Below are 57,671 nucleotides of genomic sequence, written 5' to 3' on the forward strand. Positions count from 1 at the left end.
CTCGGGGTCTACCGCAAGACGCTGCTGTTCCCGCTGACGGAGTGGGTGCCCGAGTTCATGGACACGCCCACGGTGCGTGGCCTGCTGCCGTGGATGGGGACGTGGAAGCGGGGGCCGGGGCCGCGCTTGGTGGACTTTCCCCTGCGAGGCGGGCGAGTGCTGAAGGTGGCGCCGCTCATCTGCTACGAGGCCATCTTCCCCGGCTATGTGGCCCAGGCAGTGAGTCAGGGTGCGGAGCTCATCGTGACGCTGTCGAACGACTCGTGGTTCGGGACGTCGGCGGGGCCCAGGCTGCACCTGACGCTGGTGGCGTTCCGGAGCATCGAGACGCGACTGCCGCAGGTGCGGGCGACGAACTCCGGCATCTCGGCCTACATCAGCCCGACGGGAGAGATCGTCCAGGAGGTGCAGACCGGCCAGCGCGCGGGAGTGCGGATGACGATCCCTCCCACCGAGCACTTCCGCACGCTGATGCTGATGTGGGGCGACTGGTTCGGCCCCACGGCGCTGGTCGCGGGCATGGTGCTGCTGCTGGTTCAGGCACTGCTGTCGAGGGCACGGCGGCCCCGCGAAGCACGTTAGGTCCCGGACTCCGCCCACCGCTGGGGCGGGACCGGCACCGTCAGACGTGAGCAGGCTCGAAGCCGCTGGGCCTCGGGGTGTAGGGCTCGTTCAGGAGGTACGCCTGGATGAGCTTCAGGTCGCCGGTATCGAAGCCCGGCTTGTATTGCTGCACGGCCTCGGGCTTCTCGTCGGGCGAGTCCCTCAAGGCCGGGACCCAGTCAGGCCTCACGGGGGCCTTGGCCTTCTTCTTGTCCCGGTAGAGCTCCACCACGTACTGGCCTGTCCGCGTGGGCACCCTCTTCACCTGGATCCGCTCGTAGCCGAGGCCCGTCTTGTGCCAGCGCTCCATGCGATCGCCGCCCCAGCTCTTCACCTCTTCCAGGTAGCGGACCGTGTAGCCCAGCAGCGCCAGGGCCTCCATGTTGCCGCTGCGGAAGCCCAGGTGCTTCGTCTGGGACCAGCGGTGGAGCAGCTCGTAGAGCTTGAACTGCTCCATTCGAGTGCTGCACCACTTCGCATCGTCGTCTCGCCAGAACTCGGTGAAGTCGAAGATCCGGCCCGGGCTGAGCTTCTCCATCTCCTTGAACCGCAGCTTCTTCTTCTGCTCCTCCTCGGCGGAGGCCTTCTCGCTCACGACCGGCTTGTCGCCGACGATGAAGACGTAGTCGATCTTGCTCTCGTTGAGGGCGAGCTGGATGAGCTGCTTCATGCCCTCGAAGCTGGTGTCGTGCTCGACGTGGATCTCTCCCTTCTTGCCCGTGAACCGGCTCCAGAGCAGCAGCACCCGCGCCTCCTTGAGCTTCTCGAAGGGCACCTTCCGGCCGTTGAGCCACTGGACGATGGCGGGGACCTTGGGCACAAACTGCTCATCCGTCACCTGCCACGTGTCCCGGATGATCTGGCGCGCATCGCTCTCGGACCAGTTGATGACGCTCAGGTAGCGAGTGCCGAAGTCGACATCCACCACCCAGAAGATCGGACCCGGGGCGGAGGACTTCCCGACGAGGGTCCGCGCCAGCTCCTTGCGCTTCTCATCCCGGCCCGTGGAGGTATAGGCGAACGGCTCGGCGCGCTTCTCCAGGCCGCTCTGCTTGTAGAAGTCGAGGATCGACCTGGCGTGCTTGCTGGTGGAGGGATCTTCCGGCTGGAGCACGATGACCCGGCTCAGGGGCGAGAGCAGCAGCGACGCCGCGATGCCGAACATGTCTCCCGAGGCGTCTCCGGATTGGAGCGTGATGACGGGGACGGTGATCAGCATGGAGTTCTTGACGTAATTGACGACCTGCCAGAAGCCGCTCTCGGGGGTGCGGCCCTGCGGGCCCTTGGCCTTCAGATCCTGGACGATGCGGGGCAGCGAGTCCCTGAACTCCTGGAGCCCGGAGATCAGGACACTGGTCAGCGTCTGGAGGAAGCCGCTGAGCTCCTCCGGGTTCAGCTCCTTCCGCCCAGCCTTCTCCTCGAGCGCCTGCCACCAGACGTCGGCGTCCATCTGGTGAGACATGGCACTCCAGAGGAGCTGTTCCACCGTGAAGACCTTGTCCGGATCGGTGGCGATGGAAGGCCACAGACTCTTGTCCAGCGTGTCGATGACTGCTTTGACGACGTCGTTTCGTAGAGGCATGAGCACACCCGTCCTTTCCCTCGAAGGGATCAACGAATGGGTGGGGCGCCAACGCTTCGTGGCAGGCCGAGCGGTACGCCATTGCGTAGAGCCCACGGACACTCCGTAAGAGAGCCCATGAAGCCCTCATCCGTCCGCCAGCCTTGAGGATCCAGGGCGAGGAATGTGCTCCCATGCGCCTGCTGGGGAGCATGGTCACGAGAGCCTGGAACCAGCGCGGAGGGATGCCATGAAGGTGAGCCTGCAGGATGCGCTCGCACGATGGCGGCGGGGCAGGGGACCTCGTGTGCGGCGAACGGAGCGACCGGTTCGGCCCCGGAGACTTCCTGTTCGTGCCCGCCGGAGTGGTGCACCGCTTCGTGGACTTCACGGACGACATGGTCGTCGTCTTCCATGGACCGGAGGGAGGTGAGCACCCGGAGGCGGGAGGCTAGCGTCAGGTACCATCACACGACAGGCCGCCGATTGACGCGACAGAGGTGCTCTTCGCCACTCTGTATGAAGCGCTTCGCCAACTCGGCTTTGCCTGACCGCCCGTGCTCGAGGAGGTACGTCAGCTCCGCAGGCAACAGCGCTTTCACCGTGATGAGGCGCACTTCGCCAGCGGGCGTAATGAAGCCTCTGGGCAGGTCCTTCGACTCCACTCCCAGCAACACCGCGACGCGACCCTCAGGGGTGACAAACTCCCTGGGCATTCTCTCGCCGGAAACCTCCATAGAGACGTACCCCTTGAGCAGCCACTCACGCAGGTGCTCGTGCTCAGCCACTTCATCACCCACGGACTGAAGGAGCTGTAAGAGCCAACTCCTTGCTGCGGACTCCACCGGCTCATCCGTTTCGATGACCAGCTCCAACCCGAAGCCTGCTGATGGCTCCTCGCGATCGATGAACGGATCCGCCAGTCCTTCTGTGGCCAGCAGCGTGCGCCCCTTCGGACGGTGGATGACGCGCCAAGCCTGAGTCTGTCCGGGCCACAGTGGACCGCCCATGACGATAGGGATGAGGGATTCCTTCTCCAGTTCTCCCAACGAGCGGTAAGCGGCCTCTCGAGCAGCATTTATCTGTCGCAGCAACTCGTTGTGCTTCTGCGCTGAGTGAACTCTGTCCTGTTCGGCAGTCCTTGGGCCCGTCACATCCACGAACTTCGATCCTGTGGCGCCTATGTCCTCAAGGGCGGCCTTGATGTCCTCGGAGACGATGAGGACCACCGGCCATCCCCATGGACGGAATACCCTGGCATCGCCCACCTTCGTTGGATCAATGCGCAGGCCAGCGACGACCCGGTATTCACCCACGAGATCGGGCTGACCGTCCTCGGCAGTCCAATACTGCACCTCCTCGCAGGCCGCATCGTCGATGCATCTCGGCATGCGCAGAGCGTTGAGCGCAAAGTACCTGTCTGTCTGCGATTCGACCTTTACCGGGATGAGCTGCACATCATTCGGGGCCAATTGACGGAAGACGGTAGCCACCGTCTCATGAATGATAGGCACTGCTGCCCCTGCCACCGAAAAGTCCAGCGGCCTTCCTGGGAGAGACAAGGGAATCCGGATCACTCCCTCCACAGAGACAGGCTCGCCTCGCCTGAACAACCAGATCCCGATCTTCTTTCCTTGTTCATCGATGGGCGCCCCGAGTTCCCAGCGTCCGGGGACATGAACATCATCAGACAGCTTGAAGTATCGCATGGACAAGGTGAGTCCCCACTTCATTCGGTTCGGGTCACCAACTTGTTGAGCCGAGACCCTGGCGTGGAGATCTCCCGGGCCAACCTCCGGAGTTCCGCAGTAAGGGCCTGCTGGCACTGTTGGAGAGTCCGGCATGTGGATGTTGCCCGGTCCAATCGTTCGTAGACTTCCTCGTGATACGCCTGCGGATGTGGCCCCCTGTGTCCGTTGATGCGAACCCTGTTGGCTGGGTCATTCAGTGACATCTCCGCCCGGTCGAAGATCTGCTGGAACTTGGGTGTCCAGGGGCCTCCGCCGCGGGTGGCATCGGGCCACTTGTCCGTGGCTATGTGGTGCTCGGGACCCTCCGCATCCACCGGACTGGAAGCCGCCCCGCTCAGGCCCTCGGCCACTGAGGCGACCGCGTTGGGCGCAAGGGCAATGGTGACTGCTTCGGTGGATACGGTCACTTCCTCCACCTGAGCCACCTGTGTCAGGCGGATTCCGGCCTGCACCGCACCCAGTTCCGAAGCTTGCACGGAGCCTGGCAGCGTGGGCACCTTGGCTGCGAAACTGGATGCCGTCTGGCCGATGGCTGCCGATAGCAGCAGCGCGAACGCCCGCGCGGCGTTCTTCCCCATCACCTTGCCGTAGGTCCTCCCGGCCTCTCGGAGTTCCGAGAACGAGGTGGCACGGTCCGCTAGCTCGACCAGCCGCCGCCAGCCTGTGATGAGCGTCCAGAACGTGTCTACGCCGACGTAGCAAATGAAACTGGCTGTCAGGACCGCCGCGAGGCCTTTGGAGAACGGTTCGGGCAATGTCCACATCACGGCGTAGAGAGTCATCGTCCAGATGATGGTGGCTTTGATGGTCTCTGGGTCGGCCATTCCCTTGAAAGACTCCATCATCTCAGGCAGCACCTCTTCCATGGCGAAGGACATGGCGAGGGTGTAGCGGCTATCACCTGTCAGGACGGGGTTGCTCTCCAGGACTCTGCGGCAATCCCGAGGTTGCCCTGAGGACTCACAGAACCGCAGGTATTCCTGGGTTACTCGCACATCGATGGGGGCCCACTGCGAAGCGGGGAGTTGTTCATCCAGGGGAGCGATCCCCTGGTGCTGATTGTATTTGTACCAGCCACTCCGAGGTGTGACACCGAGTAGTGCCCGGGCAGCTTTCTCGGGGTTGGCCGAGGACCTCATCTCCCGGGCTTGCTTGGCGATGGCCTGCGTGAACTCCTCGTCCTCCAATTCCGCTGGTTTGACTTGTCCAGTACGAGGGATGTGGATGATAGGGGGACCCTCATTTGTATCGAGACGTACCACGCGCGTGGTGCTGCATGCGGTGGATAGGGTCAGGAGCAAGACAAGGACGTTCAGACGAGAGCCCATGAGAAGTCCTTCTGGTCAGAAGGAAGCCAACCTATGAGAATACTGCTCTGGAGACGATGCCCTCTTTCTTCAGAGATCTTGGACTTCCTGCCGATTGGGCACAGTGAGCCATCCTCACCATGGCAGGCGAAGTAGACAACAGAGTGGGCGCCTTTGTTGATTTTGGATATCCAGAAGCCAATGTCGTCAGCTTTTGGTCGAGTGATCCTCATTCCATGCGCTTGACTGGGATTGATGGGGCCAGAGATTTTAACCTATGCCAGTAGCCGTGAGTCATCCAGATCCATGTCTGTGATCAAATCCACGCCGTGACGCGCGAAGCGCCGGGCCGCGGCCATCACCTTCGGTCCGTGGCCGTGATCCAGGCACCACTGCGCGTGCTCCACCAGCATCGCCAGCTCCAGCGTCCGGCCCAGCGTCAGTGAGAAGCGCCGCGCTCCCGCCTCCAGCCCCACCGGGTTCGCCAGCGCTCCCGTCACCCAGCCCCTCGCGTGCTCCAGCGCGTCCTCCGCCGCCTTCACGCACGGCTTCAGCCCCGAGTCCTTCGCCGTCGCCAGCCGCCGCTCCACGTTCGCGTGGAACACGTCCAGCGTGCCTTCCTTCGCCAGCGCTCGCAGCGCGTCCAGCGAGAGCACGTTCGTCGTGCCCTCCCAGATGCTCATCACCTGCGCGTCCGCCAGAATTCGCGGCAGGCCCGTGTCCTCCACGTAGCCCGCTCCTCCGAAGCCCTCCACTGCCTCCGAGGTCAGCGCCACCGCCTGCTTCCCCGTCGTCAGCTTCGCCAGCGGCGTCACCAGGCGCTGCAGCAGCAACTCCTCCTCCGTTGCCACCTTCGCCTCCATCTTCCCCAGCAGCTCCGCCGCCTGGAACGCCATCAGGAACGCGCCCTCGAACTCCGCCTCCATCCCCGCCAGCGTGTCCACGTGCAGCGGCTTCTCCCCCAGCTTCGCCCCGAACTGCACCCGCTTCGCGGCGTAGTCCTTCGACAGCGCCAGCGCCCGCCGCATCGCCCACGCGCAGCCCATCGCGTTCCACGTCCGCGTCACGTTCAGCATCGACGACATGTTCCGGATGCCGTCCGTCAGCCCCGCGATCGGCACCGCCAGCGTCCCGTCCAGCGTCAACTCCGCCGTCGGCACCTTCCGCGTCCCCAGCTTGTCCTTCAGCCGGTTGATCAAAATCCCATTCAAGAGGCCGTCCGGCTTGCGCGTCTCCACGAAGAAGATCGCCAGCCCCTTGCCGCCCGGCCCGTTGCCCTCCGGCCGGGCCAGCGTCAGCGCCATCTGCGACGTCGTCGCCGACGTGAACCACTTCGTCCCGTACAGCCGCCAGCCCTCCGGAGACTGCCTCGCCACCGTCTGCGTCAGCCCCACGTCCGAGCCGCCCGTCCGCTCGGTCATCCACTGGCCCGACGTCCAGAACGTCGCCGGATCCCTCGACGTCAGGTGGGGCAGGGCGCGGGCGATCAGCTCCTGGTTCCCCAACGACAGCAGCGTCCGCGCCGCCCCGTCCGTCATCGCCAGCGGGCACGAGTACACGTCCAGCGACGGCTGGATCACGTAGTTCAGCGCGAACTGGTGCACCCGGCTCAGCTCGGCGCTCTTCTGCTCGTACGCCACCGCCACCAGGCCCCGCTTCGCCGACAGCGCCTCCGCCTCCCGCCACAGCGGCGATACCTCGATCTGATCCACCCGCCGGCCCCACGCGTCCCACTGCGTCAACTCCGGCTCGTTCAGCCGATCCCGAAGCTGGAACTCGTAGAAGTACTTCCCACTCAGCTCGCCCAGCTCGCGGAGCTCGTTCGTGACGGAGCGGCGCAGCTCCTCGGGGAGCCGGCGGGCGAGGTAGGACTGCAGCAGGGCGTCGTCGTCGTACTGGTTGCCGAGGCGGGGCGGTTCCTGGAAGAAGCTCATGCCTTCGAAATTAGCACCCCCCACGGGAGAATTCCGGGAGTTGGGGTAGGCTAGGCCCATGCCTGAGTTCAAGAGGCCTGGGGTTCCCTCCGAGTTCGAGTCGCCTGACTTCAGCACCGACCCCAACCGCCGTGTCACCCCGGTCGAGACCCCCAAGGCTCCCTCCTCGACGCTGGCTCCGCCACCGCGTCCCAAGGGTGTCACCGGCGCTGTGAACGCCCTCCCACCTCCACCTCCTCCCCAAGGGGAGGTGACCCGCGCCGCCACGCAGGCTGGCTATGCCGGCCCTGATCGCCGCACCGCCGCCGCTCCGCCTCCCGGCCCCGATCGCCGCACCGCCGCCGCTCCGCCGCCCAGCCCCGAACGCCGCTCCGCTGCCGCTCCGCCGCCCAGCCCCGAGCGCCGCCCCGCGGGCACCCAGCAGCGCCGCGCCGTCGAGTCCTCCGCGCCGCCCCAGAGGGCGTTCTTTCCCCAGCAGCCTCGCAACATCGAGGAGGCGGGGCTCAACGTCGCCATGGTGGAGGAGCTCATCCTCAAGGCCGTCTTCTTCGCCGGCGAGATGCGGGGCATGGACATCTCCAACCGCCTCAAGCTGCCCTCCGCCATCATCGATGAAGTGATTGAGGGCCTGCGCCGCCAGAAGTACCTGGACATCCGCGGCGGCGGCGCCTCGGGCGTGGGCAAGTCCACGATGATCTACCAGCTCACCTCCTTCGCCACGGAGCTGATGCGGCAGATCCTCGATCGCAACCGCTACAACGGCCCGGCCCCCGTCCCCATCCAGGACTGGGTCTACGCCGTGAAGAAGCAGACCGTGCGCGGCAACCGCATCACCCGCGCCCGGATGGAGGACAAGTTCGGCGACCTCAGCATCCGCGACTACATCTTCGACGGCATCGGCCCCGCGATGAACTCCGGGCGCGCCATCTTCTTCTACGGTCCGCCCGGCAACGGCAAGACGGCCATCTGCCAGTGCATGGTCAACTGCTTCGAGGGGGACATCTTCATCCCCTACGCCATCATGATCGACGACTTCATCGTCCGTCTCTACGATGGCATCCTCCACACCGCCGTCGAGGATGAGCCCGGCGCTCCGTCGTACGATCGGCGCTGGGTCCGCATCAAACGCCCCCTGGTGGTGGTGGGCGGCGAGCTGACGATGGAGATGCTCGATCTCGTCTACTCGCCCGAGGTGAAGTACTACGAGGCCCCCTTCCAGCTGAAGGCGATGAACGGGATGCTGCTCATCGACGACTTCGGCCGGCAGAAGGTGTCCCCGGTGGATCTGCTCAACCGGTGGATCGTCCCGCTCGAGAGCGACGTGGACAACATCACCCTGCACACCGGCAAGAAGGTGCAGGTGCCCTTCGACGTGTTCACCGCCTTCTCCACCAACCTGGATCCCTCGGCGCTGGTGGACGACGCCTTCCTGCGCCGCGTGCGCTACAAGCTCGAGGTGCAGCGCCCGGATGAGAATCAGTTCTTCGAGATCTTCGAGGCCATCTGCCGCAAGCGCGGCGTGCCGTACGATCCGGAGATGGTGGAGTACCTGATCGAGAAGCACTACCGTGCCGTGGGCCGCCCCTTCGCCGCCTGCCAGCCCCGGGATCTGCTCGATCAGGTGATCGACATGGCCAACTACCTGGGCATCGTGCCGCAGCTCAACCCGGTGCTCCTGGACCGGGCCGTGCGCAGCTACTTCGTCCGCTTCGACAAGAGCACGCCTCCGGCGCGCGGGGCGCCTCCGGCCTTGGGAGATGAAACGCCGTAGCCGCTCGAGGGCTCAGCCGGCGGGCGGGGCGAAGGGCCCCCAGGGCGAGGGCTTGAGCCACTCGCGCACCTCGTCCACCGGCACGTTGGAGAGCACGTCCACGATCGACAGGCCGTACACGAAGCGGCCCTCGCGCCCCTGCGGATAGGCGGGGTAGCGGAAGCGCTGCCACAGCAGCCGCACGCCCACGTCCCGGAAGGCCGCTGGTTGCAGGTACAGCGTCGAGCCCGTGCCCGAGTAGTAGGTGTCCGCGCCCAGCTGCACGCAGTACGAGGCCAGCCGCCCCGTCTTGTCCGGGTGCGAGCGATCCAGCGATGAGGCCAGTTGCACGCGCGGAGCCAGCCCCAGCGGCTCGTAGAACAGCGCCATGCTGGAGAGCAGCGTGCGCAGCAGCGAGCCCGGCCCCTGGGCCTGAGCCGCCTCCGCGTAGAAGGGCTCCAGCCGGGGCAGCACCTGGCCGCGGAAGTAGGGCCGCCGGCCGTACAGCGTGGTGATCGCCTGCAGGTGCTTGCGCGCCCACGGCTGGCTGACGTCCACCGAGAGCTCCGAGAGCAGGCTCTCCCGGTGCGCCCCCTCCAGGGGAATGGAGAGCCACTGAAAGCCCGGCTCGCTGGGTGGCGGGGTGGGCACGTGGTGCGGCAGCGCTACCCGCGTCCGCCGCTGCCACCCCCGCCTCAGCCACTGCACGTTGTCCAGGATCAGCAGCGTGCGGGCCCTCGCTACCTGCTCGTAGAAGTCCAGCCACGGCAGGTAGTGCGGTTGCTCGGCGACCAGGACCCCAGGCGTTTCAGACACGCAGGGGAGCATATCGTCCGACATCAAAAACGTCCTGTGATCACATTCTCGCTGGACTCTTTCAGCCCTGGCCGAAATGATTGGTTGGAATTGTAACGGTCGGGTTCCAGGGCTTTGAGAAATGAGGATTCTGCTCGTCACCGCTGACCCCTTTCCGGCGCTCGTCGGAGAGTTGAGGCGTTTGGGTCACGTGGCCGAGGTCGAGCCCGACTCAGCGGAGGCGAGGCGCATCCTCGCTCGTGAGCCCGTGGAGGTGGTGGCGGTGGAGGCCGCGCGCCTGGCCTCGGATGCGCGGTGGTTGGAGTCGCTGCGCGCCAGCTTCGGGCCGGGCGTGCTCGTGCTGGGCCTGGCCTCTTCGTGGGCGGAGGAGGAGCTGTCCACCCTGGTGGCGGCTGGGGTGGATGAGTACCTGGTGGCGCCCTTCGTGCCCGCCGAGGTGAGCAGCCGGCTGACGCTGCTGGCCCGTCGGCGCGCCGCCTCCGAGCAGGCCCTGCGCGAGCGCGGGCGCGGCGAGGTCGCGAGGCTCACGGACATCATCCAGCTCCAGTGCGAGGTGCTGTACGCGGGGCTGGAGCTGCAGCGAGTCATGCGGCGCATCTGCGAGCAGGCGTGGACGCTCTGCCGAGGGGATGGGGCGGCGGTGGGGATGCTGGAGGGCGACATGCTGGTGTACCGCATCACCGTGGGCGCGGTGGAGCCCTTCCAGGGCTTCCAGATGCCGGTGAAGCAGAGCCTCACGGGCGACACGGTGCTGCGCGGCGAGGTGTTCTACGCGGCGGACACCGAGCAGGATCCGCGGGTGAACCGGGAGGCCACGCGGAAGATCGGCATGCGCTCCATGATCACCGTGCCCCTGCGGCATGGAGAGCGGGTGGTGGGCGCGCTCAACATCCTGGCGCGGGAGCCGAACGCGTTCACCGCGCAGGAGCAGCGGACCATGGAGCTGCTGGCGGTGATGCTCGGCGCCGCCATGGCCAACGCCGCCGACTTCGAGTCCAAGCAGGCCCTGGCCGCCGAGCGCGCCGCCGCGCTCGCCAAGCTGCAGGAGACGCAGGAGCTGTTCGCCTCCTTCATGAACAACGGCCCGGCGCTGGCGTACATGAAGGACTCCAACGGCCAGCGCGTCTGGGTCAACGAGCCCTACCGGCGCTTCTATCAGATGGGCTCGAGGGATCCGCGCAGCCTGAGCGATCGCGACATCATGCCGGAGTCGCTCGTCGAGACCGTGCGCCAGCGCGATCGCGAGGCGCTCGATTCCGGGCAGCTGTCGGCGACCGAGGCGATGATGCCCGCGCCGGACGGCTCCGAGCACTACTGGCTCACCTATCGCTTCGCCGTGCGGGATGGCGCGGGCCGGCGCTTCATGGGCGCGGTGTCGCTGGACATCACCGAGCGCAAGCGGGCGGAGGCGGCGCTGCGCAGCTCCGAGGAGAGCTTCCGCGCGATGATTGAAGGCTCGCCCGAGGCCATCTTCGTGCACCGGGGTGGGCCGCTGCTCTACGTCAACCCGTCCGCGCTGAGCTTCCTGGGGCTGTCAGCCTCGGAGGTGGTTGGCACCTCGGTGCTCGATCACGTGCACCCCGAGGATCGGGAGCTGGCCACGGGGCTGGTGGACGTGGCGCCGGATCAGCTGCGCCCGGGCACCAGCGAGCTGCGCTTCCAGCGGCGCAGCGGCCGGGTGATGACGGCGGAGGTGAGCCGGCTGAGCCTCGTGTTCCACGGCGAGCAGGCCACGGTGGTGAGCGCGCGAGATCTCACCGATCGCAAGCAGATGCAGTCGCGGCTGGTGCTGTCGGATCGGCTGGCGGCCATGGGCACGCTGGCGGCGGGCGTGGCGCACGAGATCAACCAGCCGCTGACGTTCGTGATCTCCAACCTGTCCTTCCTGGCCAACGAGCTGCGGACGCTGGTGGGCGAGCTGCCCCCGGGGCGGCTGACGGAGGCGGAGGAGGTGCTGCGCGAGGCGGGGATGGGGGCCAACAAGGTCCGGCAGATCGTCGCCGATCTGAAGACGTTCTCACGCGCGGATGACGATGTGCCCACGATCGTCAACCTGCAGCACGTCATCGAGTCGGCGCTCACGATTGCCCGGGCGGAGCTGCGCGCTCGGGCCACGGTGGTGCGGGACTACGCGGAGGTGCCGCCGGTGGAGGGCAGCGAGGGCCGGTTCGGGCAGGTCTTCCTCAACCTGCTGATCAACGCCGCCCAGGCCATCCCGGCGGGGCAGCCGGAGCGCAACGAGATCCGCGTGAAGCTGCGCTCGGTGCAGGACCACGTGATCGTCGAGGTGCGCGACACGGGAGCGGGGATTCCTCCGGAGATGCGCTCGCGCATCTTCGATCCGTTCTTCACCACCAAGCCCGTGGGCGTGGGAACCGGGCTGGGGCTGTTCGTGTGCCAGGGCATCATCACCCGCTTCGGTGGGGAGATCTCCGTGGAGAGCGAGGTGGGCTGTGGGACGACGTTCCGGGTCATCTTCCCCACGGCGCGAGCGCTCCGGGGAGCCCGTGTCAGCTCGTCGTTGAACTCGGGCGGAGGCGAGGGGGATGGCGCCTCGTCCGCTGCTCCCCGGCCCTGAGCCTCACGGCCGAGGAGGGGCGCTCACTTCGGAGGCTCGCTGCCGCCGGGGGCTGAGCCTCCCGAGCCGTGGCGGAAGACCGGGGTGAAGACGCGCGGAGCCTTCTTCTTGCGCACGCACCGGATCCGCTCGCTCATGTAGCAGACGGAGAAGGCGCGGCGACGCTGGCCGGTGCGGCTCGGCCCGGAGCGGTGCCAGAGGTGGTTGTGCAGCAGCACCACCTCGCCGGCCTGCGCGGGCAGGAGCACCCGGCGGATCTCGGCGTCGGCGTCGGCCACGCGATCCGGAGGGATGACGCCGCCCAGCGGGGTGACGAGCCCTCCTCGGTGGCTGCCGGGCACGACCTCCAGACAGCCGCCGTCCGCGGGCGCGTCGTCCAGGGCGGTCCAGATCTGCAGCTCGGGCTCCTGGGTGATTCCCCAGAGCCGGCCCCCGTCCTGGTGCCAGGGCAGGTTGCTGCCTCCGGCCTCGCCCTTGTGGAAGAGGATGGCGCGGTAGATGACGATGTCATCCGGGATGCGGGCTCGGGCGATGCGCTCGAAGAGGGGGTTCTCCAGCCATGCGCGGAAGCGTGGATCCAGCTCCAGCTTCTCCAGCTTGCGGTAGTTGAGCGACGGCCCCTGCCAGCCCAGCCCCAGCGGCGCGTCCTCGTAGCGGCCGGTGGGCGCATCGAGCTGGAAGAAGAGCCCCGGGTACGTCACTCGCCCGAGCATCAGCTCATCCGCGCGCTCGCGCAGGGCCTTCAGTCCTTCTTCGTCCAGCAGCACGCCCAGCCGGGCGTAGCCATGCTCGGCATAGTGGGCCAGCGCCGAGTCCACATCGAAGCGGTGGGCATCCACGCGCAGCACGATCACCTCCCAGAGCAGGCGTCCGGGCACGGGAGCGCCTCGCGAGGCGGGAGCCTGGGTGCCAGCCGGGCGTTGGAAGTGCTCATGGACACACTCTCGGGGCCCCGGGCACGGACGTCCAGCGTCTCGCGAGTGGACGGCAGGCAGGTCATGGAGCTTGCATGCCGGTCAGCCCTGCCGCATTTATCTCCTTGGCCTATGCCCTACCGTCGGCTCACGCGCTTCGTCAGTGCCCCGGATGGGACCCGGATCGCGTACCACACGCACTGCGGGAACCTGCCCGAGGAGAACGTCGAGTGGGAGATGGCCTCCCGGCCCTCGGTGCTGCTGACCAACGGGATTGGCACCTCGGAGAACTTCTGGCGCCACATCGTGGCCAACCTCGAGCAGGACCACCGCGTGGTGCACTGGAACTACCGGGGCCACGGGCACAGCGATGAGTCTCGCAGTGGGGATTACTCCGTTGCCACCCAGGTGGAGGATCTGGAGCGCGTCACCGAAGAGCTGATGCGGCGGGGGAATGGACAGCCGCCCCACCACATCGCCTTCTCGATGGGTGTGCGCATTGTCCTGGAGCTGTACCGCCGGCGGCCGGACCTGATCCCCGCGATGACGCTCATCGCCGGCGCTCCCGGAGCGGCCGGATCGTGGAAGCCAGGGCGGCTGGCGCGGCTCGGGTTCGGCGCGATGCGGCAGGCGATTGATGCGGTTACACCACTGATCCCCCTGGCCGCTCCCATGGTGCGCGCCTTCCTGGCCAGCCCGCTCGCCTATCCCGCGGGCCGGTTGACCGGGACCCTGCGAGCCCGGGCCCCCCGGGCGGATCTCGACGAGTTCTTCGCCTCCCTGCGCCGGATGAGCCCCGAGGCCTACTGGAAGACGCTCCAGGGGCTCATGGTGGGGCACGCGTGGGACGTGTTCGCCCGCGTCCAGGTCCCCACCCAGCTCATCGCCGCGACGCATGATCTGATCGTGCCGCGCAGCGACATGGAGCAGATGCGGCGGGTGCTGCCCCAGGCGCGCTGGCTGCTGGTGAAGGAGGCGGGGCACGCGGGGTTGGTGGAGGCCGGCAGCGAGATCGCCGACGCGGTCCGGACCTTCCTGGTGGAGCAGGGGATCGAGCCGCCCTCCATGGCGCCCTGATTTCGACTGGACCCGAGAGGGGCCGGCGCGCCATAAGCACCGTGTGCGAGTCGTCTCCTGGAACGTGAATGGACTGAGAGCGGTCCACAAGAAAGGGTTCGAGCGCTGGCTCGCGGGCTCGCGGGCCAACGTGGTGGCGGTGCAGGAGGTCCGCGCGCGCGCCGAGCAGATCCCGGAGGAGCTGCGGGCCCTGAAGCGCTGGCGCACCCACTTCGTGTCCGCCGAGCGCCCGGGCTACAGCGGCGTAGGCCTGTTCGCCCGCGCCGAGCCGGACGACGTGGAGACGGCGCTGGGCGTGAAGGAGGTGGACGCGGAGGGGCGCCTGCAGCTGGTGCGCTTCGGGCGGCTGACGATCGTCAACGGCTACTTCCCCAACGGCAACGGGAAGAACCGGGACAACAGCCGCATCCCCTTCAAGCTGGACTTCTACCGCAGGCTCTTCGAGCGGCTGGAGAAGGCGCGCCGGGACGGAGAGCGGATCCTCGTGGTGGGCGACTTCAACACGGCGCACCAGGAGCTCGATCTGGCCCGCCCGAAGGACAACCGCGAGACGAGCGGCTTCCGCCCCGAGGAGCGCGAGGAGTTCGACCGGTGGATCCGCGCCGGCTGGGTGGACACGTTCCGGCACTTCCACAAGGGAGGTGGGCACTACTCCTGGTGGACGCAGCGGCTGGACGCGCGGGCGCGCAACATCGGCTGGCGGCTGGACTACGTGCTGGCCTCGCACGGCGCCATGCCCTTCGTGAAGCGCGCGGCCATCCACCCCGAGGTGTTTGGCTCGGATCACTGCCCCGTGAGCGTGGACCTGGATCCGAAGATCCGGTAACTCCCCCGGCACCCATGAATGCTCTGCTCTCGATCTACACGTGGCTGGAGATTGGCCTCGTCGCGCTGGTGGGCTTCTTCGTCCAGTTGGTGCTCGCCGTCCTCACCTGGCCCTTCGATCGCCGCAAGGTAATCACCGGGCGCTGCTTCCGGCTGATCGGCGTGACGGCGGCGAAGCTGACTCCCTTCTGGCGCTTCGGCGTGCATGGCACCGTGCCCCAGCGCCTGCCGCCGCGCACCGTGGTGGTCAGCAACCACGAGTCCAACGCGGACCCGTTCCTCATCTCCTTCCTTCCCTGGGAGATGAAGTGGCTGGGCAAGGCCAGCCTCTTCAAGATCCCCGCGGTCGGCTGGAGCATGTGGCTGGCCGGCGATATCCCCGTCACTCGCGGCGACCAGGAGTCCGCTCGGGGCGCCATGGCGCAGTGCGCCAAATGGCTGGACAAGGGGATGCCGGTGATGATCTTCCCCGAGGGCACCCGCTCGAAGACCGATGAGCTGCTGCCGTTCAAGGATGGGGCGTTCCGGCTGGCCATCGAGACGGGGGCGGACCTGCTGCCGCTGGCGGTGAGCGGCACGCGGCGGGCCCTGCCCAAGCACTCCTGGCGCTTCGCCCGCTCCAAGGGGTTGGTGACGGTGGGGACCCCCATCTCCACCCAGGGAATGACCCTGGCGGACGTGGAGCGGCTCAAGGCGATGGCCCGGGAGCAGATCCTCGCCCTCCGAGCCTCCCTGCTCCCGTTGACGAGCGCCGGACAGGACCCAGGGGAGGGGGCTCGCGCGGCCTGATCCAAAGAGTCGTACTGCGGGAGGAAACTTTTTTTCACTCACTCCGACAATGAGGATGGAGCATCAGATCGACCTGAAGGCGTTGGATTTATGAACGTTACGACTCGTTTCCTGCCGGAGCTTTCCAGAGCGGCCTCTTCGGCCCTGACGGCGGATTCGTCCGCCAAGGGCTGGAAGCCCATCCCCCAGATCAACCAGCTTCACCCCCAGGGGGCGGACCAGGACTACGTGAACGGCGCCTACAACTGCGCTCCGGCCGTGGTGGCCATGCTGGCTCGCGGCTACGGGCGCCAGTCCGGCCTCAGCGACGCGGACCTCATCGAGCAGCTCGGCGATGACATCGTCACCAAGGACGGGACGGATGCCGATGGCGTGGCGCGGATGCTGGCTCGCGCCGACGTCCCCCCGGCGGGCGAGGCCCTGGGCGCCAACTACAAGGACTCGCAGCTCAAGCAGCACCTGAACCAGGGCCACATGGTCATCGCCCAGGTGCGGACCTCGGATCCAAAGGGCGATCAGGACAGCGCCCACTACGTGCTCGTCCAGGGGATGACCAAGGACGGCAACTACATCATCTCGGATCCCCTGGCCAACAAGCCCTACGTGGCCACCGCCCAGCAGCTCAAGGAGGCCGTCCTCAAGGCGCCGCCGGATGGGGGCATGCTGATCCCCGTCGCCAGCCCGGCGGAGGCTCGGAAGATGGCCAAGCCCACGGCCACCGCGACTCCGGTTGCGGAGGGCAAGGGACCGGCCGCGGCCCCCACCGCCGTGGGCGGGACTCGGGCCCCCATGGCCGCCCTGGCCCCGGCTCCGGCCGCCAGCCCCGCGAAGGCCGTGGCGGTTCCTGTCGACTCCTTCGAGGCTCCTGATCCGAAGGCCTTCACCGTCTCGGATGACGTGTTCGAGGGCGTGGACACCCGGTACAAGGAAGCCCCGAAGAAGACCAACGCGGTGATGCAGGACAACGAGAAGAAGAACCAGTTCCAGCTCGACGTCCGCTACGGCGAGGGGGGCGCGCCGCGCGCGGACCAGACCACGCCTGTCACCTCGGACGACAAGGACGCGGACCAGTTCGCTCAGGAGATCCGGCAGCGCAAGGCGAGCGGGGACATGAGCGCGTACGACACCCTGGACAAGCTGGAGCAGAGCTCCTCGGGCAAGGACCGCCAGGTGCTCGAGAAGGTGAAGGAGGCCGACAAGAAGGATCCGGGCATCGGCAAGAAGACGCTGGGGGATGCCTTCTAGGGCTTCGCGCCTTGCCCGAGTAGGATGCCGAGCCCATGGAGGATTCCAAGACCGAGCCCCGGGGAGCACCGCCCGAGGCCGACCCTGACGCGCCCACCCGTGGTGCTCGTCCCGCGTCTTCTCATCCCCGGCCGGCGCCTCCCTCTTCCTACGAGTCCCAGCCTTCAGACGAGGGCTCGGAGGAGAACTACGAGCTAGCCCAAGGCACGCGCGTCGAGCGCTACGTGCTGCTCAAGCCCCTGGGCCAGGGCGGCATGGGCGTGGTGTACGCGGCCTATGATCCGGATCTGGATCGCAAGGTGGCCCTCAAGCTGCTGCGCCCGGACAAGCAGACGCCCGAGGGACACTCGGCGCGGGCGTGGATGCTGCGCGAGGCGCAGGCCATGGCCCGCATCTCCCACCCCAACGTCATCTCCGTCTATGACGTGGGCACCTTCTACTCGCAGGTGTTCGTGGCCATGGAGTTCATCCAGGGCCGCACCCTCAGCACGTGGATCCGCAAGGAGAAACACTCCTGGCAGGAGATCCTCCGCGTCTTCCTGGAGGCGGGCCGCGGGCTGACGGCGGCGCACCGGGCGGGGCTGGTGCACCGGGACTTCAAGCCGGCCAACGTGCTCGTGGGGGAGAGCGGACGCGTGTGCGTGCTGGACTTCGGCCTGGCCCGGCTCGCCGAGCTGGCCGAGGCGGAGGAGCAGAGCGCCGAGGGGGAGGAAGAGACGCATGTGGAGCGCGCCCAGGAGCCGGTCGCGCTGGAGCTGCCGGACAACAACAACATCGTCATGGGCACGCCCCAGTACATGCCCCCCGAGCAGTACCTGAACCAGGGCGTGGACGCGCGCGCGGATCAGTTCAGCTTCTGCGCCTCGCTGTACTGGGCGCTCTACCTCAAGCGCCCCTTCGAGCCGCGGCAGGTGGCTCGCACGGCGGCGCAGAGCTCGCGGGGCACGTCCGGCACGGCCGAGAGCTGGAAGAATCTGCCTCACGCCACCGCCGCCCGCGAACCGCCCGCGGACGCGAAGCTCCCCGTCTGGGTGCGCCGCGCGGTGATGCGCGGGCTGTCGCTCAACCCCGAGGATCGCTTCGCCTCCATGGAACAGCTGCTGGAGGCGCTCTCTCAGCATCAGCGCCGGGCGCAGCGGCGGGGAGCGCTGGCGGCGGTGGGCGCGCTGGCGCTGGCCTCGGCGGGGGTGGGCGTGTACCTGTTCCACCAGAGCCGGGTGTGCGCGGGCTCGGAGTCGCTCGTGGCCTCCACGTGGGGGCCCGAGGCGCGCAAGAAGCTGGAGACGGCCTTCAACGCCACGGGCAAGCCCTTCGCGGCGGAGACGGCGCTCAAGGTGGCGCACCTGCTGGACGGGTACGCGGGCGCCTGGGCGCGCATGCACACCGAGGCGTGCGAGGCCACGCGCGTGCGCGGGGAGCAGACGGAGCAGCTGCTCTCCATGCGGATGGTGTGCCTCGACAGGCGCCGCCAGGATCTCGGGGCGCTGGCGAACCTGCTGGCCGAGGCGGACGCCAAGGTGGTGGAGCGCGCGGTGGATGCCGCCGCGGCGCTGCCCTCGCTGCAGCCCTGTCAGGACATCGCCTCGCTGGCCGAGCAGCCTCCGTTGCCGGCGGATCCGGCGCTGCGCTCCACCATCGAGAAGCTGGGCGAGCGGATCGCCGAGGTGAAGGCGCTTCATGACGCGGGCCGGTACAAGGCCGGAGTGGAGCTGGCCCGGAAGCTCGAGCCCGAGGTGGTCGCCACCTCCTACCTGCCGCTCCAGGCCGAGCTTCGCTACCACCTGGGCTGGTTGCTCCAGCAGGACGGCGAGCCGCAGGACAGCATTCCCCAGCTCGAGCAGGCCTTCGACACCGCCGAGTCCAGCCGCTCGGATCGCACCCGGCTGGAGGTGCTCACCAAGCTCATCTACGTGTTCGCCAACAACGGCCACCCCGAGGAGGCCGAGCGGTGGGGCAAGGTGGCGACGGCGATCCTGAACCGGGTGGGCGGCGAGCCCTCGCTGGCGCTCGATCTGATGGGGAACCTGGGCTACGTGGCGCTGCTGCGGGGCCGCTACCAGGAGTCCCGGGACTACTTCGAGAAGGCACGCGCGCTGGCCGAGTCCACCCTGAGCCCGGAGGATCCAAAGCGGGCCAAGGTGAGCCACGGGCTGGGCCTGGCGGCGCTGAAGATGGCGGACTATCCGCATGCCATTGCGCTGCTCGACGAGTCCCTGCGGCAGACGGAGGCGGCCAAGGGCAAGCTGCACCCGGAGGTGGCCACCCGCCACACCATGCTCGCCACGGCCTACCGTGAGAGCGGGGACCTGGAGCATGCGCTCGTCCACGTCCAGCAGGCGCTCGAGGTGCGCCGCGCCACGCAGGGGCCGGAGAACCCGGCCGTGGCCGATGCGCTGGACGAGCTGGGGATGAGCTACATCGCGCTCAAGCGGTACGACGAGGCGGTGAGGACGTTCCGCGAGGCGCTGGACATCAAGCGCAAGGTGCTGGGGGAGGACCACTCGGATCTGTCCTTCTCGTACGATGGGGTGGGGCAGGCGCTGCTCGCCCAGGGACACGCCGCCGAGTCCATCGAGCCGCTGCGCAAGGCGCTCTCTTATGAGGACACCGAGCCCGAGCAGCTGGCGCAGACGGGGTTCGCGCTCGCCAAGGCGCTCTGGGAGACGGGCCAGGGGCCAGGGCCGGCGCGTCAGGAGGCTCAGAAGGCCCGCGAGCGGTACGTGAAGCTGGAGAAGCCCCAGCAGGTGGCCGAGATCGACGCCTGGCTCGCGGCGCACGCCGAGGCTCCCGCGCTGGCTCCGGCCAAGAAGGACCGCCTGCCCAAGCACAAGGGGCGTTGAGGGAGCGGCGGGCCTCGGCGGCTGTCAGAACCGGCCCGCGAGTCCTCCTATGGGCGAGATCGAAGGCTGGGAAGAATCGAACACACGATGGAGAGCGCACACTCGCACCGACGTGATCTGGCCATCTGGGGCTATGCCTTTGGCTACTTCGCCTGCTACGCGCCATACAGCGCGCTGACGAAGGCGCTCTCCAGTGGACTGCTGCCGGGGATGGCACACGGCATCGGAGGTTTCGCGCTGCTGCCGGCGAGCACACTCGCCTCCCTGGTCGGCATGTTCTGCTTCCTCACCGTGAAGGGCTGGTGGCGTCATGCCAGCCACCGCACCGTGTTCGGTGTGAGCGTCCCCAGCCCGGGGCGGTGGACGTTCATGTCCGGGCTGTGCTCGGCCGCCATCATCGGGACGACGACGCTGGCGTACACCTTCGAGGGCACCTCCATCCTCTTCATGATGCTGATGATGCGCGGCGGGGTGCTGGTGCTCGCACCGATCGTGGACGCGGTGAGCAAGCGCCGGGTGCAGTGGCCGTCCTGGGTGGCGCTCGGGCTGAGCCTTGGTGCGGTGGCGGTGGCCACGGGGCCGGGAACCGACCCGCGGCTGTCACTGGCGGCGCTGATCGATCTGGGCGTGTACCTGCTGTCCTACTTCTTCCGGCTGCGGGCCATGAGCCGGCTGGCCAAGTCGGAGGATCCGGCGGTGAGCATCCGCTACTTCGTCGAGGAGCAGATGGTGGCCACGCCCGCCATCGTCCTCACGCTGGCGGCGCTGGCGCTGGTGGGCGAGGGGCGAGGGATGCTGGAGATCCGCGAGGGCTTCACCCAGTTCTTCGCGCGAGGGCGGATGCTCGAGGAGGTGTGCGTCGGGCTCCTGTCTCAGGGCACGGGCATCTTCGGGGGCCTCATCCTGCTCGACCACCGGGAGAATGCCTTCACGGTGCCGGTGAACCGCGCGTCGAGCATCCTCGCCGGGGTGCTGGCCAGCGCGGTGCTCGCGGCGTGGCTGGGCCAGCGGGGAGTGGAAGGGCGGGAGCTGCTGGGGGCCGCGCTGGTGATGGCCGCGATGCTCGGGCTCAGTGTGCCCCTGGTGCTGAAGGCGCGCCGGGAGCGAAAGGCGGCCGCCTCGCCCCAGCCTTCGAGCTCGGCTCAGGGGTGAGCTACTTCGCCGTGTCGTAGAGGTGCACGGTGAGGACGGGGCAGTGGGCCCGGGCGACGATCTTCTGGGCCACGCTCCCGAGCAGCAGGCGCGGCAGGCCCCGGCGGCCGTGGGTGCCCATGACGATGAGATCGTACTTGCCCTCCTCGGCGACGCGCAGCACGGTGGAGGCCGCCTCACCCACGACGACGCGGTGCTTGAGCGGGCTGGGGGCCTCCTTCACCTTCGCCACCAGGTCATTCAGCTCCTTGGTGGCGGCTTCGACGGCGACCTGCTCCAGGGACAGGGAGTTCCACCCGGGCGCGGCCACGAGCAGATCCGGCGCCACATACTGGGGGGGCTCCCAGACGTGGATGAGCTCCAGCTCCGCGTTGAAGGGGCGGGCAAGCTGGAGGGCGTAGTGGATGAGCCCCAGAGAGCCTTCTGAGAAATCGACCGGAACGAGAATGCGGGACGGTGCGGGCATGAAGCGTTTCCTCCTGTTTCGGAGCTGCTCCTGTGCGCTCCAAAGATGGGGATGCCCCACTGCTCTTGGAAGAAGCGTGCCGCTGCTTGCCCTGGAGGAAGGGCGTGCCAGGAGGCAGAACTTGCGGGGGGCTCCGAAGGACACGCACCGTTTGCGTGTGCTCGCTCCCTCAGCGGGCGCCTGATCGGCGCACGGTGGCAAGCCTCCGCTCCCTCGGGGAGAGGGAGCCCGGGGCGCATCGGCTGGGAGGAGGGACTTAGCTTTGAGTCCCAGGAGCCCACGTCCCGCCCCCGCTCCAGGAGGAGCCCATGCGTCCCCCTCTCGACTCCGGAACCGTGCTGATCACCGGGGCCTGCTCCGGCATCGGGCGGGAGATCGCCCGGCAGCTCGCTCACCGGGCGCGGACGCTGGTGCTTGTGGCCCACTCGGCGGAGCGGCTGGCGGGCCTGCGGGCGGAGCTGGAGGTGCTCAACCCCACCCTCGGGGTGATGCTGCTGCCCTGTGATGTCTCCCGGCCGGGCGAGGTGGGGGACATGCTCGCGGAGCTGTCGCGGCACTTCATCTCGGTGGATGTGCTGGTGAATGCCGCCGGCGCGGGCGAGCGGGGCCTGTTCGCCCGCCAGCGGTGGGGGAGCATCGAGCGGATGCTCCTGGTCAACGTGGTGGCGCCGCTGCTGCTCGTGCGCCGGCTGCTGGGGCCCATGCTGGCGCGGGGACGCGGCGGCATCCTCCACATCGGGGCGGGCGCCGGCCAGCTCTTCCTGCCGGGTGCCGCGACCTACGCGGCCAGCCGGCGCTGTCTGGACGGGTTCATCGAGTCCCTGCGCCTGGAACTGGAGGGCACCGGCATCGTCCTCACGCAAGTGGCGCCAGGGCCCGTGGACGGCTCGGAGCCCCAGGATGACGGCGAGCGCCAGGGCCCCCAGCCTCTCTTCCACATCTCCGCGGAGCGATGTGCGCGCGAGGCCCTGGCGGGGTTCGAGCGAGGGGCGGCGCTCGTGTACCCGGGGCGGGCGCACCGCTGGGTGATGACGGTGCTGCCCCGGCTGCCGCGAGCGGTGCGGCGAGCCCTGGGGCGGCGCGTCGCGAGAGATCTCCAGGAGCGCTCCGGAGCGGAGGCGGCGCTCATGGCGGAGAAGCCGCTGGGGCTGGTGGAAGACATCCCGTCGCTGGCGTAGCGCGCGGCGGGCAAAAAAAAGGCGGCAGCCCGGGGGATGGCTGCCGCCCAAAACCAGGACAGGATGGGGGGATTCACCCGGTCCACAGCGCTCCAGTCCTCGCGGAGCAGAGGCGCCGAGATACGGTTCGTTCCAGGGGAGCCACCAGCGGCTGGCGGTTATGCCTGGACTGAAGGTATCTGCACCGTTTGTATTAGCAGTCGGCGTGCCAACGAATTAAGTGACTGAATTTATTGGGAGTACCCAGTCGTCACCCGGGTGGCATGGAGCAGGGCAACACCTGTCCTCCAAGCCCCAAGTGTAAAGAGATTTGACAGAGGAGAAGCAATTTCCCAGGGGTATCCATGTTTTGCAGGAAAGCGGCGGATTGTTGCCGTTCCGGACAGACCTGGGTGCCCCCTGTCCTGATTTGAGACAGGGCGGCCGCTGGGGGCTAGCCGATGATCATGTCCTCGCGCTCCAGCCGGCCGGTGGTGAAGCGGCGCAGATCAAAGCGCTGGAAGAGCTCGTCGCTTTCGTTGGTGGCCATCCACGCGGCCATCCGCTCGGCGACGGCGGGCGCCATCATGAAGCCGTGGCCGACGAAGCCGGACATCTGTAGCAGGTTGTCCAGGCCGGGGGTGCGGCCCAGCACGGGGTTGTTGTCCGGCGTCACGTCGTAGCAGCCGGCCCACTGGCGCAGCACCTTCACGTGGCCCACGTTCGGCAGCTGCTCGATCAGGGCCTGGGAGAAGCGGGCCACGAAGCGCAGGGTGGAGCCCATGTTGAGCCCGGCGGGCTCCTTCGGGTCCCCCATGCCGCCGACGATCTCGCCGCGCATGGACTGGCTGAAGTACAGCCCCGAGTCGAGCACCGACACCAGCGGCCCCAGGAAGGGCTTGAGGGGCTCGGTGCTGAGGATCTCGTGGCGGTGGGGCTCGTTGGGCAGCTTCACATCCGCGAGCCTGGCGATCTCGGGGCTCCAGGCGCCCGCGGCCAGCACCACCGTGTCGCAGGCGATGTCGCCGCGATCCGTCTTCACCTTGCGCACCTGGCCGCCGGAGATGTCGAAGCCGGTGACATGGGTGAACGTCTCCACCTTGATGCCCTTCTTGAGGCAGTGCTGCGCGTAGCCCCACAGGAAGGGCCAGGGGAAGATGACGCCATCCTCCGGGTTGAACGAGGCGGTGACCACGCCCTTCATCGTCAGGCCCGGGACAATCTCGCGCGCTGCGTCGGCGGTGATGATGCGGGTGGACACGCCGTGCTTGTTGTGGAGCTCGGCGTTGCGCTCCAGGCGCCTGGCCACCTCGGGCGTCTTGGCGAGGAAGAGGTAGCCGCCCTGGCGCAGCCACACGTTGATGCCGACATCCCGGGCGAACTGCTTCATCAGATCGATGGAGCGCTTGGCCAGCTCGATGTTGGCGGAGGTGCCCCACTGCATGCGCACGCCGCCGCCGTTCCGGCCGGAGGCGCCCGCGCACAGGTAGCCGCGCTCGAGCACCACCACGTCCGTCTCGCCGCGCAGGCTGAGGTTGTAGGCCAGCGCCAGCCCCATCACTCCGCCGCCGATGATGACGACCTTCGCCTTCGTGGGCAGGGGCGTGGTGGGGCGCAGCGCGGGCGGGAAGACGCCGAGCTCCTCGGGCACGCCGCCCACGGGAGGACGGGACTCGTCCACGGGCGCGCTGGCGAAGAGGGACATCTCGGTCGGGTAGACGGGGGGACGCGGCGTGAAGGGCTGGATCCCCTGAGGCTTGAGTGGGCCCTCCTTGGCGATCAGCGCCGCCACCGCGGCCTGGCAGCTCTTGCCCTGGCAGATGCCGGTGCCAAAGCCGGTGTAGCGCTTGACGGACTCGACGTCGCAGTAGCCTCGGGACAGCGCGTGCCGCACGTCCTCGACCGTGACATCCTCACAGGAGCAGACCAGCGCCTTGCTCATGACAGCCCTCCCACGAGCGCCTCGGCCGTGCGCGCTCCCGCGGCCGCCGCTTCCTTGGCGGTTCCGCCGCCGGTGATGTCTCCGGCGACGAAGACGTCCGGAGCCGCCGTGCGCCCATCCGCCTGCGCCTCCACGGTGAAGAGGCCGCGCTCCGCATCGAAGTGCACGCTGGCTCCGCCCTGGCGAGCCAGCTCGAAGCAGGGGCTGGTCGGGATGGAGATGAACACCGCGTCGCAGTCCACCTTCTTCCTCCGGCCGCCGTCTCGCACGAAGCTGAAGGCGCCTACCTTCTTGAGTCCGTGCGCCTTGGGATCGCTGCCCACGCAGGCCGTCGAATGAGCCCCCGCGGGCAGCGGGCCTCGGAGATCCACCACCGCCGTCACCTGTGTTCCATGGGCTTCCAGCAGCCGGGCCAGCGCGTGGAGCTCCGGGCCCCAGCCGACCAGCGCCGCGGACTTGGGAGCGACTCCGTGCTCCCGCAGCAGCAGGCTGGCGGCCCGGCCCGCATAGATGCCAGGCAGATCGTTGTTCTCGAAGGGGAGGATCCCCGGGTGGCCGCCTGGAGCCAGCAGGAAGCGGTCCGCGCGGATCTGGAGCAGGCGCAGGCCCTCGGGCTCCATCGCGGCCACCGCCAGGAAGCGTCCGCCCTCGTCATCATAGAGGCCAATCGCCTGCGCGCGGGTGAGGACACTGCCCTTGGGCCAGGAGGCTACGTCGGAGACGGCGGGATCATCCGGCAGGGGAGCACCTCGGGCGAGCCGGCCGCCCACGCGTTCCTCGCGCTCGATCAGGACAAAGGCGACACCGCGCTCCGCCAGCACCTTGGCGGCCGCCAGTCCCGCCGCACCGCCGCCCACGATGGCCACGCGGGTGCGCACGGCCCGGGCGGGGAGGCGGGCAGGAGCCTCGCGATCCGGCAGAAGGCCGAGCCCCGCGAGCTGGCGCGCCACCTTGGCCATGACCTGCTCGGCCACGGGGACACCGGCGAACATCTCGTGGTGGTCGAGCCCGCGAGGGAAGAACCAGTCGATGGTCCCGAACAGATCCACCTTGGCGGAGGGGAAGGCGTTCTGGCGCTCCAGCCTCATGCCAGCGCGGGCGGGAGTGCGGCAGGTGTAGACGTTGGGCAGGCCGTCCACGCGCATGAGGCAGTGCGAGCACGCCGCCGCGAAGCAGTAGGCGCCGCGAGGGCGGTGGTACTTGATGGAGCGGGCGAAGACAGCCTCTCCCGCGGCGATGAGGGAGCACGCTACGGGCTCGCCCTCGACGGCGGGGACGGCTTCGCCCTCGAGATCCACGGTGATGGCCCGGCCACGGGGGGAGGCATCAGGGAGGCGTCGCATGGGTGGGTGCGAACTTCGCCCACCAGCCGGGGCCAGTCAAAGGGCGCTACGAGGGGGCGTCACCCGCGAACACCAGCGTTTGTGATGGCAGTCCACATGGCAGCTACGTTCAAGGCTGCCGCGGCGCGTCAGCCGGGCTCTGCCCGCGCAGCAGGGCCTCGTAGCGGGGGTACACCCACTCGACTCCTTTGAGGATCAACGTGGTGACGAGGACGAGCCCCATCCAGCTCACCAGATAGAGGCCCCATCCCAGCTTGTCCTTCGCGAGCCCGGCCAGAGAGATGCCGCGAACCTGGTAGTAGATGAGCATCTCGTGGAAGAAGTAGCCCGCGAGCGAGTTCATCCCCAGCAGCTCCACGAAGCGCACCCCGAGGCTCTTCCGCGCACGCTCCGACAGTCGGGACTCGAGGAGCAGGAGCCCCACGAGCACGAGCGCCACGACGAGGATGCGCTGCCCGTGGTTCCCGGGTTTCAAGACGTTGAACAAGGCCCCGAGGATCGCGATGCCGGCGAGGAACGCCTGGATGCGGCGGACGCTGGCTCCCGCCGCCAGCGCACCCACGGCCGCTCCCAGGAAGACGTAGCCAGCCCACGGCAACAGCGGGAACACCGGCTGGTGGGGCCCGTTGCGGTTGAGCAGGTCCGCCCAGAGGCCCGTGACGGACTCTCCGTAGGGGGTGACCAGGAAGAGCCCGAGCGCGATGAGGAGCGCCAGCGCGGAGAGCACGACCGGCCGGCGTGAGAGGCCCGCGAGCAGTGGCATCGCCAGGAGCAGGGACACGCCGATGCACGGCAGGATGTCCAGCCTCAGCAGCCACTCGGGCTCTTGTCTCCAGGGAAACCAGATGGCGTTGACGAGGACTCCCACGGCCAGCACCTCGCCGATGCGGCGAAGGCTCCGGCGCACTCGTGGCCAGCGCGGCCCCTGGGCCCCGCGGACCTGCACGAGCGCGAGGCTGAAACCGGCGGCGAAGATGAAGGAGGGCGCGACCAGCCCATTGAACCAGTCGATGTGGCGGCCCTCCGGAGAGGTCCGCAGCTCCGGGCGCAAGAGCACCAGCGCGTGCGTCTCGATCATGAAGAGAACGGCCAGGCCGCGCAGCCAGTCGAAGGCTTTGATCCGGGCACGGGGAGGCGAGGGCGTGGGGGGTACGGGAGTGGGGACCATGGAGGGCTTGGCGCTCCTGTCACTCTGTCACGCGCGAGCCGCAAGGCGGGCAACTTGTCACTCGGGGAGAGGGCGCGGGCTGAGAGGTTACGGCATATCGGTTGTGCACACGCGTCGGAGATGCCCCCTGCGCCATCAACGCCCACTGCCGCCTCGTCCACCGAGGATGTCTCGAAGCTGTTCGCATTCCACGTCAGCTCGTGGCGGGCTATGTGCCGCCTGCGTCGCAGCCAGGCGCGCCGGCGCACTGAGCGGCTGCTCCGAAAATGCGAAAGGGGCCGACCCGAAGTAGCGGGCCGACCCCTGGGGTGCTGCGCGGTGCGAGCGGCTCAGACTTCCGCGGCGGAGCGCGAGAGCGGCTCGGGGATGCCGCGCAGCCGGTGGCCGAACCGGGTGAGCAGCGCGGCGCCGAAGCCCATGAAGCACGCCCCGAACAGCACCAGCCAGCCCAACACCGGGATGGACATCAAGGCCAGGAGGATGAGCAGGCCCAGCGCCAGCACCACCGCCTGCGTCTTCCGGCCGCGCAGGATGGGCAGCCGCAGGCCGATCTCACTGGCCACCGCCGTGAAGCCCAGCACCGTCACCAGCATGGCCATCAGCAACAGCGCGGCCGCCACCGGAGCGCCGATGAAGGTGATGGTCAGCACCAGCGAGATCGGGATCAGCGCCAGGGCCCCGAGCACTCCCACCATGCCGCTCTTGAGCGGCTGGGCCTTGATCTCCGCGGACAGCTCCTTCATGCGCGTGGGGAAGAAGAGCTGTCCCAGGAACCCGAGCCCGAAGAGCGCCGCGAACTTGATGATGAACCACGGCAGGCTCGCGCCACGGTGGCTCTCCTCGTGCGCCTCGTCCGGAGCCCCCTCCTTGTGGAACTCCTGCTTGAGGCTCTTCTTCACCTCGCCGGCCACCAGGCTGCCCATGTTGCCGCCGCCGAAGGACTCGGTGCTGCCTTCCACCCGGGCGCCATCCTCGCGGACCACGTTGCCGCCGATGGCCGACACATCTCCCTCCACCGCCGAGCCCGGGTGCAGGATGACGTTGCCGCCGAAGGCGTTCGCATCCCCCTCCACCGTGCCGTAGACGTCCAGGTTGCCGCCAAAAGCCACCGCGTCCTCCTCCACGTGGCCTCGCACCACCAGGTTGTTGCCGTAGACGACGGCGTTGTCCACCGTGTCCTCGGTCTTCACCTCCAGCGAGTGGCCGCGCGCCACCACGTCCCGTGCTCCCTTGCTCCGGTGCTTGCGCACCTGATCGCGGACCCGCTCTTTGATCTCACTCGGATCGATCTCCTCCGCCGCGCCCGCCGCGTCCGCTGCATCCTCTGCGTCCTCCGAGTCTTCCGCGCTCGCCTGAGGTCCCGGCGGCGTGGGCGGCCCCGGCGGCATGGAGGGCCCATGCTGCGCGGCCATGGCTGGCATGGGAGGCGTGGGCGGGGCCGGAGGAGCCACCGGCGCCGGGACGGCCTCCTTCTCCGTGGCCGTCAGGGGCCGCAGGGTAAAGATGGAGCCGTCCTGATCCATGCGCAGCCAGTAGGTATGCGCGATGGTGTGCAGGGCCTGCTCGCCGGTGACACCCTTGAGGTGCAGCTCCACGGCGGTGTCGAGCGCGCCCGTGGCGATCACGTTGATGCCGGTGTCCTCGGCGATGAGCTTGATCGCGTCCTGGAGCGTGCCGCGGAAGTTCACGTCGATGGACTTCGCGGCCGGAGCCTGGGCGGGAGCGGGGGTGGGCGTCTGCGCCGCCAGAGCCAGAGGAGCGCCAAGGAGCAGGGTAGGAAGCAGGATGCGAGAGGTGATCTTCATGGGGACACTCACGCTTCGGAGGGGTTGGGGCCGTTGCCGACGAGCCGCTTGAGGCCCGTGAGAGAGACGATGAGCAGCAGAACGAGGAGGGCGGCGACCGGACCGGCCGCCGTGTGCCAGAGCGCGTTGGCCCCCGTGGCGAGCCCCTGGATCAGCACCTTGCCGTTGGTCAACAGCGAGGCGATCCCCGCTCCCAGCCGGGACAGCGCTTGATCGTTGGTGATCAGCAGCCCCAGCCCCACTGCCAGGGAGGCGAGCAGGATGGGGATGCCGGACCACAGCTCGCGCCGCAGGGGCGTGGGCTCGGTGGCCACCCGCGCCATGACATTGGCCACCAGGGTGGGGGGAGGCAGCGGATCGGCCAGCCGGTACAGATCCTTCTCCATCTGGCGGTGCTCCTCCAGGATGGCGCTGCACAGCGGGCAGGAGGCGGCGTGCTCGAGCGCGGGGCCTTCTCCGGCCTCCAGCTCGGTGAACAGCACCTCGAGATCAGGACACTGGATGGGAGTCATGTGGGCTCCTCCGTCGTCATCTTCTTGCGGAGCTTCTCCCGGGCCCGGAACAGGCGCGCCATGATGGTGCCCGGCGCGCAGCCCAGGATCTGGGCGATCTCCTTCGTCGTGCGCTTCTGCACGTAGTAGAGCGCAAGCACCTCGCGATCCTCCACGGACAGGGTGGCCATGGCCTCCTCGAGCGACTGGCGCTCCTGGCGAGCGATCGCTCCCTCCTCCAGCGTGGCCTCGTTGCTGGGGAGCACCTCCTTCATGGGCTCCAGCTCCTCGGTGCGCACCTTGGTGCGCCGCCGGAGCAGATCCAGGCAGAGGTTGCGGGTGATCGCCATCACCCAGAGATCAAACGGCCGCGAGTCGTCGTAGCGGTGCAGGTTCTGGTAGGCCCGGAGGAAGGCCTCCTGCGAGACTTCAGCGGCCTCCGCCTCGCTGTTGAGCAGCCGCAGCGCCAGGCCGTACACCGCGCGCTGGACGCCGCGCACCAGCGCCTCGAAGGCGTTGGGATCCCCGCGGCGGGCGGCCTGCACGTCCGCCTTCCAGGGAAGCGGCGGGGCCTCTTCAGCCATCAGCGACCCGATGGCCCGAGCGATGTCCCCGAAGGGGTTGAGTGTGAGAGCGTTCACGCCCTGGTCTACGCAGCATGGGTCCCCCCATTGCGCCCAGGCGTGATCCTATTTTCCGTCACACCTGGACTCTACTTTTTCTTCTGTGATTTCGGGGCTTTATCCCCCATCTCGGCGCGGGCGCGGACCTTGGCATCCTTCTTCTGCCGCTGGCGCTCGCGGAAGCCGACGGGGGGCTCGCGAGGCTCGGGGGCCGGCCGGGCCGCGGCGGGCTCACGAGGAGCGAGGGGGCGCTCGGCTGCCCGCGAGCGTCCACCGAAGGCGCGCTCGGAGGTGCCCTGGAGGCGTCCCGCCGGAGCGGCTCGCTCGGAGGAGCCCGAGGGACGCCGGGCCGCGGCGGCACCCGCCTCCTGTTGGAGCGTCTCGGCGAGCCGGGGACGCTGGGCGGCGCGGATCTCCTCGGGGGTGTCCTCGCGCCAGGAGAAGTGGAACAGGCGCTTCACCACGAGGGTGGCGTAGGCGCCCGGGGGCAGGGTGAAGGCGACGTTGACCTTGATGGAGCCGCGGTTGAGCTCATCCGCCTGCGGCCGCCCGAGCACCAGCTTGTGCGGGAAGGCGAGCACGGGGCGCTCCTCGTGCTTGAAGTACATCATCCGCCGCGCCTCTTCGATGACCAGATCCTTGAGCGCGATCTTCTCGCGGCCCAGGGTCCACTGGACGGCCTCCTCCACCTTGGGATCCTTGAAGGTGCTGTCCGGCGCGAGCAGCGGGAAGGTGGCCTCGCGCAGCGTGCGCAGCACCTCGGGGCTGGCGTCGCGGTGGAACAGGAGCGTGCCGGCCTGGTAGCGCAAGGGGAACAGGTGCTCGCGCGGCAGCAGCAGCTGCAGGTAGCGCCGCACGCCCTCGTTCCACAGATAGCTCTGGTAGGTGAAGAGCAGCATGGCGCGGTAGTCCGCGTCGATCTGCAGGAAGGCGCGCAGGTAGTCGGTGGGGTGATCGCGCAGCGAGCGCAGAATGCGGTGGTACTTCTTCGAGCCCTCGAAGGGGACGCGCGCGTCCCAGCGGCCCCAGTTCTCCTTCCAGAACTGCTTCACCTTGGCGTCCTCGCTGCGGTCCAGCTCCGAGGGCTTGGCGAAGTAGTTCTTCAGCGCGGCCTCGAAGTCGCCGCGGATGAGATCCTTGGCGATGAAGCCCTGGCCGTGCTTGAGCGAGCCGAAGCGCTGGCTGTCGAAGTAGTTCACCACGCCCAGCCGGTTGACTTCGGCGGCTGCCACGTTGAGCGAGCCGAGCACGGACTCCTCCAGCGCTCGCACGGTGACGGCGAAGCGGTTGGAGGTGATGTTGGCGGCGGACAGGGCCTTGTTCGTGCGCCCCAGGTACTTCAGGCGCAAGTTCGGCTCCTGCATGTCCACGTCCGAGCCATCGACGGCGATCAGCTGCTCGGTGCGGCCCTGCTTGTCCTTGAGGCCGCAGAAGCTGATGGAGCCGGGGCGCAGGCCAAAGGCGGTGCGCAGCCGGTCCACCGCGTCGAAGGTGGACAGCTTCTGCTTGTCCATGAGGTAGACGCGGAAGCGCCCATCCGGCACTTCGTCGAAGCGGTAGGACTCCTTGACGGAGAAGTCCTCGGGTTTTTGCTTGATTCGCACGGGAGTCCCCTTAGCAGCGTGGGCCCGCGGAAAGAAGGTGTGAGTTGAAGAAGCCCTGACAGCCGTGCCCAGAAGCACATAACCTCCGAAGCCATGCGATCCCTTCCCCCATTGCTCGCGTTGGCGCTGGTGACAGGTTGTGCCTCCAATCTCTCCACCCTCCAGACGGCGAAGCCGCTCGCCCGAGGGCAGTTCCAGGTCTCCCTGGGGGCCGGGGCCTTCGTCTCGGCGGGGCAGATCGGCAACGCGATTGAGCTGGGCATCGACCAGGGCAAGGCGCTCGATCGAGCGGTCCGCAACCATGAGCCCGTCCGGATCTCCGAGGAGGATCAGCAGCGGATGCTCACCTCCGGCGTCGCCCTGGCGGTGGCGCCCCCGGGCCTCGTCCACGAGGTGATGCTCCGGGCCGGCCTGGCGGACAACCTCGACGTGGGCCTGCGCTACAGCGGCATCTCCTGGCGGGCGGACGCCAAGTTCCGCTTCTTCCACAGCGGGGATGGGGAGGAGGTGCAGGAGAACGCGCGCAGGTCCTTCGACATGGCGATCGGCCTGGCGGGGGCTCGCCACTCGTTCGAGGGCCCGGTGTTCGATCTGCTGAAGATCGTCAAGCTGGATGACTTCAAGCGCTATGACGTGGAGGTGCCGCTCTACATGAGCACGGACTTCGGCGACATCCTCCGGCTGTACGCCGCGCCCAAGTACATCTACAGCCACACCAGCCTGGACGAGCAGCTCGTCAACTACGCCGAGCAGGGCTACGACGTCTCGGGCTTCGACGTGCGGCTGCCGGCCAAGGTGAAGAGCGAGTTCGTCGGCTCCACCTTCGGCATCTCCGTGGGCTACAAGTACGTCCACGTGTTCGCCGAGTTCACCGGCGGCTATACCTTCTGCAAGCCCTTCCTCTTTGGCCAGCAGCGCAACCTGGGGGGCGCCACCCTCTACCCGGCGATAGGCATCGCCTTCCGCAACCTGGCTCCCCTGCGGCCGAGCGCCCAGAAGCAGCCGCCGAGCATCCAGGATCCGCGGCCGGATTGAGGGCTGGCACTCTCTCTGATAACCCAGGAATCCAAGGTGGGCCTGCCTGGCCGCTCGGGTCGATGGGGGACGGAGTGGCGGACCTTCCGTAGCCGTTCCCCCGGGGCGAGCGCGTCTGCTAGTGTCCCACCGGTGAGGTCTGTCGCGTGACCCAAGCTACTGTTCCTTCTCAAGCCCAGGCCAAGACCCTGCGTGGGCCACGCCTGACGGGCATGTTCGCCGATGGCACGCTCGGGGAGTTCCCGCTGGGCCCCAAGACGACGCTCGGCCGCCACCCGGCCAACACGCTGCGTCTGGTGGACCGAGAGGTCTCCAAGGAGCACGCCGTCATCGAGCAGACGGGGCGTGACTTCATCCTCAAGGATCTGAACTCCTCCAACGGCACCTTCGTCAACGGCCGCCGGGTGAAGGAGATGCGGCTGCGGGACGGGGATGAGATCTCCCTGGGCAGCTCCAAGTTCACCTTCCACGCGGGGGACGCGCCGTCCCTGCCGTCCGCGCCCGCGGGGGTGACGGTGGTGGCCAACCCGCGCTCGGTGCCGGCGTTCCTGGCGCAGATGGACCAGGGGCCGCAGAACTTCCGCCCCGTGGACGAGCTGGGCGACATGGAGGCCCTGCGCCGCGACTACGAGAAGCTGCGCATCGCCTACGAGTTCCACCGCCAGGTGAGCCTGGCGGGCACGCAGCAGGAGCTGTTCGATCAGATCATCCGCGTGGCGTTCCAGCTGCTGCCCGCGGACAACGGCGTCATCCTGACGATAGGGCCAGACGCCACGTTTGATCCGGTGGCGGTGCACAACCGGCACGGCAAGCAGATGAACGTGATGCTGTCGGACACGGTGCTGCGGCGCGTGGTGGAGACGGGCAAGGCGGTGCTCACCGCGGACGCCATCATCGACGAGCGCTTCTCCGCGGCCGAGAGCATCGTCGCCCAGGGCATCCGCTCCGCCATGGCGGTGCCACTCACCGTGAACGGCTCCATCAAGGCGGTGCTCTTCCTGGACAGCCGCCAGCGCATCAACGCCTTCTCCGAGAACGATCTGACGATCCTCACGGGCATCGCCGCCCAGGCGGGCATCGCCCTGGAGAACGCGGCCCTGGCCGAGCAGATCCGCGCCGAGGCCATCACCCGCGCCGAGCTCAGCCGCTTCCTGTCCAAGGCGGTGGCGGACGCGGTGATCAAGGGCGAGACGGAGGATCTGGCGCAGAGCCGGCTGGCGGAAGTCACCTGCCTGTTCGCGGACATCCGCGGCTTCACCACGCTGGCGGAGAATGACTCGCCGCAAGAGGTGGTGGAGATGCTCAACGAGTTCTTCACCGCCATGGCCAACGTGGTGTTCCGCCACGAGGGCAACCTGGACAAGTTCATCGGCGACTGCGTGATGGCCGTGTGGGGCCCGCCGCTGTCGCACCCGGATGATCCGGCGCGCTCGCTGCAGGCGGCGCTGGAGATGATGGACGCGGTGGACGAGCTGAACGAGAAGCGCAAGTCCCAGGGGCGCAAGCCCATCGAGGTGGGCATCGGCGTCAACACCGGCCAGGCCGTCGTGGGCTACATGGGCAGCGTCGAGCGCCATGAGTTCACCGCCATTGGCGACACGGTGAACACGGCGTCCCGGTTGTGCGGGCTGGCCAAGGGCGGCGAGGTGCTGGCCACCGGGACGACGATGCAGAAGGCGGGGCCGGGGTTCTTCGCGGATGAGCTCCCCGTCCTGCAGGTGAAGGGCCGGGAGAAAGGCGTCCAGACGTTCCGAGTCACTGGCTCGGAGCGCACCGTTGTCCGGGATGCATGATCACCCAGACCTGCCCCAACTGCGAGCGCACGCATGACATCAGCGTGTACGTGAGCGGCCAGCGTCTGCTGTGCCGCTGCGGGATCCGCTTCGAGGTGCGTCGCAGTGTGGCGTCCACCGTGGGCTCGCGCCCGACGATGGGGGAGATGCCAACGGTCCAGGCCATGGCCACGGTGATTCCAGGCGGCGGCGAGCCGGGCAACGAGCCCGTGGTGCCTGCTCCTCAGGAGCCCCAGCTGACGGTGCCGGGAGGCGGCGTGGCGCCGGCCAGCCGGCCGCTGATGTTGGATCTGGACGTGAACACCGCCACGCTGGTGAAGGGCTCGCAGCTCGCGCACGAGGCGAGCCTGGGCGTGGCGGATCCGAATGCCACGGCCATCTCCCGCGGCAAGGTGGAGCTGCCGGGGTACGAGCTGCTGGAGCTGCTCGGGCAGGGCGGCATGGGCGAGGTGTGGCTCGCCCGGCAGCAGTCGCTGGCGCGCCCGGTGGCGGTGAAGCTGCTGCCGCCTCGGCTGGCGAAGGATCCCGAGTTCGTCACCCGCTTCGAGAAGGAGGCCACCGCGCTCGCGGCGCTCAGCCACCCCAACATCATCCAGATCATCGATCGAGGGGTGGCGGGGGAGAACTACTACTTCGCGATGGAGTACGTGGAGGGCCGCTCCCTGCGGGAGATGCTGGGGATGAGCCGGCTCTCGCCGCAGCAGGGGCTGCGGATCCTGTACCAGGTGGCGCGGGCCATTGAGTACGCGCACGAGAAGGGCATCATCCACCGCGACTTGAAGCCGGAGAACATCCTGGTGGATGCGAAGGGCCACGCGAAGGTGGCGGACTTCGGGCTGGCGGGCATCCGGCGGCAGGACTCGCGGCTGAACCTCACGGCCACGGCGGTGGCCATGGGGACGCTCAACTATATGGCCCCGGAGCAGCGCCGGGATGCCCGGAGCGTGGATGGGCGCGCGGATCTGTTCTCGCTGGGAGTGATGATCTACGAGCTGCTCACCGGAGAGCTGCCCCTGGGGCGCTTCCGCATGCCCTCCGAGCGCGTGCAGGGGCTGGATCCCCGCGTGGACGAGGTGGTGGCCCGGCTGCTGGAGAACGAGCCCGAGGCGCGCTACGCGACGGCGGGCGAGGTGTGCACCGCGCTCGAAGGGATGCTCGGCTCTGGCTCTGGGCCAGCGCTCGTGCCGGGCGCGGCTCCGGGGGCGCAGCCGGTGCGGGCCTCGGTGGCGCACTCGGTGGCGAAGCGGCTCCACGTGGGCTGGCGCAGCGTGCGCACGGGGCTGTCCGTGGTGGGCGGGCTGATCGTCCTGGCCTACGTGGTGCGCGCGGTGATCGGGCCGGTGGATCTGTACGTGGGAGGGGACAAGGGCGTCGTCATCGGCACCTCGGGCATCGCGGTGAAGCACGGCAAGAAGCCCTGGCCGCCGAACACGGACACCGAGCTGTTCGTCACCTCCGAGGTGGAGGAGGCCAAGCAGCCCGATGGGCTCTCGCGTCTGACGGTGGAGTTCGTGCCCGGTGACGAGGAGCTGAACGCCTGGTCCGGCTCGTGGCGCCTGGAGGACGGCAAGCTCAAGGTGCTCCAGGGCGGGAGCGAGGTGGGCCCGAAGGGGCGCTTCCTGCCGCGCACGTACATTGCCCACCGGTACTTCTCCAGCGACGACTTCACCGCCGAGGTGGAGATGGACGTTCAGAAGCTGAGCGCCGACTATCCGGACGAGCCGGATGCCCAGCACTTCGGCGAGCTGACGTTCCGGATCAAGGATCTCCAGGTGTCCGCGTTCGCCATTCCGGATGTGGGCATGCGGCTGTCCTGGCGCTACATCCAAGAGGATGGCGAAGAGGTGGTGGGCAACAGCTCCCAGGATCTGGACAACCTCACGGCGGACGAGATGCCGGTGCCCACCAAGGGCCCGTTCCGGGTGCGGCTGCAGCTCAAGCGCAAGAAGAACGGAGTGATGGTGGAGGCGTATGTGAACAACGTGCGCTTCGCCTACAAGATGCTGCACGGGTTGGAGGGGCGCACGGGCAAGGTGGCCCTGGGCTGCCGCAACCTGTCCTGCGGCTTCCGCAACCTGACAGTGCAGGGAATCCCCGTGGAGCGGCCGAAGAAGAAGGTGGCCGGCACCGCCCAGGAGTAAACGGACGTCCGCTCCGGAAGGGTCGGATGCTGGACGCCTGGGGCTCCAGGAGCCACGTGGCCTTGCCCGCGCATTGAAGCATCCCCACCCTCGACAGGCGTGGCGTGTGCCTGGGGCCGCGCTCCATCAGCCGCGGGGGATGGGATGGATGTCCGGATGATGCTGGCGCCGCTGTACGCGGCGGGTCTGAGCGGGCTGGTGGTCCTGGCGTTCGCTTTCGGGCGCAAGGACGCGCGCACCTTCCTGCCGCGCTGGCCGCTGGCGTGGTTCGGGTTGCTGGCCGCCGTGTGCCTGGTGCTGATCTCGGACTACGTGCCGGCCGCGTTCAAGGTGTCCATGGATGTCATGGGCCGGGGCGCCGGGCTGGTGCTCCTGGGGCTGGCGGCGGGCCTGGCGCTGCTGGGCTCTCGGGCACGGCTGCGCGCGGATGCGCTGCGGGGCTCGGCGCCTCGGAGCATTGATGAGGCCGTGGCGGAGCTGCGAGCGGGCCGGCAGCCCGGGTGGGGGGTGTATCGGGGGCGGCTCGGGGCGAGCGAGCCGGTGACTTCTCCCGGGGGCGTGGTGTGCGCCTTCTATGACGCGGAGCTGCGCTCCACTGGCGAGCAGGGGCGCAAGGGGCCCTTGCTCTCGCAGGAGCGGGGCTTCTCTCTGCTGATCACCGTCCGAGGCGAGCGGACCGAGGCGGCGGTGAGCTTCTCGCCGTCCACGACGCTGGCGCCGGTGCGGGTGTCGCGGTGCCAGACGGATCCACGGCTCGTGGAGCCGGAGGCGAATGAGCTGGCGCAGGGCAAGCCCGTGGAGGAGGTGCTGTCCTACGAGCGGATCGGGAAGCTCGGGGAGTCGTGCCTGGTGGTGGGCGAGCTGCAACCGGGGCCCGCGCAGGGCTCCTACGTGCTGCGTGGGAAGCAGGGCGGGCCGGCGATGCTGGTGCTCGGCACCGAGGGCGCTGGCACCGGGAGTGAGCTGGCGCGCCGGGCCTGGGGCTTCTTCTCCGCGGCAGGGGCGCTCTCGGTGGCCGCGGCATTCGTTCTCTCGCGGACCCTGTGACAGTGCTAAGGAGTGGTGCGCCTATGACAGACATGCCCGAAGGCGTTGATGCGGCGCAGTTCCAGCAACTGGTGGCTCGGCTCCGCGAGGAGAGCCAGCGCAAGGCCTCAGCGGCTCCCGCCCAGGAGCCTCAGACGCTCGCGGCCGCCGATCTCCACCCCATGCCCCGCCCGGGGACACCGCTCTATGACGAGTGTCTGCGGCTGGGAGAAGAGGCCTTGAGACGCGGCGAGGTGTCCGTCGCCATCGTGGTGGGCGGCGCGGCGACGCGCTTTGGCGGCGGAGTGAAGGCCCTGGTCCCGTTGATCGATGGGCGCACCATCCTGGATGTGCGGATGGAGAACATCCGCGAGATGGGCCGGCGCTATGGAGCTCAGGTGCCCGTGGCGCTGATGACCTCTCCGATGACGCACGAGGGGATCTCCGACTATGTGGCGCAGCAGAAGAGTGGCAAGGAGTTCCTGGTGTTCCAGCAGCGGATGTTGCCGCGGCTGACCCCTGGCTGGGAGTTATTCCGCGACGCGGATGGAAAGCTCTCGCTGGCGCCCTCCGGCCACGGAGACTTCTTCCGCGCCCTGCGCGAGAGCGGCACGGCCGCGGAGCTGCGCCGGCGTGGCGTGCGCCAGGTGTTCTTCTCCAATGTGGACAACATGGGGGCCACGCTCGATCCGTTGATCGTCGGGCTCCATGTGAAGCTCGGGAAGGCGATGACGGTGGAGGTGACCGCGCGCACCAGCCCCACCGGGGCGCTGGATACGGGAGCGGCCCCGGTCCGGATCGGCGACCACTTCCAGCTAATCGAGCATGTGGATTCGAAGAAGCACCCGCTGATCTCCACCAACAACATCACCTTCGATCTGGCGGCGCTCCTGGAGAAGGACATCCAGGTTCCCTACCGCGTGGCTCGCAAGAAGGCGGAGGGGCAGGACGTGCTGCAGTTGGAGCAGGTCACCGGCGAGGCCACCACGCTGGTCGCGTCGGATGGCAAGCCGCTGCTCCCGGTGGCCTTCATCGAGACGCCGAGGCAAGACCCCAAGACCTCCAGGTTCGAGCCCATCAAGGCGCCGGAGGATATGAAGGTGGTCGTTGCCCGGTTGCGCGAGAGGTTCGGAGCCCAAGCCAGGGGGCGTTAGCCGTGAGAACGAGCCAGGAGCAACAGCAGGGCGTCGGGCCGGAGCTCGAGGTGAAGCTCACCCGGGTGAGGGCCATTCTGGAGGAGAAGAAGCTGGCGGCGGTCCGGCTGCGCGGGGTGGATTGGTTCGCCTGGGCGACGTGTGGTGGGTCGAACGTGGTGCTGCTCACCACCGATGTCGGCGTGGCGGAGGTGCTCATCACCCACGAGGGAGCCTGGGTGCTGACGGACGCCATCGAGGCGGCGCGCCTGGAGCAAGAGGAGGTGCCGCCAGGTCTCCCGGTGTGGTCCGGCCCGTGGGCGGAGCGTGGGAAACGCGAGGCCTTCGTCGAGGCGAAGCTGGGAGGGGGGCTGGTGGCCTCCGATCGTCCCACGGGCAAGGAGGTGCCCCTGCCCGCCGAGCTGGTGGATGTGCGCCACTCGCTCCTCCCCGAGGAGCTGGAGCGGTACCGCGCGCTCGGGCGCGACGCGGCGGAGGCGATGACCGAAGTGCTGCTGGCGGCCAGGCCGGACTGGACGGGCTGGCAGCTGGCGGGCGCTGGAGCCGAGGCGCTATGGGCTCGGGGCATTCATCCGGCCCTGACGTTGGTGGGAGAGGAGCGGCGCCTGCCGTTGCACCGGCATGCCACGGCGAGCGGGGAGCGGCTGGGGGCGCGGGCCATGTTGGTCTTCTGTGCTCGTCGGCACGGACTGTTCGCGAACCTCACGCGGTTCGTCTACTTCCGAGCGCCCACCGCGGAGGAGCGCCGGCTGGCGACGGACGTGGCGCGAGTCGAGGCCGCGGCCTTCCGGACATCGAAGCCGGGAGTGGCGCTGGGGGAGGTCTACACCGCGCTGGTGGAGGCCTACGCGAAGCATGGGCATCCGGGGGCCGAGGCCTTCCATCACCAGGGAGGCTCGTGCGGCTACCTCTCGCGTGACGACGTGGCCCTGCCAGGAATGAAGGTGCTGCTCCAGCCGAACAACGCGGTGGCCTGGAATCCCTCGTTGCCCGGGGCGAAGATCGAGGACACCGTGGTGGTGAGCGACAAGGGCCTGGAGATCCTCACGGTGGACCCACGCTGGCCGACCATTGAGCTCGAGGGCCGTGCGCGGCCGGATCTCCTGGTGCGCTAGGTCTGCGGAACGAGGACCGTGGGTCGCTGGCCCGAGCGCTGTGCATAGCGCTGGGCGATCCGCGAGGCGACGGTGGCCCCGGTCCCCGCGCGAGCCATCATGACCACGGAGCCACCGAAGCCGCCGCCCGTGAGCCGTGCGCCATAGACGTCCGCGTCTTCCCGAGCCAGCCCCACGAGCAGATCAATCTCGGGGACGGACACTTCGTAGTCGAGGCGCTGGGACTCGTGTGAGGCGTAGAAGAGGGTGCCCAGCGTGGGCAGATCCGCGCTCCTCAGGGCCTTGACCGTGGCGAGCACCCGGGCGTTCTCCGTCACCACGTGGCGCACACGCCGGCCCAGCGGCTCGGGCAGCTTCTCGGCGCGAGGGAGCTCCGCCTCGGACAGCTCTCGGAGCTGCGAGACTCCGAGCAGGGCCGCCGCCTTCTCGCACTCCGCGCGGCGCACGCGGTAGTCGCCCGCGGCGTGGTTGTGCGCCACGCCCGAGTTGATGACGATCGGATCCAGCCCGGGAGGCAGTGGCACCCGCTCGAAGCGCATCTCCCGCGTGTCGAGGAAGAGCGCGACGCCCTGGCTGGCGATGCTGGCGGCCATCGGATCCATCACGCCCACCGGCGCGCCCACGAAGTCCACCTCTACCTTCTGCCCCAGCAGCGCGAGCTGGACGTCATCCATGGGCAGCGAGAACGCCTCGCGCAGCGCCCGGAGCAGGCCGACGTCCAGCGAGGCGCTGGAGGACAGCCCGCTGCCGAGCGGAACCTCGGAGCTGACGCGGAGCTCGAACCCCGACAGCGTGTGCCCCGCGTCGCGGAGCACCTGGGTGACCCCTTGCACATAGTCGAGCCAGGTCCTTCCCACCGTCTCCCGGCCCAGCTCGAACTCCAGGACCTTGCCTTCCTTGCTCGTGTTGACGCTGAAGGCGCGGACCCGCCGGTCCGGCCGCCGCCGCAGCTCGACGTGCGTCTGCTGCGGAATGGCCATGGGCAGCACGAAGCCGCCGTTGTAGTCGGTGTGCTCGCCGATCAGGTTCACCCGCCCGGGGGCATGGGAGACAACCTCCGGGGGGGCTCCGAACAGCTCCTGGAAAGAAGGGGTCACGTCCAGTCTCGTCCTCTACTCGGGGGTGATGCGCAGCGAGTCGAACTTCGCGGAGGCTCCCGTAACTCCGCCCGCCGTGAGCGCCACGCGGATGCCTCGATCCCAGGGCGGCAGGTAGTCGCCATTCAGCTCGTCACCCACGGGCGACCAGGTGGTGCCGTCCGCGCTGAACGAGAATCGGAACAGGTGCCCCTGCCTCGCCGTGATGCGCAGGTACAGCTTCGGGCCCGCGGGCGCGTTGGTGCTGGCGGGGACCTGGGTGGTGGACTTGCCGTCCTTCCACTGCCGCTGCCACAGCTCCACGTTGGTCCCATTGAGCGCCACGCCCAGCGAGTTGTCCGGATCGCCGAAGGCGGACAGCCCGGCCACGGTCCCCGCGGTGAGCCCGGTCCGGTCCAGGACGGCCTCCACCGTGTAGTTGGCCGAAGGAGAGGAGCGGGCCAGCACCCCGCCGGTGCGATCCGTCGCCGCCTCGGCCGGAGGCGCCAGGGTCAGCTCGCCATTGGCGATGCTCGACACAGGCTTGATCCCCACCGGCCACTGCCAGCCCAACACCGGCGTCGGGGAGGTGAAGTCATCGAAGAAGACCTGCGGCTTCGCCAGCACCTGCCCGCCCGGGCCGTGGCGCGAGTTGATCGTCGGCCAGTTGTCGTCGCCCCAGGTGATCGGATCCAGCATGCCCTGCCGGCCGGTGTAGACGGAGTCCGTGACGCGATAGGCGTGGTACAGGAAATAGTCCCGGCCCAGCGAGTCCGTCACCACGCTGCCGTGCCCCGGGCACTTGAAGGACTCGTTGTTCTTCAAGATGGGGTTGAGCGGGTTCTTCTCCCAGCCCGACAGCAGGTTCTTCGAGCGGGCCACGCCCACCCCGTAGTTGCACTCCTTCCCGCAGCAGCCGGAGCCGGCGTAGAAGATGTAGAAGTAGCCGTTGTGCCGGAAGACGTCCGGCCCCTCGACGAGCTGCCCCTCCCACGGCACATCGTTCATGATCAGCGCCGTCTTCTCGCCGGTGAGCCGGGTGCCGTCCTCGGCCAGCGGCTGCGCCCAGATGGGGGTGGGCAGGCCCTGGCTGTTGCCGTCCTCCTTCCACACCAGGAAGAGCTTGCCGTTCTCATCGCGGGTCATCGCCCCGTCAATCGAGCCCAGATCCTGGCACACCAGCGGGCCGTGATCCGTGTACGGCCCGGAGATCGCCGGCGCCGTCGCCACCGCCACACACAGCGGGCCGCCCTTCTTCTTCGCCGTGTAGAGGACGAAGAAGCGGCCATTGTCCACCACGAGCTGCGGCGCCCAGTAATGGGCCTCGGACCACTCCGGCTGCGTCTGGAAGATGTTCCCCACCAGCTCCCACTGGAGCAGATCCTTCGACTTCAGCAGCGGAAACTGGGGCGCCCACTCGGAGGACGTCGTCGCGGCCCAGTACTCCTCCCCCACGCGGACCACGGACGGATCCGCGTAGTCGCCAGGCAGGATGGGGTTGGTGATCGCCAGCGGTGGGGGCGGGGGAGTCGGCTGCTCTGGAGTCGGAGGGGTCTTCTCATCCGAACAACTGGGGGCGGAGAGCGCCGCGAGCACGGTGAGCGAGAAAAGGACTGCGGAGAAGAATACGCCGCGTGAGCGCATGGGGGAGCACCTCGGTTGGGGGGCGGCAGACTACGGCGGCGCTCATTCAGGGGTCAATCACAGCCAACTCAAGCCGCCTCCCGGGCATCCCCCGTCTGTGTGACTTTGCGCGTCATGTGTTCAGGAAGGAACACAGCCCTTGACGCACTGCATTGCGTATCGGCCTTGACACACTATGGCTCTCTGTATGAGATGCCCGACTTTTTGCGTGGCGCCCGAAGCGGGGCGGCCCGGGATTCTCAACCCGTTAATCACCCGAAGGGGAAGTGGACATGCGGAGAGGACCGTCCTCATCTCGAGGTTGGCGCCGAGGGAGCGCGTTGCTCCCGGTGCTCGCATTGCTGACCGCCGTGGCCTGTTCAGACGAGCAGAAGCCGCCGGAGAACCCTCCGCCGGAGCCCACCCTCGTCACGCAGGGCTTCACCAACCCCTTGAAGATCTCCATCCCCACCGGGGGCCTGGTCCAGAACTGCCCGGACCCCACGGTCATCCGCGGCCAGCAGGAAGGGGATACCAGCTGGTACATGTACTGCACGTCGGATCCCCTGAACGATCAGGACAAGGACTCCTCGGGCAAGTACAAGCAACACTTCATTCCCATGCTGAAGTCGTCCGACCTGGCCGAGTGGACCTATGTCGGAGATGCCTTCACCGCCCCGCCGGGCTACGCAAAGCCTGATACGGATCTCTGGGCCCCCGAGGTCGTCTACTTCGGCGGGAAGTATTATCTGTATTACACGGTGGTAGACACCATCGAGGGCGGCAGCGCCATCGGGGTCGCCACCAGCGATGGCCCGGTCGGTCCCTGGACCCAGGCCTCGAAGCCCGCCGTGGAGCCGCATGAGGCGCCCTGCTGCGGCGGCTCGCGACGCCAGGTGTTCGATCCCGAGGTCCTCATCACCGATAGCGGTGACAAATACATCTACTACGGCAGCTATTTCGGGGGCATCTCCGTGCGGACGCTCTCGGAGGATGGGCTCACCTCGGATCCGTACTCCCAGGTGGAGGTCACCGTCGCCAACCGCTACGAGGCTGCCAACATCATCAAGCACGGGGACTACTACTACCTGCTGGCGTCCTCCACCAACTGCTGCAACGGGCCGCTCACCGGCTACAGCGTCTTCGCCGGACGCTCCAGGGATCCGTGGGGTCCCTTCGTGGATCGCGAGGGCGTGCGCCTCACCGCCAACCGCGTGGGCGGCACTCCCGTCCTGGGCCTGAATGGCAACCGCTGGGTGGGCACGGGCCACGACACCGTCATCACGGACTTCGGGGGCCAGGACTGGATCGTCTACCACGCCATTGACAGGACCAGCCCCTACCTGGCTCCGGACCCCAACGGGGATCTGCCTCCCAAGCGCCAGGCGCTGATGGATGCGCTGGACTGGGTGGGGGATGCGGACAACCAGTGGCCGGTCGCCCGTGGAGGCCTGGGTGCCTCGGACTCCGAACAGCCTGCTCCGGCGGCCGTGGCTGGAACCAAGAGCCGCTACTCTCTCGTCCTCGCCACGCAGGACGAGCCGGGGACCCTCATCACCTCAGGCTCGGACGAGTTCAATGGCACCGCGCTCGGTTCGCAGTGGACCTGGACGCGTCCGCCGGCTCCGGAGACCTTCGGCGAGGAGGGAGGCAACTTCCGCTTCGACACCCAGGACGCCGATCTCTTCGAGGGCATCAACAACGCCTCCATCCTCTGGGAGCCGGCTCCCACGGGGAACTACCTCGTCGAGACGAAGTTCAAGCTGAACCTGCCGCCGGTGAGCTGCTGCCACAACTATGTCCAGGCGGGGCTCCTCATCCACAGCGACGACGACAACTACGTGAAGCTGGTCCACTTCTCCAACTGGGAGACGCGGCAGATCGCCTTCGCCAAGGAGATGGGGCCCGTGGTGCCCGCGCACTACCCGCGCTACGGCGAGACGTTCGGCGGGCCCGCGGACGAGACCGTCTGGCTGCGGATCGCCAGGCGCACCGCTGGTGACGAGGAGACGTACACGGCCTACTCCAGCCGGGATGGCACCACCTGGAGCCGCGCGGGCACGTGGACGCACAAGCTGGGCACAGGAGCGCGGATCGGACTGATCTCGATGGCGGGCAGGGGCTTCACCGCCACCTTCGACTATGTCCACGTCTCCGAGCTGAAGAACTAGTCCGGGCCGGGCCACGGCTTGGCTCGGCTCCGGGTGATTGCGTATAGAGCGTTGAGAAGTCATTGGATCCGGCGGTTCCCCCCGGGGCGCCGCCGTTCGCGTGTGGAGAGAGACCCATGAGATGGATGATCGCGGTTGCGCTGGTGGCGCTGGTTGGCTGTAGCAAGCAGTCCTCGGACAACAAGGCTTCGGCGCCTTCAGGGGAGGCCAATGCTCCCGCGGCCGCCAAGAAGCTCGTCATCGGCTTCTCGCAGGTGGGCGCCGAGAGCGCCTGGCGCACGGCGGAGACCAAGTCCATCCGCGGCGAGGCCGAGAAGCGCGGGCTGGATCTCAAGTTCGCGGACGCTCAGGGCAAGCAGGCCCAGCAGATCCAGGCGCTCACGTCCTTCATCGCGCAGAAGGTGGACGCCATCGTCCTGGCCCCCGTCGTCGAGACGGGCTGGGAGACGGTCCTCCAGCAGGCCAAGGAGGCCAACATCCCCGTCATCCTCGTGGACCGTGGCATCAAGGTCTCCGACGAGAGCCTCTACACCACGCTGATCGCCAGCGACTTCGTGGAGGAGGGCCGCATGGCGGCCGAGTGGCTGGCGAAGAAGGTGAATGGCAAGGCCAACATCTACGAGCTGCAGGGCACCACGGGCGCCGCGCCGGCCATCGATCGCAAGAAGGGCTTCGAGGAGATCCTCCAGAAGTACCCGGACATGAAGATCATCAAGAGCCAGAGCGCTGACTTCACCCGCGCCAAGGGCAAGGAGGTCATGGAGGCCTTCATCAAGTCGGACGGCAAGCAGATCCAGGCCGTCTACGCCCACAACGACGACATGGGCCTGGGCGCCATCCAGGCCCTGGACGAGGCCGGTATGAACCCGGGCAAGGACGTCACCGTCCTCTCCGTGGACGGCGTGAAGGGCGCGTTCGAGGCCATGGTCTCCGGCAAGCTCAACGCCACCGTCGAGTGCAACCCGCTCATGGGGCCCCTGGTGTTCGACACCATCAACAAGGTCCGCGCGGGCGAGAAGGTCCCCAAGTTCATCCAGAACAAGGACCAGCTCTTCGAGCAGACGAACGCCGCGCAGGTTATCGGCACTCGTGAGTACTGAGCCGCTCCTCGTCGCTCGAGGCGTTCAGAAGCGCTTCCCCGGAGTCCACGCCCTCGCCGGTGTGGACTTCGAAGTCCGAGCCGGGGAAGTGCACGCCCTGATGGGGCAGAACGGCGCCGGTAAGTCGACGCTGATCAAGATCCTCACGGGCGTCTACCCTCGTGACGAGGGGACGATCACCTTCCAGGGCCGAGACTTCCGGCCGGCGTCGCCGGGGGAGGCTCAGCGCCAGGGCATCAGCACCATCTACCAGGAGCTGAGCCTCGTCCCCACGCTGACGGTGGCCGAGAACCTGTTCCTGGGCCGCGCGCCGCGGCGCTGGTGGGGCCTCGACTGGAAGGCCATGCGGAAGAAGGCCGAGGAGATCCTCGCCACCTTCGAGCTGCGCGTGGACGTTGATCAGCCGCTGGGGAGCATGTCCGCCGCGGTCCAGCAGCTGGTGGCGATTGCTCGGGCGGTGCAGACCGAGGCCCGGGTCATCATCATGGATGAGCCCACCTCGAGCCTCGACAGCCATGAGACCGAGGTGCTGCTCGGCATCATCACCCGGCTGAAGGAGCGGGGGCTGGGCATCGTCTTCGTCACCCACTTCCTCGATCAGGTCTACAAGGTCAGCGATCGCATCACCGTGCTGCGCAACGGCACGCTGGTGGGCACGTACGAGGCCTCGAAGTTGTCGCGGCTGGAGCTCGTCTCCCAGATGCTGGGCAAGGTCCCCGAGGAGATGGAGCCCGCGCTGCATCCGCACCCCGAGAGCCAGGGGCCCGCGGTCATCTCTGCTCAGGGGCTGTCCCGGCGGGGCGTGGAGCCCTTCGATCTCACGGTTCATCAGGGCGAGGTGGTGGGGTTCGCTGGCCTGCTGGGCTCGGGGCGCACGGAGGCGGCCCGGCTGCTCTTTGGCGCGGACCACGCTCGAGAGGGGACGATCAACGGCACCCACCTGCGGAGCCCTCGCCAGGCGATTGATACGCTGGGCATGGCGTTCACTCCGGAGGAGCGCAAGGCCGACGGGATCTTCCCCGAGCTCTCGGTGCGAGAGAACATCGCGCTGGTGGTCCAACGGAAGCAGGGCTTCATCGTCTCGCGGGCGCGGCAGGAGAAGCTCGCCCAGGAGTTCGTGACGAAGCTGGGCATCAAGACGCCCTCGGTGGAGCAGCCCATCCGGCTGCTGAGCGGAGGCAACCAGCAGAAGGTCATCCTGGCCCGGTGGCTGGCATACGAGCCGAAGCTGCTGATCCTCGATGAGCCGACCCGCGGCATCGACGTCGGCGCCAAGGGCGAGATCGAGCGCCTCATCCACCAGCTCTCCCAGAAGGGGCTCTCGGTGCTCTTCATCTCGGCCGCGCTGGAGGAGGTGCTGCGGATCTCCCACCGTATCGCCGTGTTCCGGGATCGGAAGAAGGTGGGAGAGCTCTCGCGCACGACGCTGCCGGAGGTCATGAAGATGATCGCTGGCGAGGAACAGCCCGCAGGAGCTCCGGAGGCCGAGAAGCGGGCCGCCGGAGAGGGGAAACATGCGTCCTAGGAATTTCTGGCCGCTGGTGGCACTGGCGGCGTTACTGCTCTTCAACATCCTCTTCACCACGGGCTTCGCGCACCTCGAGCTGCGCGACGGGCGGTTGTTCGGCACGCTCGTCGACATCTTCAAGAATGGCTCGATGGTGATGCTGCTGGCGGTCGGGATGACGCTGGTCATCGCGCTGGGCGGGATTGATCTGTCCGTGGGCTCGGTGATGGCGCTGGCGGGCGCGGTCGCGGCGCTGCTGATGACGGAGAACGGCTTCTCCGTGCCCATGGGGATCCTGGTCGCGCTGGGAGTGGCCGTGGCGGTGGGTGCCCTGAACGGGGCGCTCGTCACCTACGCGGGGATCCAGCCCATCATCGTCACCCTGGTGACGCTGGTGATGGGGCGCGGGCTGGCGCAGACGCTCACGCACGATCAGAAGGTCCGCTTCGAGATCCCGTCCTTCGAGTTCATCGCTCGCGGCAACGTGTTGGGGCTGCCGTTCCCAGTGTTCCTGGTGGCGGCGGTGGCCCTGTTCGTGGGGCTGCTGCTGAGGAAGACGTCGACGGGGCTCTACATCGAGGCCATGGGGGGCAATCCGCAGGCGGCCCGGCTCTGTGGCCTGCGAGTCCATGTCATCCGGATGCTGGCGTTCATGGCGTGCTCGCTGTGTGCGGGGCTGGCCGGGCTGATCGCCGCGGCGGACATCAAGGAGGCCGATGTCGCCAACGCCGGGCTCTACCTGGAGCTGGACGCCATCCTCGCCGTGGTGCTCGGGGGCACGAGCCTGACGGGAGGCCGGGCCAACCTGGTGGGCTCGCTGATTGGCGCCCTCTTCATCCAGACGCTCACCACCATGCTGCAGATGCGAGGCGTCATCACCGAGCACACGCTCATCATCAAGGCCGTCGTGGCGCTCGGCGTCTGTTACATGCAGACGCCCTCGTTCGAGCGGGTGATGCGGCGCCTGCGTCCCGCGGAGGGCGGCGCGTGAACTTCCTGCGCAAGCACATCACGGTGGTGGCGGGGGTGCTGGCCTACGTGCTGCTCTACGCCATCGCGGCCATCCGGTACGACGGGTTCTTCTCGCTCCCGGTCTTCATCAACTTCCTGTCCAACAACGCGGTGCTCGGCATCGTCGCGGTGGGCATGACGTTCGTCATCCTCTCCGGCGGGATCGATCTGTCCGTCGGGGCCGTCATGTCCTTCTCCAGCGTGCTCATTGGGGTCCTGATCATGGACCACCACTGGAACGTGTTCGCCGCCATCGGGGCCGCGGTGCTGTGCGGGACGGTGCTCGGGGCGGTGATGGGGGCGGTGATCCACTCGACGGGGATCAAGCCGTTCATTGTCACGCTCGCGGGCATGTTCTTCGTGCGTGGCCTGGCGTTCATCATCCACCTGGAGTCGATCGCCATCTCGGATCCGCGCCACACGGCCATCGCGGTGACCCACCTGGGGCCGCTGCCGCTGACAGCGCTCCTGCTCCTGACGTTCGTGCTCGTGGGGTGGTACGTCGCGGTGCTCACGCCGTTCGGGCGCAACGTCTACGCGCTCGGAGGAGGGGAGGAAGCCTCGCTGCTCATGGGGCTTCCGGTGCGGCGCACGAAGATCGCCGTCTACGCGGTGAGCGGCTTCTGCGCGTCCTTCGGCGGGGCCGCGCTCACCTTCTATCTCTCCAGCGGTAGCCACCTGGAGGGCGTGGGCATGGAGCTGGATGCCATCGCCACGGTGGTGATTGGCGGCACGCTGCTGGCGGGCGGAGTGGGCTCGGTGATTGGGACGCTGGTCGGGGTGCTGATGCTGGGCCTCATCCTCACGTCAATCACCACCTACGAGGGCATGACGAGCTCGGGAATGACCCGAGTGGCCATTGGCGGGCTGCTGCTCATGTTCGTGCTGCTGCAGAAGGTGTTGATGCGGCGGTTCGTCGGGGTAGGGCGCGCGACGTAGCCTCTACCCCTCGTCAAATCCGATTCGGCGGGTTCGGCTTGGGGAGGATCGCGAAGGTGCCCTTCACGGGTGAGATGGGAGCCTCCTGTGGAATGGCTTCGTCCATGTCATCCTGGCGTGCGGCCCTGGCCATGGCACCCGCCAGGAGCGGGATGGCGTTGCCGGGGCCGTCATCCGTCAGCTCGACGGCGGTCAGGCCGACGAGCAGCGAGTAGGCCGCGCCTGAAGAAGCGCTGTGCTTGCTCGGATCCTTGTAGACCTTGAGCAGCGCCTCGCGGTGATAGGCCCACTCGTCCTTCTTCCTGAACCCACCCCGCATCATGTCCAGGAAGACCGTGGACACCTCGTCCTTGCGTGAGTTGTCCCGGACCGCTTCGTACCAGTCTCGCGCCCGGTCGAGAGAGGCTTGTCGCGGAGCACTCTCGCGCAGCGCATCCTTGAGGGCGGGCATCAGCGTCATGTCCTTCAGTTCCTTGACGGCCGGCTTCGTGGACGTCACATCGAGGCGGAACTCGGGCCAGAACGTGGAGTCGGAGCGGCCTTTGTTCATGCCTCGCCAGACATGCTCGGGCTCATGCGCGTCCGGGAAGCCCACGCTGCTGTCGAGGGCCGTCTGGCTGCCCATGTGATAGGGGCTCGTCAGGGGATGCGCCTTCGAGGTGACGTACGTGGCCGCGTCGAGCCCGGCGCCCGTGGACTCCACCAGGTCGCACCCGTGCACCATGTCCTTGGGGTTGTAGTAGTGGCGGATGTTCGAGGCGTCCGCGTGGAGGCTGAGGTAGTGCTGGGAGCTCCTCCCATGGCAGATGGGCGGAGCCGAGATCGCATAGCAGTACCTGTGCACCTCAGGTCCCTCAAATCCCAGCTTGAGCTTGAGCTCCCCGCACGTCAGGTCCAGGAAGGCGTTCTGCGCCAGCGCCCCGCCCAGGCTGTGCCCGGTGACGTAGATGGCTTGCAGCGGCCCTCCGGCGAGCGCGTAGTTGAACGCGGCCACCAGTGAGGTGACGCAGCTCATATAGGCCCTGTAGAAACCCACCGCCAGCGTCGAGCCCCCCATGTTGGGGACCTTCACGCCTTTCAGGTGGTTCATGTCGGTGACCCAGTCAGGGCTGCCCTTGCTCTTGACCTGGGCGCCCACCAGGGCTCGGGCCCCGTCGCCGCTCCGGCTCCCGCGGAACACGATGACCGCCACCTGCGCCGCGCGATCGTAGACGACCGCCCCGAGGTAGCTGGTCCAGCCCGACGTGGGATGGTTCAGGGTCATCCCGGTCTGCCCCTGGAAGTAACCGCACCGGAGCTGGCCGGCTCCGTTGAGGGTGAGCCCCTTGTCGACGGGCTCGCCCATCAAGTCGAAGCCCTGGGCGTGCTTGATCGCGAGGTCCAGGGGGCGGGGCTGGAACAGGATGTACTTGTCATCGATCCCACCCCGGTACACGACGCCCTTGTGAGGGTTGGGCGTCGTTCCCAGGAGATAGCGGACCGGATCGAACTTGCGGCGATCATCCCCCTTCGGGGTCTTCATCCGCTCGTGGATGTGCTCCATCACCCGCTCGCGAGCGGTCGCACGCAGGCTCACCTTGATGAAGCCCGGCCCCCAGGACTCGTAGAAGGGATCCATGGGGAACTCGCAGGACTGGGCGTACGCCTTATAGGCAAAGCGGCAGTACTCCAGGCAGTTGCGAGCCATCGCCATGGATGGACTCACGAGGCCGTAAGCGGACATCGGCGCTCTCCGCGAAGCTCCAGGAGTGGAGTGTTCGCAGCCTAACAGGCCGGAGATGTAGGCCGGAAAGGCTCACCCCTCGTCCGCGAGCCCGTACTCCTTGAGCTTGCGAGCGAGCGTGTTGCGGCCGATCTCCAGCGCCTTGGCCGCCGCCGTGCGGTTGCCTTTCACCGACTCCAGCACTCGCAGGATGTGGCGCCGCTCCACCTCCGCCAGCGGCAGCAGGCCCGTGGCTGTCGTGGGCGCCGCTGCCTCCGCGCCAGGGCCCGTGCCCGTGGCGGATGCAGGGGCCCGGTCCACCGTGGGCAGCGGCAGGTGCTCCTCGAGGATCTCTCCCTCGCAGAGCACCACCGCGCTCTCGATGCAGTTCTCCAGCTCGCGCACGTTGCCGGGCCAGCGGTACGTCCTCAGCCGCACCAGCGCGGCGGCGCTCAGCTGCGGCGGCTTCAGCCGGTGCCGCTTCGCCGCCGTCGCCACGAAGTGCCGCGCCAGCCGCTCGATGTCCTCGGCCCCGCGCTCCCGCAACGGCGGCAGCACCATCTCCACCACCTTGATGCGGTAGTAGAGATCCTCGCGGAACTTCCCCTCGGCCACCATCTTCGACAGATCGCGGTTCGTCGCCGCGACGATCCGCACGTCGATCTTGACAGTCTGCGTGCCGCCCACGCGCTCGAACTCGCGATCCTGCAACACTCGCAGCAGCTTGCCCTGCACCGGCAGCGGCAGCTCGCCGATCTCGTCGATGAACACCGTGCCGCTGTCGGCCGCCTCGAACTTGCCCGGCACCCGGTGGTCCGCCCCCGTGAAGGCTCCCTTCTCGTGGCCGAACAGCTCGTTCTCGATCAGCGTCGCCGGCAGCGCCGCGCAGTCCACCTTCACGAACGGCTTGTCTCGCCGCGGCCCGTTCACGTGGATGGCTCGGGCGAACAGCTCCTTGCCGCAGCCGCTCTCGCCGCGCAGCAGCACCGTCGCGTCCGTGGGCGCCGCCTTCTGCACCAGCCGGTAGATCGACTTGAGCTGCGGGGACTCGCCGATGATCCGGTTGAAGAAGTAGCCCACCGGCGCCTGTGGCTGATCCTTCGCTCGCTTCAGCTCCTGGTAGAGGCTGGTGCTCTGCAGCGCCGTGCCCACCTGCGCCGCGATCACCGTCAGCCGCTCCATGTCCTCTTCCGTGAAGCGATCTCCGCCTCGCCGGTTGAGCACCTGCAGCACGCCGTAGATCGCTCCCTCCGAGTCCCCCAACGGCACCGCCAGCAGGCTCGTGGTCTTGTAGCCCGTGAGCCGATCGATATCCGCGAAGAAGAGCCGCTCGCCGCGCGGGTCCGGCACGCTGACGGGCTCGCCCACCCTCGCCACGTGGCCCGCCACGCCCTGCCCGAGCTTCACCCGGATCTGCGACACCTCGGGCAGGTGCGCCGCACGCGAGAACAGCTCGCCGCGCGCCGGATCCAACAGCCAGAGCGTGCCGCGATCCGCCTGCATCGTCACCGCGATGCGGTCGACCAGCGTCTGGAGGAACGCGTCGAGATCCACCTCACGCCCGACGAGGCCTCCCACCGAGAGCAGTACCTGGCTGACGTCCGAGGGCTGGGGCATGGTGGGCAACGGCGGAAGAACGAACGCCGTGCCACCACCATAGCATTCGTAGAGCATCGCGCCGTCCCGTCCTTACGCGCCCACCGCCTGGCCCAGCACGAGGCGCTTGCCCTCGCGCGCCGGCTCGGTGGCGAAGAAGTGGTTGCGAGCCTCCTCGGCCATGTTCTCCACCAGATCGTCGTTGTGCGCCGGATCATGGTGGAACAGCAGCAGCCGGCGAGCGTCCACCGCCTGCGCCACCTGCGCCGCGTCCACCATCGTCGAGTGGCCCCAGCCCTTCTTGGGGATGCCGATCTTCCCGGTGTACTCGTCCGGCGTGTACTGCGCGTCCAGCACCAGCGCGTCCGCGCCCTCCATGTAGCGAGCCACCTCCGAGGTGAGGCTCTCGCGCGCCAGCTCCACGTCCGTGGCGTAGACGAAGGTGTGGCCGTCCGCCTCGACGCGGTAGGCGAGGCACCCCTGCGGGTGCGGCACGTCGATGGGCGTCACCTTGAACGGGCCCACTTCGATCGGCTTGCCGTGCAGCGCCGAGCCGAACGTCATCTTCGCGCGCAGGATGGACAGCGGCACCGGGAAGTTGGGCGGCTCCATCTGCTTGGACAGCACGCTCTGCAGCGCCTGATCCCCGTTGGCGCCCGGCCCGTAGAGCATCAGCTCCGTGGAGCCCAGGTACGCCGGCGTGAAGAAGGGGAAGCCCTGCACGTGATCCCAGTGCAGGTGCGAGAAGAACAGGGTGGCCTTCTGCGGAGGCCCCTCGCGCATCATGATCTCGCTCAGGGTGCGGATGCCCGTGCCTGCATCCAGGATGAGCCGGTGGCCCTGGCTGGTGAGCTCCACGCAGGCCGTGTTGCCGCCGATGCGCGAGCCCGACACCGCGATGCTGCCCCGAACACCGAAGAACCGGATTTCCATGATGCGCCTCCTCGAACTGGCCCACGGCCCAAGCAGCCGTGCTGACGTTTCCGTGTAAACCGCTGACGTCCTGGAGCAAGAGCAGGGATGATGCCAGAGGCCAAGCGCTCGGAATTACAGGAGAGCAGGGGAGGGTGGGCCGTATTGGTGCACCAGATTGGATCGCCCTGGATCAGGACGATCGCGCCATTCCGGAACATCCTGGCTGGCGAGGAAGTCAGCTTTCTTGACGGGCTGGGAATGGACAGCGCGAACCGGAATAAGCCCAACGTTGGAGGGTTCCGGGGCGCGCGCACTCGTGGGCAATCCACTTGTAACTCCTCAACAACTCCGTGGTTCTGCTCTGCGTGCTTCGCTATATGGCGCGCGAAGAAGCCTCCTTCGCACTGCGTACGACATCCCCGCTCATGTTCATCGCTCGCCCCTTCCTCGCCGCGCCGCTCTGTGCGTGGCTCGTGCTGAGTTCCCTGGAGGCTGGAGCGCAGCCCCCCGAGGCTGGAAAGGCCTCACCCGCGCCGGCGCAGGATTCGGAGCTTGGCGCGAGCCCCTTGGAGGAGGCCACGGGCGAGCCGCTCACCCTGGATCGCGCCGTGGGCCTCGCCGCCGAGCGCAACGAGACGGCCCAGGCGGCTCAGCGGCGCGCCGAGGCCGCGGAGGCGCGGGTGGCTCGGGCCCGGGCCTTCTTCTTTCCCGAGCTGACCCTGAGCAGCACCTACACCCGCCGCCTACGCGAGTCCGTGCGAGACGTCGGTAACGGCCAGACGGTGGTGATCCAGCGGCACAATGCCCTGTCCGCCACCGCCACCGCCCAGGCGACGGTGTTCGATGCGCGAGGCTTCCCCCTGTACCAGGCCGCCAAGCTGGCGGGGCAGGCGGCGGAGCTGGATGCGCGGGAGGCTCGCCGCCAGGTGGCCTTCGAGGCGGCGAACGCCTTCCTCTCCACGCTGAGCGCCCAGCAGGTGTTCGAGGCGGCCCGGCGGCGGCTCGACTTCGCGCGTCAAAGCCTGGAGGACGCGAAGGCTCGGGCGGGCGCTGGCCTGTCCAGCACCAATGATGTGACTCGCGCGGAGCTGGAGGTCTCCAACTCCGAGGTGCAGCTCGCCTCGGCCCGTGGCTCCGCGGACACGAGCCGCATCGAGCTGGGCTACCTGCTCGTCTCCCCCGTGCAGGGGCCGCTGACTTCTCCCGAGCCGATGTTGGCCGAGGCCGCCCGGCCGCCCGCGCAGTTCAACACGTTGGGCGAGGGAGCCGAGGGGCGCCGTTTGGATGTCCTCTCCGCGCAGCTCAAGGTGCAGGCCCAGCGATCGACCGCCCGGGAGCCCCTGGCCCGGCTGTTTCCCTCATTGGGCTTGCTCGGGCAGTACCGGCTCACCAACGAGGCGGGCCTCGCCGGCCATGCGGGGGATGGGTTTCTGGCCCTCAACCTTGTTTGGAACGTGTTCGACGGCGGCGAGCGGTACGCGGAGCGGCATGAGCAGGTGGCGCTGGCCCAGGCCCTGGAGCTGGAGGCCACGGCGCTGACTCGCCGGGTGAGCGTGGACATCCAGCGCGCTCAGGTGGAGCTGACCAATGCCCAGGCCGCCCTGCGGCAGAGCGAGCTGGCCGCCGCGCAGGCGCGAAGGAATGCGGAGGAGACAGGGATTCTCTACCGGCAAGGGCTGTCCACCGCGCTGGCGGTGGCGGATGCCTCGCTGAGCCTGTTCGAGGCGGAAGTGACGGCGGCCCGTGCGCGCTACACCCTGGGGCTGGCGCTGCTGGATCTTCGAGCCGCGGTGGGACTCGATCCTCTTGGGAAGGAGCCGTGATCGTGACACGAGGGATGGGATGGGTGGCTCTGGTGGCCGCGGTGCTGGCCATGGGGGTGGGGTGTGGCCGCAAGGAGGAGGGAGGCGCTGGGGGTGGAGGCGGTGGCGCTCCGGGCGGAGGCCCGCCTGCGGGCAAGGGCGGAGGAGGCGGTGGTGGCGGCCGGGGCCCGATGCAGTTCCCCGTGGAGGTGGCGCCCGTCGAGACCCAGGACGTGGAGTACGTGGTCAGCGCGGTGGGCTCCGTGGATGCCTTCGAGCGGGTGCAGATCACCGCGCGGGTGGCCGGAGTCGTGGAGCGCGTGAGCTTCACGGAGGGGCAGGCGGTGAAGAAGGGGGATGTGCTCGCGGAGATCGAGCCCACCCGCTACAGCCTGGCGGTGAACGCGGCGAAGGCGGCGCTGGAGAAGGCGCAGGCCTCGGCGGCGGACGCGCAGGCGGGGGCCCAGCGGCGCGCGGCGGTGAACGAGCAGCGCCCAGGCCTGTTGCCCGCGGAGGAGCTGGAGAGCTTCCAGACGAAGGCGCGCACCGCCGCGGCCGAGGTGAGCGCGGCGAAGGCGGCGCTGGATCAGGCGGAGCTGAACCTGCGTGACGCGTACGTGCGCGCGCCCATGGACGGGGTGCTGCAGACGCGCACGGTGCAGACGGGCCAGTACGCGCAGCCGGGCTATGTGCTGGCCACGCTGCTGCGCCGCGATCCGCTGCTGCTGCGCTTCCGTGTGCCGGAGGCGGACGTGGCGCGGATCAAGCCGGGGATGACGGCGCGCTTCACGGTGCGCTCGGACAGCCGCACCTACGGAGCGAAGATCACCTACGTGGCGGCCTCGGCGGACGATCAGAGCCGCATGGTGCCGGTGACGGCGGAGGTGGCCAAGGAGGGCGCCGAGGCGCTGCGGCCCGGAGCCTTCGCCACCGTGGCCGTGCCGGTGGCCACGTCCAAGGGCGCTCCCGTGGTGCCCCAGACGGCGGTGCGCCCCAGCGAGCGCGGCTTCCTGGCCTACGTGGTGGAGGGGGACAAGGCGCGTGAGCGGGTGCTCGAGCTCGGGCTGCGCACGGCGGATGGCCGGGTGGAGGTGCGCGAGGGAGTCAAGCCGGGCGAGCGCCTGGTGGTGCGCGGCGCCGAGGCGCTGAAGGACGGCGCGCCTGTCCGCGTGGCGGAAGGGGCCAAGCCCGCCTTCTCTGGCGAGCCGCGCCGGCAGACGGTGGGGGGCAGCGGCCCTGGCAACAGCGGTGCTGCTGACAACAGGGGTGGTAACGCCGGAGGCGCCGCGCAATGAGCATCACCGAGGCCTGCATCAGGAAGCCCGTCTTCGCGTGGATGCTGATGGCGGCCACCATCGTCTTTGGACTGGTGGCCGCGCAGCGCATCGGCATCAGCCAGTTCCCGGACGTGGACTTCCCCACCATCAACATCGCCGTCACCTGGGAGGGCGCGTCCCCCGAGGCGGTGGAGAGCGATCTCATCGAGCCCATCGAAGAGGCGGTGATGCAGGTGGAGGGCGTCAAGTCGCTGACCTCCACCGGGCGCCAGGGCAGCGCTTCGATCACCGTGGAGCTGGATCTGTCTCGCAACGTGGATCTGGCGCTGCAAGACGTGCAGACGAAGGTGAGCCAGGCCCAGCGCCAGCTCCCGAAGGACGTGGATCCGCCCGTCATCTCCAAGACGAACCCGGAGGATCAGCCGATCATGTGGATCGGCCTGTCCGGGCCGTTCGCGCCGCAGGTGTTGAGTGACTACGCCCGCTACCGCGTGAAGGAGAAGCTGCAGACGGTGGAGGGCGTGGGCGAGGTGACGCTGGGCGGGGCGCTCGATCGCAACGTGCGCATCTGGGTGGACGCCGACAAGCTGGACGCCAAGGGGCTCACCGTCACGGACATCATCAGCGCGCTGCAACGCGAGCACGTGGAATTGCCCGCCGGCCGCATCGAGACGGAGGGCCGCGAGGTCAACGTCCGCGTCATGGGCGAGGCGCTGGATCTGGAGACGCTGCGCAAGATCATCGTCCGCCAGACGGGCGAGGCGCCGGTGTACCTGTCCGACGTGGCGCTGGTGGAGGACGGCTTCGAGGACATGCGCCGCCTGTCGCGCGTGGACGGCAGCCCCGCTCAGGGCATGGGCATCCGCAAGCAGCGTGGCGCCAACGCGGTGGGCGTGGCCCAGGGCGTGCGCACCGTGCTGGCCCAGATCCAGAAGGAGCTGCCCGAG

44 protein-coding genes (1 of these 44 running past the window's edge) are annotated in these 57,671 nt (G+C 68.4%); 25 read left to right on the top strand and 19 right to left on the bottom strand.

The features are described from left to right. Positions 1-582 (top strand): apolipoprotein N-acyltransferase (locus ACJ8AT_RS33080; RefSeq protein ID WP_407741947.1); only part of this gene is annotated, 582 nt, incomplete at its 5' end. Positions 583-622: 40 nt separating this feature from the next. Here ACJ8AT_RS33080 and ACJ8AT_RS33085 read toward each other — a convergent pair. Next, the gene (locus ACJ8AT_RS33085) at positions 623-2,185 is read right to left on the bottom strand and encodes a hypothetical protein (protein WP_407741948.1); all 1,563 of its coding nucleotides are present in this window, start codon (positions 2,183-2,185) and stop codon (positions 623-625) included. 248 nt (positions 2,186-2,433) lie between these two features. Between ACJ8AT_RS33085 and ACJ8AT_RS33090 the strand changes: the two genes are divergently transcribed. After that, positions 2,434-2,619: a hypothetical protein gene (locus ACJ8AT_RS33090; protein ID WP_407741949.1), complete on the top strand. Its 186-nt coding sequence runs from the start codon at positions 2,434-2,436 to the stop codon at positions 2,617-2,619. A gap of 12 nt (positions 2,620-2,631) precedes the next feature. Here the strand turns inward: ACJ8AT_RS33090 and ACJ8AT_RS33095 are convergent, their stop codons facing one another. From ACJ8AT_RS33095 to ACJ8AT_RS33105, 3 genes are all read right to left on the bottom strand, one after another. Next, positions 2,632-3,873 carry a suppressor of fused domain protein gene (locus tag ACJ8AT_RS33095; RefSeq protein WP_407741950.1) on the bottom strand — a complete coding sequence of 414 codons (1,242 nt, stop codon included), beginning with the start codon at positions 3,871-3,873 and terminating at the stop codon, positions 2,632-2,634. Positions 3,874-3,893: 20 nt separating this feature from the next. Then, positions 3,894-4,793, bottom strand: a complete 900-nt coding sequence (locus ACJ8AT_RS33100) for an AHH domain-containing protein (protein WP_407741951.1) — start codon at positions 4,791-4,793, stop codon at positions 3,894-3,896. 704 nt (positions 4,794-5,497) lie between these two features. Then, positions 5,498-7,156, bottom strand: coding sequence for an acyl-CoA dehydrogenase family protein (locus ACJ8AT_RS33105; protein ID WP_407741952.1), 1,659 nt, complete (start codon positions 7,154-7,156; stop codon positions 5,498-5,500). 58 nt (positions 7,157-7,214) lie between these two features. Between ACJ8AT_RS33105 and ACJ8AT_RS33110 the strand changes: the two genes are divergently transcribed. Next, positions 7,215-8,927: an ATPase gene (locus ACJ8AT_RS33110; RefSeq protein WP_407741953.1), complete on the top strand. Its 1,713-nt coding sequence runs from the start codon at positions 7,215-7,217 to the stop codon at positions 8,925-8,927. A 12-nt stretch (positions 8,928-8,939) separates the two neighbouring features. Here the strand turns inward: ACJ8AT_RS33110 and ACJ8AT_RS33115 are convergent, their stop codons facing one another. Then, positions 8,940-9,722 (bottom strand): WbqC family protein, encoded by a 783-nt coding sequence (locus ACJ8AT_RS33115; protein WP_407741954.1) that lies wholly within the window; start codon positions 9,720-9,722, stop codon positions 8,940-8,942. Positions 9,723-9,912: 190 nt separating this feature from the next. Here ACJ8AT_RS33115 and ACJ8AT_RS33120 point away from each other — a divergent pair, with 190 nt between their 5' ends. Next, complete coding sequence (locus ACJ8AT_RS33120; protein ID WP_407741955.1) at positions 9,913-12,300, top strand: PAS domain S-box protein; 2,388 nt, start codon at positions 9,913-9,915, stop codon at positions 12,298-12,300. A gap of 23 nt (positions 12,301-12,323) precedes the next feature. Here the strand turns inward: ACJ8AT_RS33120 and ACJ8AT_RS33125 are convergent, their stop codons facing one another. Further along, positions 12,324-13,148 (bottom strand): phytanoyl-CoA dioxygenase family protein, encoded by an 825-nt coding sequence (locus tag ACJ8AT_RS33125; protein WP_407741994.1) that lies wholly within the window; start codon positions 13,146-13,148, stop codon positions 12,324-12,326. A 198-nt stretch (positions 13,149-13,346) separates the two neighbouring features. Between ACJ8AT_RS33125 and ACJ8AT_RS33130 the strand changes: the two genes are divergently transcribed. The 6 genes from ACJ8AT_RS33130 (at position 13,347) to ACJ8AT_RS33155 (ending at position 21,142) form a co-directional block, all read left to right on the top strand. Further along, positions 13,347-14,291 (top strand): alpha/beta fold hydrolase, encoded by a 945-nt coding sequence (locus tag ACJ8AT_RS33130; RefSeq protein ID WP_407741956.1) that lies wholly within the window; start codon positions 13,347-13,349, stop codon positions 14,289-14,291. Positions 14,292-14,334: 43 nt separating this feature from the next. Next, positions 14,335-15,117 (top strand): exodeoxyribonuclease III, encoded by a 783-nt coding sequence (locus ACJ8AT_RS33135; RefSeq protein ID WP_407741957.1) that lies wholly within the window; start codon positions 14,335-14,337, stop codon positions 15,115-15,117. 14 nt (positions 15,118-15,131) lie between these two features. Then, positions 15,132-15,905, top strand: coding sequence for a lysophospholipid acyltransferase family protein (locus ACJ8AT_RS33140; RefSeq protein WP_407741958.1), 774 nt, complete (start codon positions 15,132-15,134; stop codon positions 15,903-15,905). A gap of 90 nt (positions 15,906-15,995) precedes the next feature. Then, positions 15,996-17,150, top strand: a complete 1,155-nt coding sequence (locus tag ACJ8AT_RS33145; protein WP_407741959.1) for a C39 family peptidase — start codon at positions 15,996-15,998, stop codon at positions 17,148-17,150. Positions 17,151-17,185: 35 nt separating this feature from the next. After that, positions 17,186-19,990, top strand: a complete 2,805-nt coding sequence (locus tag ACJ8AT_RS33150) for a tetratricopeptide repeat protein (protein ID WP_407741960.1) — start codon at positions 17,186-17,188, stop codon at positions 19,988-19,990. An 87-nt stretch (positions 19,991-20,077) separates the two neighbouring features. Then, a complete protein-coding gene (locus ACJ8AT_RS33155) occupies positions 20,078-21,142 on the top strand; it encodes a hypothetical protein (protein WP_407741961.1) in 1,065 nt (354 codons plus the stop codon). Between the two features lies 1 nt (position 21,143). On the opposite strand, the gene ACJ8AT_RS33160 is transcribed toward ACJ8AT_RS33155, so the two are convergent. Continuing rightward, a complete protein-coding gene (locus ACJ8AT_RS33160) occupies positions 21,144-21,608 on the bottom strand; it encodes a universal stress protein (RefSeq protein ID WP_407741962.1) in 465 nt (154 codons plus the stop codon). Between the two features lie 308 nt (positions 21,609-21,916). Here ACJ8AT_RS33160 and ACJ8AT_RS33165 point away from each other — a divergent pair, with 308 nt between their 5' ends. Further along, entirely contained in the window at positions 21,917-22,786 is an 870-nt protein-coding gene (locus ACJ8AT_RS33165) for an SDR family NAD(P)-dependent oxidoreductase (protein ID WP_407741963.1), read from the top strand. A 433-nt stretch (positions 22,787-23,219) separates the two neighbouring features. Here the strand turns inward: ACJ8AT_RS33165 and ACJ8AT_RS33170 are convergent, their stop codons facing one another. The 7 genes from ACJ8AT_RS33170 to truD all read right to left on the bottom strand — a co-directional run bounded on the left by ACJ8AT_RS33170 (position 23,220) and on the right by truD (position 31,741). Then, positions 23,220-24,707, bottom strand: coding sequence for an FAD-dependent oxidoreductase (locus ACJ8AT_RS33170; protein ID WP_407741964.1), 1,488 nt, complete (start codon positions 24,705-24,707; stop codon positions 23,220-23,222). Continuing rightward, positions 24,704-26,050, bottom strand: coding sequence for a 2Fe-2S iron-sulfur cluster-binding protein (locus ACJ8AT_RS33175; RefSeq protein ID WP_407741965.1), 1,347 nt, complete (start codon positions 26,048-26,050; stop codon positions 24,704-24,706). The genes ACJ8AT_RS33170 and ACJ8AT_RS33175 overlap by 4 nt, the downstream gene beginning before the upstream one ends. 109 nt (positions 26,051-26,159) lie before the next feature. Next, positions 26,160-27,218, bottom strand: a complete 1,059-nt coding sequence (locus ACJ8AT_RS33180; RefSeq protein ID WP_407741966.1) for a heparan-alpha-glucosaminide N-acetyltransferase domain-containing protein — start codon at positions 27,216-27,218, stop codon at positions 26,160-26,162. A gap of 329 nt (positions 27,219-27,547) precedes the next feature. Next, on the bottom strand, positions 27,548-29,023 hold the full coding sequence (locus ACJ8AT_RS33185; RefSeq protein ID WP_407741967.1) for a hypothetical protein: 1,476 nt from the start codon (positions 29,021-29,023) through the stop codon (positions 27,548-27,550). Positions 29,024-29,031: 8 nt separating this feature from the next. Continuing rightward, positions 29,032-29,535: a hypothetical protein gene (locus tag ACJ8AT_RS33190; RefSeq protein WP_407741968.1), complete on the bottom strand. Its 504-nt coding sequence runs from the start codon at positions 29,533-29,535 to the stop codon at positions 29,032-29,034. Further along, positions 29,532-30,098 (bottom strand): RNA polymerase sigma factor, encoded by a 567-nt coding sequence (locus ACJ8AT_RS33195; protein ID WP_407741995.1) that lies wholly within the window; start codon positions 30,096-30,098, stop codon positions 29,532-29,534. The genes ACJ8AT_RS33190 and ACJ8AT_RS33195 overlap by 4 nt, the downstream gene beginning before the upstream one ends. 128 nt (positions 30,099-30,226) lie before the next feature. Further along, a complete protein-coding gene (gene truD / locus ACJ8AT_RS33200) occupies positions 30,227-31,741 on the bottom strand; it encodes a tRNA pseudouridine(13) synthase TruD (RefSeq protein ID WP_407741969.1) in 1,515 nt (504 codons plus the stop codon). A 93-nt stretch (positions 31,742-31,834) separates the two neighbouring features. Between truD and ACJ8AT_RS33205 the strand changes: the two genes are divergently transcribed. From ACJ8AT_RS33205 to ACJ8AT_RS33230, 6 genes are all read left to right on the top strand, one after another. Further along, positions 31,835-32,776 (top strand): hypothetical protein, encoded by a 942-nt coding sequence (locus ACJ8AT_RS33205; RefSeq protein WP_407741970.1) that lies wholly within the window; start codon positions 31,835-31,837, stop codon positions 32,774-32,776. 212 nt (positions 32,777-32,988) lie between these two features. Further along, positions 32,989-34,569 carry an adenylate/guanylate cyclase domain-containing protein gene (locus tag ACJ8AT_RS33210; RefSeq protein WP_407741996.1) on the top strand — a complete coding sequence of 527 codons (1,581 nt, stop codon included), beginning with the start codon at positions 32,989-32,991 and terminating at the stop codon, positions 34,567-34,569. Beyond that, a complete protein-coding gene (locus ACJ8AT_RS33215) occupies positions 34,566-36,710 on the top strand; it encodes a serine/threonine-protein kinase (RefSeq protein ID WP_407741971.1) in 2,145 nt (714 codons plus the stop codon). The genes ACJ8AT_RS33210 and ACJ8AT_RS33215 overlap by 4 nt, the downstream gene beginning before the upstream one ends. A 144-nt stretch (positions 36,711-36,854) precedes the next feature. Continuing rightward, complete coding sequence (locus ACJ8AT_RS33220) at positions 36,855-37,757, top strand: hypothetical protein (RefSeq protein ID WP_407741972.1); 903 nt, start codon at positions 36,855-36,857, stop codon at positions 37,755-37,757. Between the two features lie 23 nt (positions 37,758-37,780). Continuing rightward, positions 37,781-38,890 (top strand): UTP--glucose-1-phosphate uridylyltransferase, encoded by a 1,110-nt coding sequence (locus tag ACJ8AT_RS33225; protein WP_407741973.1) that lies wholly within the window; start codon positions 37,781-37,783, stop codon positions 38,888-38,890. Between the two features lie 2 nt (positions 38,891-38,892). Beyond that, positions 38,893-40,005 carry a M24 family metallopeptidase gene (locus tag ACJ8AT_RS33230; protein WP_407741974.1) on the top strand — a complete coding sequence of 371 codons (1,113 nt, stop codon included), beginning with the start codon at positions 38,893-38,895 and terminating at the stop codon, positions 40,003-40,005. On the opposite strand, the gene galK is transcribed toward ACJ8AT_RS33230, so the two are convergent. Together galK and ACJ8AT_RS33240 are read right to left on the bottom strand one after the other, a co-directional pair. Next, on the bottom strand, positions 40,002-41,102 hold the full coding sequence (gene galK / locus ACJ8AT_RS33235; RefSeq protein WP_407741975.1) for a galactokinase: 1,101 nt from the start codon (positions 41,100-41,102) through the stop codon (positions 40,002-40,004). The genes ACJ8AT_RS33230 and galK overlap by 4 nt on opposite strands. Positions 41,103-41,117: 15 nt before the next feature. Beyond that, positions 41,118-42,725, bottom strand: coding sequence for a family 43 glycosylhydrolase (locus tag ACJ8AT_RS33240; protein WP_407741976.1), 1,608 nt, complete (start codon positions 42,723-42,725; stop codon positions 41,118-41,120). A 329-nt stretch (positions 42,726-43,054) separates the two neighbouring features. Between ACJ8AT_RS33240 and ACJ8AT_RS33245 the strand changes: the two genes are divergently transcribed. The 5 genes from ACJ8AT_RS33245 (at position 43,055) to ACJ8AT_RS33265 (ending at position 49,432) form a co-directional block, all read left to right on the top strand. Then, positions 43,055-44,875 carry a family 43 glycosylhydrolase gene (locus tag ACJ8AT_RS33245; protein ID WP_407741977.1) on the top strand — a complete coding sequence of 607 codons (1,821 nt, stop codon included), beginning with the start codon at positions 43,055-43,057 and terminating at the stop codon, positions 44,873-44,875. A 116-nt stretch (positions 44,876-44,991) separates the two neighbouring features. After that, on the top strand, positions 44,992-45,975 hold the full coding sequence (locus ACJ8AT_RS33250; protein ID WP_407741978.1) for an ABC transporter substrate-binding protein: 984 nt from the start codon (positions 44,992-44,994) through the stop codon (positions 45,973-45,975). Next, positions 45,965-47,500: a sugar ABC transporter ATP-binding protein gene (locus tag ACJ8AT_RS33255; protein ID WP_407741979.1), complete on the top strand. Its 1,536-nt coding sequence runs from the start codon at positions 45,965-45,967 to the stop codon at positions 47,498-47,500. The genes ACJ8AT_RS33250 and ACJ8AT_RS33255 overlap by 11 nt, the downstream gene beginning before the upstream one ends. Continuing rightward, on the top strand, positions 47,490-48,473 hold the full coding sequence (locus ACJ8AT_RS33260) for an ABC transporter permease (RefSeq protein WP_407741980.1): 984 nt from the start codon (positions 47,490-47,492) through the stop codon (positions 48,471-48,473). Before ACJ8AT_RS33255 ends, ACJ8AT_RS33260 begins: the two co-directional genes overlap by 11 nt. After that, entirely contained in the window at positions 48,470-49,432 is a 963-nt protein-coding gene (locus ACJ8AT_RS33265) for an ABC transporter permease subunit (RefSeq protein ID WP_407741981.1), read from the top strand. The genes ACJ8AT_RS33260 and ACJ8AT_RS33265 overlap by 4 nt, the downstream gene beginning before the upstream one ends. Before the next feature lie 13 nt (positions 49,433-49,445). Here ACJ8AT_RS33265 and ACJ8AT_RS33270 read toward each other — a convergent pair whose 3' ends face one another. From ACJ8AT_RS33270 to ACJ8AT_RS33280, 3 genes are all read right to left on the bottom strand, one after another. Continuing rightward, the gene (locus ACJ8AT_RS33270; RefSeq protein WP_407741982.1) at positions 49,446-51,155 is read right to left on the bottom strand and encodes a lipase family protein; all 1,710 of its coding nucleotides are present in this window, start codon (positions 51,153-51,155) and stop codon (positions 49,446-49,448) included. A gap of 72 nt (positions 51,156-51,227) precedes the next feature. Further along, entirely contained in the window at positions 51,228-52,808 is a 1,581-nt protein-coding gene (locus tag ACJ8AT_RS33275; protein ID WP_407741983.1) for a sigma 54-interacting transcriptional regulator, read from the bottom strand. 15 nt (positions 52,809-52,823) lie between these two features. Then, complete coding sequence (locus ACJ8AT_RS33280) at positions 52,824-53,663, bottom strand: MBL fold metallo-hydrolase (RefSeq protein WP_407741984.1); 840 nt, start codon at positions 53,661-53,663, stop codon at positions 52,824-52,826. A 407-nt stretch (positions 53,664-54,070) separates the two neighbouring features. Here ACJ8AT_RS33280 and ACJ8AT_RS33285 point away from each other — a divergent pair, with 407 nt between their 5' ends. The 3 genes in view from ACJ8AT_RS33285 to ACJ8AT_RS33295 are tightly spaced (at most 14 nt apart) and all read left to right on the top strand, a layout consistent with a single transcriptional unit that may run on beyond the window. Further along, positions 54,071-55,468: a TolC family protein gene (locus ACJ8AT_RS33285; protein WP_407741985.1), complete on the top strand. Its 1,398-nt coding sequence runs from the start codon at positions 54,071-54,073 to the stop codon at positions 55,466-55,468. A gap of 14 nt (positions 55,469-55,482) precedes the next feature. Further along, positions 55,483-56,742 (top strand): efflux RND transporter periplasmic adaptor subunit, encoded by a 1,260-nt coding sequence (locus tag ACJ8AT_RS33290; RefSeq protein WP_407741997.1) that lies wholly within the window; start codon positions 55,483-55,485, stop codon positions 56,740-56,742. Next, positions 56,739-57,671: the 5' portion of an efflux RND transporter permease subunit gene (locus ACJ8AT_RS33295; protein ID WP_407741986.1), read on the top strand. Its footprint extends 2,163 nt past the window's final position; only the first 933 of its 3,096 coding nucleotides appear in the window; its start codon is at positions 56,739-56,741; the stop codon falls past the right edge of the window. Before ACJ8AT_RS33290 ends, ACJ8AT_RS33295 begins: the two co-directional genes overlap by 4 nt.

This window comes from Hyalangium sp., assembly GCF_045802625.1.
In the GTDB taxonomy this organism is placed as follows: domain Bacteria; phylum Myxococcota; class Myxococcia; order Myxococcales; family Myxococcaceae; genus Hyalangium.

Bases quoted from the DNA above. Each gene is read 5' to 3' on its own strand.
- ACJ8AT_RS33085 (WP_407741948.1), bottom strand. From the start codon at position 2,185: ATGCCTCTACGAAACGACGTCGTCAAAGCAGTCATCGACACGCTGGAC.
- ACJ8AT_RS33090 (WP_407741949.1), top strand. From the start codon at position 2,434: ATGCGCTCGCACGATGGCGGCGGGGCAGGGGACCTCGTGTGCGGCGAA.
- ACJ8AT_RS33095 (WP_407741950.1), bottom strand. From the start codon at position 3,873: ATGCGATACTTCAAGCTGTCTGATGATGTTCATGTCCCCGGACGCTGG.
- ACJ8AT_RS33100 (WP_407741951.1), bottom strand. From the start codon at position 4,793: ATGTCCTTCGCCATGGAAGAGGTGCTGCCTGAGATGATGGAGTCTTTC.
- ACJ8AT_RS33105 (WP_407741952.1), bottom strand. From the start codon at position 7,156: ATGAGCTTCTTCCAGGAACCGCCCCGCCTCGGCAACCAGTACGACGAC.
- ACJ8AT_RS33110 (WP_407741953.1), top strand. From the start codon at position 7,215: ATGCCTGAGTTCAAGAGGCCTGGGGTTCCCTCCGAGTTCGAGTCGCCT.
- ACJ8AT_RS33130 (WP_407741956.1), top strand. From the start codon at position 13,347: ATGCCCTACCGTCGGCTCACGCGCTTCGTCAGTGCCCCGGATGGGACC.
- ACJ8AT_RS33140 (WP_407741958.1), top strand. From the start codon at position 15,132: ATGAATGCTCTGCTCTCGATCTACACGTGGCTGGAGATTGGCCTCGTC.
- ACJ8AT_RS33145 (WP_407741959.1), top strand. From the start codon at position 15,996: ATGAACGTTACGACTCGTTTCCTGCCGGAGCTTTCCAGAGCGGCCTCT.
- ACJ8AT_RS33150 (WP_407741960.1), top strand. From the start codon at position 17,186: ATGGAGGATTCCAAGACCGAGCCCCGGGGAGCACCGCCCGAGGCCGAC.
- ACJ8AT_RS33155 (WP_407741961.1), top strand. From the start codon at position 20,078: ATGGAGAGCGCACACTCGCACCGACGTGATCTGGCCATCTGGGGCTAT.
- ACJ8AT_RS33160 (WP_407741962.1), bottom strand. From the start codon at position 21,608: ATGCCCGCACCGTCCCGCATTCTCGTTCCGGTCGATTTCTCAGAAGGC.
- ACJ8AT_RS33165 (WP_407741963.1), top strand. From the start codon at position 21,917: ATGCGTCCCCCTCTCGACTCCGGAACCGTGCTGATCACCGGGGCCTGC.
- ACJ8AT_RS33170 (WP_407741964.1), bottom strand. From the start codon at position 24,707: ATGAGCAAGGCGCTGGTCTGCTCCTGTGAGGATGTCACGGTCGAGGAC.
- ACJ8AT_RS33175 (WP_407741965.1), bottom strand. From the start codon at position 26,050: ATGCGACGCCTCCCTGATGCCTCCCCCCGTGGCCGGGCCATCACCGTG.
- ACJ8AT_RS33180 (WP_407741966.1), bottom strand. From the start codon at position 27,218: ATGGTCCCCACTCCCGTACCCCCCACGCCCTCGCCTCCCCGTGCCCGG.
- ACJ8AT_RS33185 (WP_407741967.1), bottom strand. From the start codon at position 29,023: ATGAAGATCACCTCTCGCATCCTGCTTCCTACCCTGCTCCTTGGCGCT.
- ACJ8AT_RS33190 (WP_407741968.1), bottom strand. From the start codon at position 29,535: ATGACTCCCATCCAGTGTCCTGATCTCGAGGTGCTGTTCACCGAGCTG.
- ACJ8AT_RS33195 (WP_407741995.1), bottom strand. From the start codon at position 30,098: ATGGCTGAAGAGGCCCCGCCGCTTCCCTGGAAGGCGGACGTGCAGGCC.
- ACJ8AT_RS33205 (WP_407741970.1), top strand. From the start codon at position 31,835: ATGCGATCCCTTCCCCCATTGCTCGCGTTGGCGCTGGTGACAGGTTGT.
- ACJ8AT_RS33210 (WP_407741996.1), top strand. From the start codon at position 32,989: ATGTTCGCCGATGGCACGCTCGGGGAGTTCCCGCTGGGCCCCAAGACG.
- ACJ8AT_RS33215 (WP_407741971.1), top strand. From the start codon at position 34,566: ATGATCACCCAGACCTGCCCCAACTGCGAGCGCACGCATGACATCAGC.
- ACJ8AT_RS33220 (WP_407741972.1), top strand. From the start codon at position 36,855: ATGGATGTCCGGATGATGCTGGCGCCGCTGTACGCGGCGGGTCTGAGC.
- ACJ8AT_RS33225 (WP_407741973.1), top strand. From the start codon at position 37,781: ATGACAGACATGCCCGAAGGCGTTGATGCGGCGCAGTTCCAGCAACTG.
- ACJ8AT_RS33240 (WP_407741976.1), bottom strand. From the start codon at position 42,725: ATGCGCTCACGCGGCGTATTCTTCTCCGCAGTCCTTTTCTCGCTCACC.
- ACJ8AT_RS33250 (WP_407741978.1), top strand. From the start codon at position 44,992: ATGAGATGGATGATCGCGGTTGCGCTGGTGGCGCTGGTTGGCTGTAGC.
- ACJ8AT_RS33260 (WP_407741980.1), top strand. From the start codon at position 47,490: ATGCGTCCTAGGAATTTCTGGCCGCTGGTGGCACTGGCGGCGTTACTG.
- ACJ8AT_RS33270 (WP_407741982.1), bottom strand. From the start codon at position 51,155: ATGTCCGCTTACGGCCTCGTGAGTCCATCCATGGCGATGGCTCGCAAC.
- ACJ8AT_RS33275 (WP_407741983.1), bottom strand. From the start codon at position 52,808: ATGCTCTACGAATGCTATGGTGGTGGCACGGCGTTCGTTCTTCCGCCG.
- ACJ8AT_RS33280 (WP_407741984.1), bottom strand. From the start codon at position 53,663: ATGGAAATCCGGTTCTTCGGTGTTCGGGGCAGCATCGCGGTGTCGGGC.
- ACJ8AT_RS33285 (WP_407741985.1), top strand. From the start codon at position 54,071: ATGTTCATCGCTCGCCCCTTCCTCGCCGCGCCGCTCTGTGCGTGGCTC.
- ACJ8AT_RS33290 (WP_407741997.1), top strand. From the start codon at position 55,483: ATGGGATGGGTGGCTCTGGTGGCCGCGGTGCTGGCCATGGGGGTGGGG.